Below are 47,737 nucleotides of genomic sequence, written 5' to 3' on the forward strand. Positions count from 1 at the left end.
GAGCTCTCCACCGCGTGGCGCGACCCGGCCGCCTGGACCGGCACGGCCACCGTCGGCGGCGTGACGCTGCCCGCCACCGACATGGGCATCTTCGCGATGAACGAGCTGGTCATCCACGGGTGGGACCTGGCTCGCGCGACCGGGCAGGACTACGCGGCGGATCCGCGGGCGCTGGAGCTGCTGATCGACTTCCTCTCCCAGGGCCCGGCCGAGGGCACACCGGGTCTGTTCGGCCCGGTCGTGCCCGTCGACTCCGAAGACGATGTGCTGTTCCAGGCGGTCGGCCTGACCGGGCGCGACCCGGCCTGGCGCCCACCACGCCGAAAAGCCCCGGTGGCCCAGCGCCGCTGACCCCGGAAGCGCCGGCCCTTGCCGCGAGGCGCCCGCTCCGCCGCCGGAGCGCCGGCCCCTGCCGCAAGGCGCCCGCTCCGCCGCCGGAGTGCCCGCCCTTGCCGTGAGGCGCCCGCCCCGCCGCCGCGGAGCGCCCGCCCTTGCCGCGAGGTGCCGGGATGCGGCGCGGGGAGCTACCAGACGAGCTTGTCGGAGGGGGGTGTGAACTTCAGCTTCGGTTCGCCTTTGAGGGCGTCCCGCAGCGTCTGGGCGACGGTGAACTTCGACATGGTTCCGCGGCCGGTGCCGACCAGGTGTTCCGGGTTGTCCGGGTCGGCCACGAAGGCGCAGGCCGCCAGCTGCGGGGTGTAACCGCTGAACCACGCGGTCTTGTTGCCGTCCGTCGTGCCGCTCTTGCCGGCGACCGGGCGGCCCAGCACCGCGTGCACCATCTCCGACGTGCCCCAGCTTCCGCAGCTGCCGCGCGCCGCGCCGTAACCGGTGACGCAGCGGGCCGCGTCGGTGGCGGCGCGGGCGACGTTCGTGCTCAGCTCGCGGTGGCAGCGGGGCGCCCCGATCAGCTTGCCGGCGTGGACGGCGTGGGAGCCGTCCTGGTTGCGGATCGACAGCACCGGCAGCGGCTCGCAATACATGCCTTCCGCGGCGAGCGTGGCGAAGACGTTCGCCATCTCGACCGGGGTGGCGTCGCTGACGCCGAGCGTGAACGCGCCCCAGCCGGCGGCGTGTTCCGGGGTGGCGAGCCTCTTGTCGACCGGGGTGCGCCAGCGCAGGCCGAGCCGCTCCGCCATCTTGATCGCCTTGTCCGCGCCGACCTGTTCCTCCAGCTGCACGAAGTACGTGTTCACCGACTTGCCGAAGCCGGTCCACATGGTCTGCCGGCCGGTCATCGACTTGCTGGAGTTCTTCGGGCACCAGTGGGTGCCGCAGGTGGCCGGGCCGGGCGCGGTGATGTACCGCGAGTAGTACCGCTCCGGCGCGTAGAACGACGTGCTGAGCGGCATCTTGGCTTCCAGGGCGGCCAGCATCGTGAAGATCTTGAAAGTGGAGCCGGCCTGGTACCCGGCCATGTCGCCGCCACCGAGCAGCGGGTTCACGGTGTTCGGATAGTTGCCCTTGGTGTCGCGGTCCTGCCGCCAGTCGCTGTGCCGGCCGTTGTTCTCCTGGTCCAGGGAGTACCGCCGGTTGACCGCCATGCTCAGCACCCGCCCGGTGCCGGGCTGGATGACGACCTGCCCGTGCGCGAAGGGGCTGGTGCGCCGTTCCTTGTCCAGGACGTGTTCCATCGCGTACGCCTGGATCGTGGGGTCGATGGAGGTGACGATCCGGTAGCCGCCGCGGCGCAGGTTCTCCTCGCGTTCCTGCGGGTTGCGGCCGAACGCCGGCTGCTCACGCCACCAGCTCTTGAAGTAGTCGCAGAAGAAGCCCCAGTCGTTGTGGACGCGCGGCACCGAGACGCAGTCGTTCGGCGGCACGGTGAGCCTCAGCTTGATCTTCGCTTTCTTGGCGGCGACGGCCTGTGCCCGGGTGACAGCGCCGATCTTGAGCATCTGGTCGATGACGTAGTTGCGCCGCTGTTTGGCGGCCCGCTGGTCCTTGGTCGCCGGGTCGTAGGCGGACGGCGCCTTGACCAGTCCGGCGAGCAGCGCGGCCTCGGTGAGGGTGAGGTTGTTCGGCGTCTTGGAGAAGAACACCTGCGAGGCCGCGAAGATCCCGTACGCGCGGTGGCCGAAGTACGCGGCGTTGAGGTAACGCTCGAGGATCTGCTCCTTGCTGAGCCGCTGTTCGACCTCGATGGCGAGCCGCATCTCGCGCAGTTTCCGGGCAGCGGTCTGCTCGGTGGCCTCGAGGGCTTCCTTCGGCGTCTTCGCGCTGTCCCGCAGGGCCATCCGGACGTATTGCATGGTGAGCGTGGACGCGCCCTGGGAGACGCCGCCGGCTTTCTGGTTGGCGACGAACGCGCGGGCGACACCTTTGGCGTCGACGCCGTTGTGCTCGTAGAAGCGGGAGTCCTCGGAGGCGACGATCGCCTTGGTGATGTACGGCGACATCTGTTTCAGCGGGATCTGCTTGCGATGCTCCTCGTAGAACATGGTGAGCAGGGTCTTGCCGTCGCTGGCGTACACGTAGGTGGTCTGCGCGGTCGGCACCTCGGTGAGCTCTTCCGGCATGGCTTCCAGCGCCTCGGTGCCGGCCTTGACCCCCATTCCGCCGAGGGCGGCGAGGGGATAGGAGAGGCCGGCGAGGACCAGGCCGGAGATGAGCCCGGCTCGGATCAGGAGGGCGACTCTTCCGACTACGGTGAGGGGTCGACTCGTCACACCTCGACGGTAAGACAAAAGGGTTCATGTTCCCCTTAAACGCCCGAACTGAGACGCCCGAACGGCCGAAGTGAGCCCCGCTCAGGCGTCCGGCATGCTGAGGAGCATGACGTTCGACCTCGACCATCACGGTGACGCCGAGGTGGGGGCGGGCCTGATCGATCTCGCGGTCAACGTGCGGCACCAGGCCATGCCCTCCTGGCTGGCTGACCCGATCGCGGCATCACTGGGCCGGCTCTCCGCGTACCCGGATGCCCGTGCGGCCACCGCCGCGGTCGCCGCCCGGCACCGCCGCGACCCGGCCGACGTGCTGCTCACCGCCGGCGCCGCCCAGGCGTTCGTGCTGCTCGCGCAGGCGCTGCGCGGAGCCCGCCGCCCGGTCGTGGTGCACCCGCAGTTCACCGAGCCGGAGGCCGCGCTGATCAACGCCGGGCACCCTGTGGACCGGGTGCTGCTGCGCGCGGAGGACGGGTTCCGGCTGGACCCGACGCTGGTGCCGGAGGAGTCCGACCTGGTCTTCGTCGGCAACCCCACCAATCCGACCTCGGTGCTGCACCCCGCCGCCGACGTGGCGAAACTGGCCCGTCCGGGCCGGGTCCTGGTGGTCGACGAGGCGTTCGCGGACACCACCTACCTCCCCGGCCGGGACGGCGAGCCGGAGTCCCTGGCGGAGGCGGCCGAACTGCCCGGGCTCGTGGTGCTGCGCAGCCTCACCAAGACCTGGGGCCTGGCCGGCCTGCGGATCGGGTACCTGCTCGGGCCGGCCGATCTCGTGCGGAGGATCAAGCCGGCTCAGCCGCTCTGGGCGGTCTCCACGCCGGCCCTCGCCGCCGCCACGGCCTGCGCGTCGCCGATCGCTGTCGCGGCCGAGCGGGAGATCGCGGCCGAGATGGCGCGCGAGCGTGCCCACCTGGTGGACCGGCTGCGGAACGTGCCGAGCGTCACGATCGCCGGTGAGCCGGCCAGCGCGTTCGTGACCATCCATCTGCCGGATGCCGATCAGATCCGGCTTGAGCTACGGGAACGCGGTTACGCGGTACGCCGTGGCGACACCTTCCCGGGGCTGGGCGCGGAGTGGTTGCGGATTGCGGTGCGCGACACTGCCACCACTGACGGATTCGTGCAGACTCTGACCGACGTGATCGAGGAACGACCGTGACCCAGGAGCGATCGTGACGCTGGAGACCACCCTGGCGGCCATCCGGCCCGCCGACGAGCAGGCCACCGCCGCTGCCCGCGAGTTGCAGGCCCGGCTCACCAAGCCGGCCGGGTCGCTGGGCGCCCTGGAGGTGCTCGCGGTGCGGCTGGCCGGCCTCGCCGGAGTCTGCCCGCCGCCGATGCCGTCGCCGGCCACTGTCGCGGTCTTCGCCGGCGACCATGGTGTGCACGCGCAGGGCGTGAGCCCGTGGCCGCAGGAGGTCACCGCGCAGATGGTGGCGAACTTCGTGGCCGGCGGCGCGGTGGTCAACGCGTTCGCCCGGCAGGCCGGCGCGGACGTCATGGTGATCGACGCCGGAGTGGCGATCCCGCTGCACGGCGGCCCGAACCTGCTCGACGCGAACGTGCGGCGCGGCACCCGGGACATGACCGTCGAGCCGGCGCTGACCCGTGCGGAGGCCCTCGCCGCCGTCGAGCTCGGCATCGCGGTCGCCGACCAGCTCGTCGCCTCGGGCGCGAAATGCCTGCTCACCGGCGACATGGGAATCGCCAACACGACACCGGCGGCGGCTCTCATCGCGGTCTTCACCGGCGCCGGCCCGGCAGCGGTGACCGGCCGGGGGACCGGCATCGACGACGCGATGCTGGCGCACAAGACCGAGGTGGTCGCCGCGGCGCTGGCCCGGCACACGCCGGATCCGGCGGACCCGCTCGGCGTGCTGGCCTCGGTCGGCGGGCTGGAGCACGCCGCGCTGACCGGTTTCATCCTGGGCGCGGCCGCACACCGGGTGCCGGTGATCGTGGACGGCGTGATCGCCGCCTCGGCGGCCCTCGCCGCGGCGGCGTTCGCCCCCGACTCGGTGACCGCGATGGTCGCCGGGCACCGTTCCGCCGAGCCGGGCGCGACGGTCGCGCTCGCCCATCTCGGTCTGGAACCGCTGCTCGACCTCGGCATGCGCCTGGGTGAGGGCAGCGGAGCAGCGCTGGCCCTGCCGGTCGTGTCGGCCGCGGTCCGCGTGCTGCACGAGGTAGCGACGTTCGACAGTGCGGGAGTGTCCGAGAAATGAGTCTTTATCCGCTGGCCCTGCGGCTGACCGGCCGCCGCGTCCTGGTGGTCGGCGGTGGCACTGTCGCCACCCGCCGGGTCCCGGCCCTGATCGCCGCCGGGGCGCAGGTCGAGATCGTGGCGCCCGAGCTCACCCCGGCCCTGCGCTCGCACGTCGACGCCGGGCGGGCGGTCTGGACGCCGCGGCGCTTCGCGCCCGGCGACGTCGAGGGCGCGTGGCTGGTCCATGTGGCGATCGACGACCCGCACGCTGCCGCCGAGGTGAGCGCGGCGGCGGAGGCTTCCCGCATCTTCTGCGTACGGGCGGACGACCGTGACGCCGCGACCGCGTGGACGCCGGCCGTCACCCGGCACGGCCAGGTGACGGTGGCGGTGACCGACGGTGGCGACCGCCGTCGTGCGATGGCGGTGCGTGACCTGGTCGCGCACGCGCTGGAGGCGACCCCACCGGCCGCGCCCGAGCTCAAGGGCGTGGCCCTGGTCGGCGGCGGCCCCGGCGACCCCGAGCTGATCACGGTGAAGGGCCGGCGGCTGCTCGCCGCGGCGGACGTGGTGGTCGCCGACCGGCTGGTGCCCGGCGTGCTGCTCGGCGAGCTTCGCCCCGAGGTCGAGCTGATCGACGCCGCCAAGATTCCGTACGGGCCGTCGGCCGCCCAGGAGGAGATCAACCGGATCCTGGTGGACCGGGCACAGCAGGGGAAGTTCGTGGTCCGGTTCAAGGGCGGCGACAACTTCGTCTTCGGCCGTGGCGGCGAGGAGGCGCTGGCCTGCGCCAAGGCCGGCGTGCCGGTGGTCGTGGTGCCCGGTGTGACGAGCTCGATCGCGGCGCCCGCGCTGGCCGGCATCCCGGTCACGCACCGCGGGGTGGCGCACGAGTTCACCGTGGTCTCCGGCCACATCCCGCCGGACCACCCGGATTCGCTGGTGGACTGGGCGGCGCTGGCCCGGCTGCGGGGCACCCTCGTGGTGCTGATGGGCCTGAAGAACCTGCCGAAGATCGCCGAGCGGCTGATCGCCGAGGGCCGGTCGCCGGAGACGCCTGTCGCGGTGGTGCAGGAGGGGTCGACCGCGCACCAGCGCTCGCTGCGGAGCACGCTCGCCGCCGTGACCGCTGATGTGGCGGCGGCGGGGATCCGTCCACCGGCCGTCGTGGTGATCGGCGAGGTGGTCGAGGTCGCGGACGAGTTCACTCCCGCGGGCTGAGCTCACCGGCGTACCCCGGTGAAGGCGCCGGGCCGAAGAACGGCCCGGCGCCGAAAGCCGGTTCTACTCCTTCTCGGGCTCCTTGACCTCGTCGACGCCGAGCTCGTCGAGGAAGGTCTTGGCCCAGCGAGCCACGTCGTGCGTGCGCAGGTGGCGCTGCATGACACGCATCCGGCGCTTGAGCTCGGCCGGCTCGGCGCCGACCGCACGCAGCAGCGAGTCCTTCACACCGTCCGGGTCGTGCGGGTTGCACAGGAACGCCTGGCGCAGCTCGGTCGCCGCACCGGCGAACTCGCTGAGCACCAGCGCGCCGCCGGTGTCGCCGCGGCAGGCGATGTACTCCTTGGCGACCAGGTTCATGCCGTCGCGCAGCGGGGTCACCATCATCACGTCGGCTGCCGCATACATCGCGGCCAGCTCCTGCTTGCTCACCGACTGGTGCAGGTAGTGCACGGCCGGCGTGCCCACCTTGCCGAACTCGCCGTTGATCCGGCCGACCTCGCGCTCCACCTTCACCCGCAGGGTCTGGTAGTGCTCGACACGCTCCCGGCTCGGCGTGGCGACCTGGATCATCACCGCGTCCCCGACGTTGAGCTTGCCGTCGGCGAGCAGCTCGCGGAACGCCTTGAGGCGCAGCTCGATGCCCTTGGTGTAGTCCAGCCGGTCGACGCCGAGGATGACCGTCTTCGGATCGCCCAGCTCGGCGCGGATCTGCTTGGCCCGGGCCTGCACCTCCGGGGTGGCGGCGAGGCGTTCCATGTCCTTGGTGTCGATGCTGATCGGGAACGCGCCGGCCTTGACGCTGCGCCCGTCCACCTTGATCGACTGGCCCTCGTAACGCAGGCCGAGCAGGTGCCGGGCGAGCCGCACGAAGTTCTGCGCGGCGAGCCGCTGCTGGAAGCCGACCAGGTCGGCGCCGAGCAGGCCGCGCAGGATCTCGGCGCGGAACGGCATCTGCATGAACAGCTCGATCGGCGGGAACGGGATGTGCAGGAAGAACCCGATCCGCAGGTCCGGCCGCATCTCCCGGAGCAGGGCCGGCACCAGCTGCAGCTGGTAGTCCTGCACCCAGACGGTCGCGCCTTCGGCGGCGACCTCGGCGGCCGCCTCGGCGAACCGCTGGTTGACGATCCGGTACGTCTCACGCCAGCGACGCTTGTACACCGGAGTTTCGACCGCGTCGTGGTACAGCGGCCAGATCGTGGCGTTGGACTGACCCTCGTAGTAGCGTTCCAGCTCTTCGGCGCTGAGCGGGACCGGATGGATGTGGATGCCTTCGAGGTCGAACGGCTCGGGCGCCGGGCCGGAGCCACCCGCCCAGCCGATCCACGTGCCCCGGTGCTCGGTCAGCACCGGGTGCAGCGCCGTGACCAGCCCGCCGGGGCTTGGGCGCCACTGTTTCTCACCGTCCGGCGTGGTGACCTCGTCCACTGGCAAACGGTTGGCGACGACGACGAAGGAACTTCGTTCGGCCACGCTGAGTACACCTCCGAGTGGTTTCTGTTCCCAAGGTGAGCCTACTGTGCGTAAGCTGCCGCGGTTCACCGCCTCCGATGGACCGGTTGGAAACGGGGTGCCATCCTGAGCCGGTGACTCCCCTCGATGATCATTCCCAGCAGCGGCGTCCGTTGTTCTTTCCTGTGGTGATCGCCACGGTGCTGCTGACGATTATCGGGATGATCGGTGGATACCTCCTCGGAGAGGAACGAAACCGGAGGAGCGCCACGCCTTCGCAGTCGTCCACACCGGTGCTGAGCCTCGTCGACGGCCCGGCGTGCCCGGCGCAGACCCAGAAAGCGGGCGCGATCCAGGGCGCCACCGGCGAGCTGGTCCAGGTGCTGCGGGTGCGCACCGCCCGCAAGACCGTGGTGTGGATCTGCCAGGACCGGGCCGGGCAGCTCTACTACCACGCCAACAAGGGCGGCACCGACGCCGAGTGGGTGGAGAACAAGACCGCGCTCTTCCTGGCCGGGGTGTGGCAGGACAGCAACGGCGCCTACGTGGCGACGGCCGTTGACGGCGCGGTCTTCTCGGTGGACCCAAACCGGTTACGGATCACCCATGCGGACGGCCGGGAGGAGACTCAGAAGGTGGTCGGGGAGTAGACCTGCCGGGGTTGTCGTTCGTAGTCACCGGAGTACCTGGAAAGATTGCCCCTTGATCCCTGGCTAGCTCCCCGATAATTCGCGATCTTGGAGGTAGGGCACACCGTGGCCCAATACATCTACGTCCTGGAAAAGGCGCGCAAGGCGCACGGCGACAAGGTCGTGCTCGACAATGTGACGCTGAGCTTCCTGCCAGGCGCCAAGATCGGTGTGGTCGGCCCGAACGGCGCCGGTAAGTCCAGCCTGCTGAAGATCATGGCTGGCCTCGACACCCCCAGCAACGGCGAGGCCCGGCTCATGCCCGGCTACACCGTCGGCATGCTGGCGCAGGAACCGCCGCTGAACGACGAGAAGACCGTCCTCGGCAACATCGAGGAAGCCGTCGCGGACACCAAGGCCAAGCTCGACCGGTTCAACTCGATCGCCGAACAGATGGCCACCGACTACTCCGACGAGCTGATGGAGGAGATGGGCAAGCTCCAGGAGGAGCTCGACCACGCCGACGCGTGGGACATCGACTCGAAGCTCGAACTGGCGATGGACGCTCTGCGCTGCCCGCCGCCGGACGCCGATGTCACGCAGCTCTCCGGTGGTGAACGCCGCCGGGTCGCGCTCTGCAAGCTGCTGCTCGAGGCGCCCGACCTGCTTCTGCTCGACGAGCCCACCAACCACCTCGACGCGGAGAGCGTGAGCTGGCTGGAGCAGCACCTGGCGAAGTACGCCGGCACCGTTCTGGCGATCACCCACGACCGGTACTTCCTGGACAACGTGGCCGGCTGGATCCTCGAGCTGGACCGCGGCCGGGCGATCGGCTACGAGGGCAACTACTCCACGTACCTGGAGAAGAAGGCGGCGCGTCTCTCGGTCGAGGGCCGCAAGGACGCCAAGATGAAGAAGCGCCTCTCCGAGGAGCTCGAGTGGGTCCGGTCGAACGCCAAGGCGCGCCAGACCAAGAGCAAGTCCCGTCTCGACCGCTACGAGGAGATGGCCGCCGAGGCGGAGAAGACCCGGAAGCTGGACTTCGAGGAGATCCAGATCCCGCCGGGCCCGCGCCTGGGCAGCACGGTCATCGAGGCCAACGGCCTGACCAAGGGCTTCGAGGGCCGCACGCTCATCGACCACCTGTCGTTCTCGCTGCCGCGTAACGGCATCGTCGGCATCATCGGCCCGAACGGCGTCGGCAAGACCACGCTGTTCAAGACCATCGTCGGGCTGGAGCAGCCGGACGAGGGCACGGTCCGGATCGGTGAGACGGTCAAGCTGTCGTACGTCGACCAGAGCCGCGCCGGCCTGGACCCCGCGAAGACCGTGTGGGAGGTCGTCTCCGACGGGCTCGACCACATGATGGTCGGCAAGGTCGAGATGCCGTCCCGGGCGTACGTCGCGGCGTTCGGCTTCAAGGGCCCGGACCAGCAGAAGCCGACGAAGGTGCTCTCCGGCGGCGAGCGCAACCGGCTCAACCTCGCGATGACGCTGAAGATCGGCGGCAACGTGATCCTGCTCGACGAGCCGACCAACGACCTGGACGTCGAGACGCTCTCCAGCCTGGAGAACGCGCTGCTGGAGTTCCCCGGCTGCGCCGTGGTCATCTCCCACGACCGGATGTTCCTGGACCGGGTCGCGACGCACATGCTGGCCTGGGAGGGCACGGACGAGGACCCGGACAAGTGGTTCTGGTTCGAGGGCAACTTCGAGGCGTACGAGAAGAACAAGATCGACCGGCTCGGCGCCGAGGCGGCCCGCCCGCACCGGGTGACGTACCGCAAGCTCACCCGTGACTGATCGTTTTGTCTACGACGTGTCCGTGCGCTGGTCCGACATGGACGCGTACGGGCACGTCAACAACGCGCGCTTCCTCACCCTCTACGAGGAGGCGCGCGTCGCGATGTTCTTCGTCGGCGCTCGCGCGCATGGGCTCGGCTCCTTCGAGGAGGGCATCGTGATCGCCCGGCACGAGATCGACTACCTGCGCCCGGTGGACTTCGGCGATCCGGTACGCATCGAGATGTGGATCTCCGCTCTCAGGGCGGCCTCGTTCACGGTGGACTACGAGCTCTACGACGACGGTGTTCTGGCCTCCCGGGCGCGGTCGGTCTGTGTGCCGTACAACCTGGCCGAGGGGCATCCGCGACGGCTCTCCGCCGAGGAGAAGGACTTCCTGACGCCCTATCGGACCCGGTCATGAGTGGGCACGGCCTGCTCGGGGTTCCCGACGCAGGCGCGTTCCTGGCCCGGCTCACCCGCCTGGACCCGGCCGCACCGGTCCGCCTGCGCTCGTCCGGCGGGCGGACCGCCCTCTGGGCCCGGCTGCCCTGGGAGGTGCTGGTCACCCGGGAGGTGGCCGGTCCCGGCCCGGGCGACGCCACGGTCTCCGCGGCCGAGCTGCTCGCGGTGCTGGCGGCCGGCGGCGAGAGCCTGCCGGAGCGGCGTGACGTGCTGTGGCGCTGGCCGCTTCCGCCGCCCGCGTCACGGGCCGTCGAGTCGGTGGCCGGCTCCGAGCTGGAGCGGCTGGCCAGCGCCGCGGCCGGGACGCTGCGGGAGATCGCCGCCGGCGGCATGTCCGGGCGGTCGGTCGGCCAGCGGGCGATCCGGGACGCGTTGCTCGACCACGTCGCTCTGGTCGTCACACCGGACGACGGCGCACCGGTTCAGGTCTCTCAGCGGCTCGTGCAGGCGGTCGCGCGGATGGGTTTCCTCGGTCCTCTCGGCGGCGACCGTCCTGAAGCGAGGGTCCGTCTGGCCGGGAGCTGGGTGGGAATTTCTGCACCATATGGAGTAGCGTGGCGACAGAGCGTGCATAAATTGACCGTTACTCCGATGTCAACTCACCCGAAAGGGTGACGCCACATCGTTCTTATGGTTCCGCCCTCCGGTTGGGGGGATGACCTTCAGGAACTGTACGGGTACCGTCGGCCCTCGGATCCCCTGCAACGTCCGGCAGCGGGTCTGTTGGGGAGCGAGGTGCACACGATGCCGTGGTGGTCATGGCGTCCGGGATCGGCGTCGTCGAACGAGCCGGACACCGGTGGCGAAGTGGCGGTGCAGAGCACCGTTCGCGTCGGTGTCCCAGCCCAGCGCGAGCCATCCCGAACCGCAGTTCCAGCCGAGCTGTCGTCGACCGGATCGTCCGACGTGGTCGAGCCGGTGTCGCTGACCCGCATCGGGAAGGCGCTCGACCTGCTCGACATAAGGTTCCTCGCCGACGGTGGCGGCAGTCTGCTGGCCATGTGGGAGCGGCACGCCGTGCTGTTCACCCTGGAGGGGCCGGACGACGAGATCCTGGTGATGCGGGCTCGTCCGCACGCGACGGTCCCGCCGGACTGGGCGGACCGGGCGTACCGGGTGGTCAACGAGTGGAACCACACGCGGCGCTTCTGCAAGGCCTACGTGGGTGACCCGACGGAGCGCGGGCAGCTGCCGATCTACGCCGAGCTGCAGGTGCCGCTCGCGGCCGGCGCGCACGACACCCTCCTGGTCGAGATGCTGGACTGCGGAGCAGCGGTCGCCACCTCGTTCGTCGACTGGCTCCACGACGAAGGAGCTTTGCTGTAGCCAGCTAGCTCGGGAACATGCCTACTCGGCCGTGGTATTCGCGGCCGAGCTGGTCGGTGTCCGAGCCGACCAGGAGGCCCTGGCCGGTCACCAGGAAGGCGCGGACGCCGACGCCCCGTGAGCGGGTCGGGTTCCAGGGGAGTGCCTTGCCGGTGTTCGGGCTGACCGCGCCGATCCCCGGGCGGGACACCGCACCCGGCCCCGGACCGTTGCCGTCGGTGCCGTACGGGTTGTCGAACCAGCGCTGATGCCCGCCGAGGTAAACGGCCGGCCCGGTGACCGCGACCGCGTACAGGGAGTCGCCGCCGGTGCGCTGCACCCAGGTCGGGTTGTGCCGGCCGGCGCTCCTGGTCTCGAACCGGGCCGCCGAGTCGCACAGCTTCTGCGCCGACGACGCCCGTCCGGTCGCGGCGACCACGGCATAGGAGCCGTCCGGCGCGAACTTGACCTGCCGGAGGTACGTGTCGAAGCCCTTCATGCACGGCGGCTTGTACGCGTCGGTGTACCAGCCGGACAGCACCGCAGCCGGCCCGCCGACGTCGAAGAGGGCGATCTGCGTCCGGTCCGCGCCGGCCGACTTGAGGAACGCCCCGACCGCGATCAGCTTCCGCCCGTCCGGGGAGACGTCGAAGTGCTCCACCCGGGTCCGCTTCAGACCCGGACCGGCCAGCCGGGCGTCGAATCCCTGGTCGACCGCGCCGGTGTTCGCGTTCAGCCGGGCCAGGCCGACCCGGCCCACGCCGTTGATGGCGGAGAACGTGCCGCCCAGGTAGAGCCGGTCGCCGTGGGTCGCGAGCGCGCGCACGTCACCCCAGTTGAGCCGGGTGGAGAAGGAGCCGAGCCGCTCGCCGGTGTTCAGCGCGACCCGGGCCACGCCGCGCTGGTTCGTCCCGTTCACCGACTTGAACGCCCCACCCAGGTACACCGTGTGGTCGGCGCCGGGCGCGAGCGAGTAGACCGCACCGTCGACCTGCGGGGCGAACGTGCGGATCTCCCCGTCGTGCAGTCCGAAGGCGAAGACGTTCTTGCGGTTCAGCGTGGTCTGTCGTCTCGCGTCGGCCACTTTCGTGAACGCGCCGCCGACCACCACGGTGTCGCCGACCAGAGCGAGGGCCCAGACCGTGCCGTCCAGCACGTGCGGGGTCCAGTCGACCGGATTGATGGAGACCACGGCCGGTAGGGCGCGATCGGCCACGGCCGGGAGGGCCCCAGCCGCCACGGGCACGACGACAGACGCCGCGGCGGCGGCAGCGAGCAGGCGACGTCGCATGACGAGGCTCCTGAAAATCGGTCACGACTGGTCAACCGATCAACGAGTCACCCGTCTATGGCGACACGCGTCAGACCGCGGGCTCCGCCGGATCCATGGTGTTCACCATGAAATACGCCGCGCGCTCCAGGTAGTCCCAGAGAGCGGCGCGGTGCGGCTCGGGCAGTCCGAGCGAGTCGACCGCCACCCGCATGTGGTGCAGCCAGGCGTCCCGGGCGGCCGCGTCGACCCGGAACGGCGCATGCCGCATCCGCAGCCGCGGATGGCCCCGGCTGGCCGAGTACGTGTTCGGGCCGCCCCAGTACTGCATGAGGAAGAGCGTCAGCCGGTCCGCGGCCGGCCCCAGATCCTCCTCGGGATACATCGGCCGCAGCAGCGGGTCCTCGGCGACGCCCTCGTAGAACTTGTCCACGAGACGCCTGAACGTGGGCTCGCCACCGATGGCGTCGAAGAAAGATTCGGGTGCGCTCACCGTTCCATCCTGCCAGCAGGTCAGGACAGCTTGCGTGTGACGCTCGTCGTCGGCTTCCGGGCCGGCGGCACCGCAGCGTCCTCGTCGTCGGCGGCCCGCTCATCGGCGGCGGCCCGCTCGTCGGCTGCGGCGGCCCGCTCGGCGGCCTCGGCGAACGCCACCGGCCGGGGCCAGAAGATCGCGACCAGCAGCATCGCGATGGTGCCGCCGACACTCCACAGGCCCACCACCAGCGGCAGCCAGAAGTGGTCGGCGAGCCAGCCGGTGAGCATCACCGCGCTGAACTGGGCCAGCTGCATCCCGCTGTTGACCACGCCGAAACCCCGGCCCCGGAACGCCTGCGGCAGGGCCAGCACGAACGTCGCGTTCAGCGTCGGCACGAGCGCGCCCTGGACCAGGCCGGCGAGCATCACCAGCAGCGCCACGATCGCGGCGGGCGGGCCGACGGCCGTCGGCACCAGCAGCAGGGGGCCGATCACGGCCAGCACCGGGATCAGCCGGACCCGCCGGGCCGCGGGCACGAACCGGTTGAACAGGATGCCGCCGATGACGAATCCGAGCGGGCCGGCCGCCATGATCATGCCTTGGTCGAACCCCTGTGCCGCCGGGTTGGACGTGCCCTCGGCGGCCCACGCTGCGGCCAGGCCCTCGGGGACGATCGCGAAGACCGTGATGGTGTAGACCACGATCGTGATCGAGCGCAGCACCTCGTCGCCGAAGACGACACGGAACCCCTCGGAGGTCTCGCGCAACAGGTGGGTCCGCTCGGAGCGGGCCACCGGCGTGGGACGGTGCCGGATGCCGATCGCCACCAGCGCGGCGGAGAGCGCGAACGTGAGGACGTCGATGCCGAGCGCGATCCGGGGGGTGAGCGCGACAGCGAGGGTGGCTCCGGCCATGTACCCGATGACCTGTGCGGCCTGGTTGCTGGTCTGGTTGGTGGCCACCGCCAGGGCGACCCGTTCCCGGCCGACGAGCAGCGGCAGCAGCGCCGAGCGCGCCGACCGGGCCGGTGGCGCGGCCAGGCCGGACACGAAGAGCAGCGCGAGGATGACAGGTGTCGGCAGTCCGGGTAGCAGCAGGACGGCGATCAGCACCATCCGGCACACGTCCGAGACGATCATGGTGAGCCGGTACGGGTACCGGTCGGCGAGCGCGGACAGCAGCGGCCCGAAGAGCCAGGGCACGTACGTGATCGCGAACGACGCCGCGGAGAGCAGGACCGACTGGCTCTGCTGGTAGACCAGCGCGGTGACGGCTGCCCGGGAGAGGTAGTCGCCGACGATGTTGACCAGGCCGGAGAGGTAGAGCGCCCGGAACTCACGCAACGCGAAGATCTCGCGGAAAGTCACCGAGTCCTCGCGTTGCGTAACCGCGTCGGCCGCAGTAGCGGGCCGTGCGGGTTGATCTGACACCAAGCCCTCCATCGCGGTCGACGATCACCGAGGGCTGCCCGGGCGCGAACGTGCTCGTTGTGAAGCGGGATCTTTAGCGGATTCTGCCCGATCGTCCGAGTCGACGCCAGGGAAGTTGCGTCAAAAATCGGCCAAAAGGTCTAGGGTCAGTCCCGTCTTGATGGCGTATGCGCTGGTCAGGATGCGCCACCCGGCCGTTCGTCCTTCATCGACGATGAAGAATTCTCCGGGCCGACGAGCCAGGACGGCGGGATGGCGCTGCGCGGACCGAGCCGGGAGGCGGCGATCCGCTCCGAGATGCCGGCCGCGTCGAGTGCGTCGGTCAGCGCCCGGCGCAGCACGCCCTGCAGCACCGGCTGGGCGTCGGCCGTGGTCTTCGCGATCGTCCGGATCACCGCGCCGTCCACGGTCAGCTGCTCGACGCCGACCACGTCCGGTGGCTCCAGGAACTCGGTCTGGTGCTCCGGCTCCGCGGCGACCGTCTCGGCAGCGGCACGCATCACCGACACCGCCTCCTCCGCGTTCACGAAGCCGATCGGGATATCGATCACCACCATCGCCCAGCCCTGGCTCTTGTTGCCGACCCGGACGATCTCGCCGTTGCGGATGTACCAGAGCACACCCCGCGCGTCGCGAACCGTGGTGATCCGCAGTCCGACGCTCTCCACCACGCCCGTCGCCTCGCCGACGTCCACCGTGTCGCCCACGCCGTACTGGTCCTCCAGGAGCATGAACAGACCGGCGATCAGGTCCTTGACCAGGCTCTGCGCGCCGAAACCGATGGCCACGCCGACGATGCCGGCGCTGGCCAGCAGCGGCGCCAGGTTGAAGCCGAACTCACCGAGCACCAGCAGCCCGGAGATCGTGAAGACCAGCGCGCTGACGAAGCTGCGCAGCACCGAGCCGATCGCCTCAGCCCGTTGCCGGCGCCGCTCCGGTATGAACTGGCCTTCCTCGGCGCTGACCGTCACCTTCTCCTTGAGCGGTTTCAGCAGCGCCGGCATCGAGGCGCGTGAGGTGCTCTGCGCCAGGCGGTCGATCGCCCGGTGCAGCAGCCACCGGATCACCATCGCGATCACGATGATGCCGATGATGCGCAGTGGCTTGATGATCACTACGTAGCTGCTGTTGGCGAGCCATTGGTTGTTGGTCCACTCGAGGATCCGGCTGCACAGCACATCCGTCCCGCAGGACGCGGTGATGTCGACGACCGGAACCGCGGGGAGACCGCCGCCCGACGGGGAGGGGGAGGGAAGGGAAAGAACCACGGGGAGTCAAAGTACCGGGTCCGGCTGTGCGGAGACCTCAGACGTTTACCGCCTGGCCACAGATTCCGCTGGTAATTGGGTCATCCATCAGGGACTATTGGCGCACGGGCTTCGGCATCGAGGGCCAAATCACACACGCATGGGCTATTCACAGCAGGCTTTGGGAGCGGTTAGCAGCACTGATACCGGAGGGTGATCGCGATGCCTGACATACGACCCACAGTGGGCTCTTCCGCGTTGGTGCTGAACGCTACCTACGAGCCGCTGTGCGTCGTATCGGTGCGTCGGGCGGCCATCCTGCTGCTGACCGCCAAGGCGGAGTGCGTCTCCGACGGCGACGGCATGTTGCACAGCGCTCACCAGACACTCCCGGTCCCCTCGGTCGTCCGTCTCACGAGGTACGTGAAGGTGCCGTACCGGACACACGTCGGACTTTCCCGCCGGGCCATCTTCGCTCGCGACGGTGGCCGTTGCGCGTACTGCCGGGGGTCCGCCGAGACCATCGACCACGTCTTCCCGCGCAGCCGCGGTGGCTTGCACGCCTGGGAGAACGTGGTGGCCGCCTGTGCCAAGTGCAACCACAGCAAGGGCGACAAGACGCCGGCCGAGCTCGGCTGGCGACTGCACTCACCGCCGGCCGCCCCGCGCGGTGTCGCCTGGCGGGTGCTCGGGCACCGGACCCCGGATCCGCGCTGGAGGGACTGGCTCGACCTGCCCTCCGCTCCCGCCGAGACCGCCGAAGCGGCGGCGTGAAGCCCCTGACCGCGTAGCAGCAGCGGCGGTGTGAAGCCCCTGACCGCTCAGTCCTCGCGGGAGTCGACGAGCGAGGCGAAGACGACGATGTTGTCGGCGTAACCGCCGCTCCTGTCGCCCAGCCAGTCCCCGCCGCAGGTCATCAGCCGCAGCGAGGGCCGGGTGTAATCCCCGTAGACCCGCTGGAGCGGCAGCTCGTCCTTGTCGAACTTCTCCACGGAATTCACCTCGAAGATCGCGAGCGTGCCGTCGGCACGGCTCACCGTGATCTCCTGGCCCGGCTTCATCCGGTGCAGGTCATGGAAGACCGAAGGCCCGGTACGGGTGTCCGCGTGCCCCACGATCAGCGCCGGACCGAACTGTCCCGGTGTCGGCCCGCCGTCGAACCAGCCGGCCTCGTTGTGCCGTTTCAGCGGCGGCACGCCGACCGAGCCGTCATCGGCCAGGCCCACCTCGAGGATCGGCGCGGAGACAGCGATCGACGGAATCTCCAGCTGTTCCGGCCGGCTCGGCTCCAGCACCGGGAACGCGCGGGGTGGCGGTTCACTCGATCCGCTGAAAAGCGTGCCCACGTCGAAGCCGGTCGCGAACCCGAGGCCCAGCCCGACCGCGAACAGGCCGAGGAAGCAGAGGATCAGCGCGACCAGGGCGATCGGACCGGACCGCCGGCCGGGCCGGACCCGGGGCGGCGGACCGCCGTGCCGGGGCCGGGGCAACCGGAACGGTGACCGCCCCAGCACCGGCGGGGTGGGTGGAAGCGGCCCGGTCACGACACCCGGCGGAGGCGCGGTGATCACCTGAGCCGGCCGTTTTCGCTGCACCGAGGCGGGCACGCGTGGCCCGCCGGGCACCCGGTCCTGGCTCACCACCGCGGCCTCAGCCGATCCGCCGGCGGCGCAGCGACACGAAGGCGAGCACCAGTCCGGCCGCTATCGCGGCGAACCCTCCACCGACCAGGATCGACGCGGCCGGGCCGGGCGCGGTGCCACCGCCGCCGGTGGCCGGGCCGCGGGTCGGCTCGACGTCCGCCACGACGTGCAGCGTCGCGGTGGCGTTGCCGCCGCCGTCGGGGCAGCGCAACGTCACCGGGAAGTCGCCCGGTTTGGTGTCGGAGGGCACCCGGACGGTCGCGGTGAGGAAGCCGAAGTCGGGCTGGACCGTCACCTCACCGATCGGTTCGGCGGTGACCGTGGCGGGCTTGAGGTTGTCGTCGCAGGAGGCGCGCAGGGAGACCTCGTCGCCGGCCGGGACAGTACTCGGGTTGAGCTCCACGAAGACGGCCGCCGCCTGCGCGGGCGTGCCGCCGAGGACAAGTGCGAGAACGAGCGTGGAAACAAGAGCGAGAGCTAGACGGGTGGCGAGTGCCGCCGCAGCGGCGGGGACGGACAGGCGCATGGAATCCCCCCTCCTTGACCGTCCCCGACGGAAAAGACGTGGACGGCGCGTGAGGGTGATTTTCGCACCTCCTCGCACATTCCGCGTAGATCCCGACGGCGTGAGAACCCTGTTCGAGACCCGACGGTCCGGCACGACTCGCGCTCCGCTACCGTGATTGATGTTCGGAATCCAAGGGAACAGCCGCGCCTGGGGGCGTTCAGTTGTCAGTAATCAGCACCGTTCTGGTCTTCGTGATCATTCCGGCCGCAGTCATCGGGGCGGTGGCGACGCTCGTTCTCACGAGCTCTGATCGAGCCAAGCCGTCCCGCCGGTACCGGCCGGGCCAGTCCTTCGACTTCCCGGCGATGTGGTTCAGCGCCTCCCCGGAGAAGACTGCCGCCCCGGTGAAGACCGCCGCTCCGGAGAAGGCGGCTCTTCCCGCCGCCGCGCAGCACGGACTGGTCATCGAGGACAGCTCCGGCGCTCCGGTCCGGCCCGGCCCGACAGGAGGCGCAAGTGACAAGTGGTGAGCTCACCCAGGTCGAGCAGCCGTCCGAGGGTCCTTTCTCGACCCGGCAGCTGCTGCGTCTCGACGAGGCGCTCCGCATCGCCGACCAGGCGACCGGCCTGAACTTCAGCATCTACCTCGGTGAGCTCGGCGATCCGACCCGCGAGGCGGCCGAGGAGCTGCACCGCCGCACCCGGACGCCGCAGCGTTCGGTGCTGATCGCGGTCTCGCCGAACCAGCGCCGGCTGGAGATCGTCACCGGCTCGGACGCGCGCAGGCGCATCTCGGACCGGGACGCGAAGCTGGCCGGCCTCTCGATGGCCGCGGCGTTCGCCGGCGGTGACCTGGCGGGTGGCCTGCTGATCGGGATCGACCAGCTGGCCTCGCACGCCGGCCGCTCCTAAAGCTTCAACCGCATGGGGTACGGGGTGTCGAGCCGCACCGGCTCGGCGCCCTCGACCGTTTCCGTGGCCCGGTAACCGTCACCGTCCAGAGTGAACGTGTGCAGTTTCGGCCCGGCCTCGACCCGCCAGTACCCCCGGATGCCGGCCGCCGCGTAGACCGCGGGCTTGAGCAGCCGGTCGTACCGCGAGGTCTCGGCGGACTCCACCTCCACCACCAGCGCCACGTCGGCCGGGTCGGCCCAGATCCGGCCGGTTGACCTCGGCCGCAGCACGGTGATGTCCGGCACCAGGTTGCTCGTGCCGGTGTCGATGCCACACCTGTCGCAGACCCACCAGCCCTCCGGCGCGTCGGCCCGCAGCGCCTCGACCAGGGCGGCGACCGTCGCGTCGTGCTCGGCGCCCATCGGCGGGGTGACGTGCAGGCCGCCGTCGACGATCTCGTACCGATGCCCGTCCTGCGGGAACAGGTGGAGGTCCGGCTCGGTCCATCGGCCGTCCGGTGCGCTCCAGCGCGCCGGAGCACCCTGGTTCAACATCGTCACTAGGCCCACCTCCATCGCCGGGAGTGCAAGCTTACTCACTCAGAGTTGTTTCCGACGCGTTGTCGCCAGGTAACTCATGCCATGTGAAACGCCCCCGCTCCGGCCTGCGGAGCGGGGGCGTCAGTAAAACGATCAAGCGGCGGAGCGGTCCTTCGCCCGGGCCTTGAGGGCCCGCTCGATGCCGTCCCGGCCCTCGGCGACCAGGCGGCGCAGCGACGCCGGCTGACCGTCCCGCTCCAGCCAGGCGGTGGTGAGCGCCACCGTCTCCTCGCTGATCTGGTACGCCGGGTACGCCAGCGTGGCGAACTCCTGCGCCGGCTCACTGTCCGAGCGCGCCCACACGTCCCCGACCACCTCGAAGAACTTCTCCGCGAACGGGGCGGTGAGCGCCACCTGACGAGTGCTCTGGAAACCCTGCAGCAGCGACCGGTTCTTCCAGTTCGGCAGCGCCGGCTGGCCGGTCAGCTCGGCCCAGACGCGGGCCTTGTTCTCGGCGGTCGGCACCAGCGCGTGCGCGATCGCGGCCTCCCGCTCGCCACTCGCGGTACGGTCCCGGGCCAGCTCCTCCTCGATCTCCTCCGGCGTGGCGGCGCCGAGCGCGGCGAGGCCCTGGAGCAGGCTCCAGCGCAGCTCGGTGTCGACCACCAGGCCCTCGGGACGGGACTCGCCGGAGAGCCAGCCACGCAGCACCGCGGCCTCCTCGGGCGTGCGGGCCGCCGTGATGAACGCCCGCGCCCAGGTGAGCTGCCAGCCGCTGCCCGGCTCGGCCGCAGCGAGCTGCTCCTGCGCCAGGCCGGCCAGCATCTTCCAGCCGGTCGGGTTCCAGTCCGGGTCGGCGAAGCTGGTCAGCGCCATGCCGGCCTGCCGCAGCGTGGCCGTCGTGAGGTTGATGTCGGACTCGGCCGGCAGACCCGCCACGACCAGCGCGACGTAGTCCCGTGCGGCCATCTCGGCGTCGCGCAGCATGTCCCACGCGGCCGCCCAGCACAGCGCCCGCGGCAGCGCCGAGTCGAACCCGGCGATGTGCCCGACGAGCGTGGCGAGCGAGCGCTCGTCCAGCCGCAGCTTCGCGTAGGTCAGGTCCTCGTCGTTGACGAGCAGCAGGTCGGGGGCCTTCACCCCGGTGAGCGCGGTGATCTCGGTACGCTCGCCGGCCACGTCCGCCTCGACCAGCTCGCGGCGGACCAGCCGGTCGCCGTCCAGGTCGTACAGGCCGATGCCGATCCGGTGGGTGCGCAGCGTCGGGTAGTCGGCCGGGGCCTCCTGCTGCACGACCACGCTGGTGTAGTTGCCCGCGGCGTCGATCTCGACGACCGGGCGCAGCGTGTTGACCTGCGCGGTCTCCAGCCACTGCGCGGCGAACTTGCGCAGTTCCCGGCCGGACGCCGACTCCAGCTCGGAGAGCAGGTCGTCGAAGGTGGCGTTGCCCCAGGCGTGCTTCGCGAAGTAGGCGCGCAGACCGGTGAGGAACGGGTCCAGGCCGACGTACGCCACCAGCTGCTTGATCACGCTGGCGCCCTTGGCGTACGTGATGCCGTCGAAGTTGACCTCGACGGCCTCCAGGTCCGGCATCTCGCAGTAGACCGGGTGCGTGGAGGAGAGCTGGTCCTGCCGGTAACCCCAGGCCTTGCGGATCGACAGGAACGTCGACCAGGCGTCGGTGAACCGGGTGGCGTGCGTGTTGCACCAGTGGCTCGCCCACTCGGCGAACGACTCGTTCAGCCACAGGTCGTTCCACCAGCGCATGGTGACGAGGTCGCCGAACCACATGTGGGCGAGCTCGTGCAGGATCGTGTTGGCGCGCTGCTCGTACTCGTAGTCGGTGACCTGCGAGCGGAAGATGTAGTGCGCCTCGGCGTGCGTGACGCAGCCGAAGTTCTCCATCGCGCCGGCGTTGAAGTCCGGCACCCAGAGCTGGTCGTACTTCGGCAGCGGGTAGCGCACCCCGAACTGCTCGTGGAAGAAGTCGAAGCCCTGCGTGGTGACCAGGTTGAGATCCTCTGCGTCCATGTACTGAGCCATGGAAGCGCGGCAGAAGTACCCCAGATCGATGCCGTCGTGGGAGTACCTGACTTCATGGTACGGCCCCGCGCAGATCGCCGTGATGTAGGTGCTCATCCGCGGCGAGGTGGCGAAGTGGATCTTTTTGGCGCCCGGTCCGGCCGTCTCCTCGGACTCGACTGGCATGTTCGAGATGACCTTCCAGTGCGCCGGCACCGTGGCACGCCACGTGAAGACGCTCTTCAGGTCGGGCTGGTCGAAGCAGGCGTAGGTGCGCTGCGCGTCCGCCGTCTCGAACTGGCTGTAGAGGTAGATCTCCTTGTCGACCGGGTCCTGGCTGCGCTGCAGACCCTGGCCGCTCGCCGAGTAACCGAAGTCGCCGTCGACGACCAGGGTGTTCTCGGCGGCAAGACCGGTGAGCGCCAGGCCCTTCTCGGCCGTCCAGGCGCTGACGTCGACAGGCTCGCCGTTCAGCGTCGCGGAGTGGATCCTCGAGGCCGCGGCCTCGATGAAGGTGTCCGCCCCGGGCTCGGCGCACTTGAACGTGATCACTGTGGTGGACCGGAACGTGTCGGAGCCGGGGTTACCGTGCCCGTCGGTCAGGTCAAGGGTGATGTCATACCCGGTCACCTCGAGCAAACGACTACGCTCCGCAGCCTCGACCTGGGTCAGGTTGTGAACACCGGCCACGTGCACTCTCCTTCGAGCTTCGAGCTGACTTTCGTTCGTTCCTCGAAGCCTATGCGCCTATGGCGACCGAACTCACCCCGACCGCCCACCCGCGAAGGAGGATCATCGAACTCATGACTCAACGCGCCACCGTCGACATGTGGTTCGACCCGCTGTGCCCGTGGGCCTGGATGACCTCCCGCTGGCTGCTGGAGGTGGAAAAGGTCCGTCCACTCGACATCCGTTTCAACGTGATGAGCCTGTCCGTGCTCAACGAGGGCCGCGACGAGCTCCCGCAGATCTACCGCGACATGATGGACAAGGGCTGGGGCCCGGTCCGGGTCTGCATCGCCGCCGCCCAGGCGGCCGGCCCGCAGGTGTTGCGCGATCTCTACACCGCGCTCGGCACCCGGATCCATCTGCGGAAGTACGAGATCGACGACGAGAAGCTGTTCACCGAGGCGCTGGCCGAGGTGGGCCTCGACCCGGCGCTCGCCGCCGCCGCGCACAGCACCGAGTACGACGAGGCGCTGCGCGAGAGCCACAATGCCGGGATGAAGCCGGTCGGCACCGACGTCGGGACCCCGGTCATCCACGCGCCCGGCCCGAACCCCGGCGAGACCGTCGCGTTCTTCGGCCCGGTGGTCACGCCGGCGCCCAAGGGCGAGGCAGCCGGCAAGCTGTGGGACGGCGTGGTGCTGGTCGCCGGCACGCCCGGCTTCTACGAGCTGAAGCGCAGCCGGGACCTGGGCCCGATCTTCGACTAGCCCGCGACTGCACCCTCGCGTGGTTGCCATTGGGTGGCGTTCGGGCGAAAACTCGACTCCCGGACGCCATCCGGTCGTTGGATGAGGTGTACATCACCTCGTCCTGGCCGGAGGCCGCAGATGCCCGACAGTGAATCCTTCGCCACGTCGACGATCGGCGTCCAGCGCGGCGTTTGGGCTGATCTGCCCCCGGATGTAGCCGGTTTGGTGGCTCCTCCGGTGATCGTCACGGCCAACCCGCTTGCCCCGGCGTCGAGCAGGTCACCCCAGCAGATGCCGGTTGGTGGCCGGCGCGGGCACTCCGGGTAAGTTGCCCCCCATGACGGTCGTGCACCCGATCAGCCGGGCCTGGATCACCAATGGCGGTACCGGGGCCCAGAATTATGACGAGTTCGCCGACGACGCCGAAATCACCGACATCATCAAGGCCAACGCGTCGAGCGCGCTGGCCGTCGAGATGCCGCATCTCGCGCCGGAATCCCTCGGCAAGTCCTTCAGCGACTCCCTGCCGGACGCCGTCGTCCGCCTGGACCGCGCGAAGGCCGAGGGCAAATACCGCCCGGCCGAGAACGTGGTGGTGCTCTACCGCATCACCGGTCCCGGTGAGGCGCCCGCCTACGGGCTGTGGAGCACTGTCGAGACCACCCAGATCTCGACGAGCGCCGACGAGCCCGGCCTGGTGATCCGCAACGAGGACGTGTTCATCGCCAAGGTCCGCGAGCGGGTCGCTCTCGCCGACGCGATCGGGACGCTGCTCTCTCCCGTGCTCCTGCTCCAGACCGGCAAGGGCGAGGAGCTGCACGCGGCCCTCGCCGACGCCGTCGAGACGTCCGGCGAGCCCGACGCGACCGACCTGGACGCGACCGGCCGTACCCACGCCATCTGGGTGCTCGGCCCCGGTGAGCAGCAGGACCGGCTTCTCGCGCTGGCCGGCGGCGGCGAGCTCGTGGTGGCCGACGGCAACCACCGCAGCCTGGCCGCGCAGACCGGTGGGATCCCGCGCTTCCTGGCCGTCGTGACCACGCCCGCGTCGGTCGCGATCCAGCCCTACAACCGCCTGATCAGCGAGCTTCCCGCGTCGCTCGACGACCTGCTGGGGCGGCTCCGCGCGGCCGGCGCGACAGTCACCGAACTGCCGCGCACAGCGCAATTGCCCGCCAAGGGCACGATCGAGGTGTACGCGCAGGGCCGCTCGTTCGCGATCGGCCTGCCCGCCGATCCGGCCGGCACCTCGGTGGAGAACCTCGACCACGCCCTGGTCGAGCGGGTTCTGCTGCGCGACGCCCTCGGCCTCGACCCGGGCGACAAGCGGATCTCCTACATCGGCGGCGACTACTCGGTCGAGTGGCTGCGCGGCGAGGTCGACAGCGGCCGCGCCGAGCTGGCCATCCTGATCGCCCCGGTCACTGTCGACGACTTCGTCGAGGTCAACCTGGAACGGCTCAAGCTCCCGCGGAAGAGCACCTGGTTCACCCCGAAGGCTCGCGGCGGGCTCGTCCTGGCCCAGCTCGGCTGAGTCCGGCGATGCTCCACCCCCAGGTGAACGCCGCCGCGGCCCTGCGGCGGCGTCCGTCGGCCGAGGAACTGGCCGCGGACCCCTACACCCGGCTGCTCGCCGCGCGAGCCGCGATGGAGGAGTCGAACGAGGCGGAGACCGGCCCGGCGCTGCCGTTGCCGGTCGTCGCCGACCTCGACGCCGACGGCGTGCCCTGCCGTCTCTACGCGACCAGGACCGGTACCCCGGTTCTGGTCTACCTGCACGGTGGCGGCTGGTGTTACGGCAGCATCGAGACCGTGGACCGGTTCTGCCGCCGGGTCGCCGACCGCTCCGGCTGCGCGGTGGTCTCGGTCGGCTACCGGCTCGCGCCGGAGCACGTCTTCCCGGCCGCCGTGGAGGACGCCGAGACCGTCCTGTCCTACCTGCGCAAGGAGGGCGGCGGCCTGGGCCTGGACACCGCCCGGCTGGCGATCGGCGGGGACAGCGCGGGCGGCCAGATCGCCACGGTCACCGCACGCCGGCAGCGCGACGCCGCCACCCCGCTCGACTTCCAGGCGCTGATCTATCCGGCTCTCGACCCGCTCACCTCCGCCGAGTCCTACGACGAGGTGGGGGAGTACGGACTGGACCGGGCCTCGATGAAGCTGGCCTGGGAGACGTACGTGCCGGACCCGGCGCTGCGGCTCACCCCGGACGTGTCGCCGCTCGCGGTGGCCGACCTGTCCGGGATGCCGTCCACCCTGATCATCACGGCGGAGTACGACGCGCTGCGCGACGAGGGCGCGGACTACGCCGACGCGCTGATCGCCGCCGGCGTCCCGGTGGTGCACACCCGGTACATGGGCGTGAACCACGGCTTCGCCCGCAAACTCGCCACCATCGACGCCGCCCGGGCCGCAGCGGATCAGGTGGCATCCTCCCTGCGCGCCGCCCTGACCTTCTGAAAGACTTCTCTCATGCGTCTTTACCTGGGCTCCGACCACGCCGGCTTCGAGCTGAAGTCTCACCTCGTGAACCACCTGATCAAGCAGGGGCACGACGTGGTGGACGTCGGACCGCACGTTTACGACCCCGAGGACGACTACCCGGTGTTCTGCTTCCACACCGGCGCCAAGGTGGTGGCCGACCCGGGCTCGCTGGGCATCGTGATCGGCGGCTCCGGCAACGGCGAGCAGATCGCCGCGAACAAGGTCCCCGGCGTGCGTTCGGCGCTCGTCTGGAAGGCCGAGATCGCTCAGCTGGCCCGGCAGCACAACGACAGCAACGTGATCGCCATCGGCGCCCGGCAGCACACCCTCGACGAGGCCACCGCGTTCGTCGAGGCGTTCATCGCCACGCCGTTCTCCGGCGACGCCCGGCACGCCCGCCGGATCGCCCAGCTGGCGTCCTACGAGAAGGACCGCCAGCTGCCGGAGCTCCCCGCCAGCTGACACGCGCGCCGCCTCGATCTTGGCGAGACGGTGCTGGTCAGTTATCCAAGATCGGGGACAGGGCGGTTCAGCGGCGGGGGAGTTCCTCGCGGGGCAGCCAGTTGCGGCGGACGATCACCAGGTCGCGCTCGGCCTCCGCGACCTGCTCGTCGCTGGGCCGGGACGCGTCCCGGGCGCGCAGCGCCGCGCCGACGCTGACCTGGGACGAACCGGAACCGACAAGACCGCGCAGGCCACGCTCGGCCTCGCGGTCGTCGGACGGGCCACCGCCACCCGCCCCGGCCGCCGGCCGGCGCGGGAAGCCGCCCCGCGTCTTCGGCGCGGTCACGTCCGTCCCCGCTCCGGGAACGCCCGGAGGCACCGGAACCGCGGGACCGGCCGGTCGCGCAGGGACCGGTGGAGTTGCCGGTGGCGCCGGGACCGGTGAACCGACTGGTGGCGCAGGAACCGGTGGAGCCGCTGGTGGAGCCGGGACCGGTGGCGGCCCAGGGAGCGGTGTGGCCTTCGGAACGGGGGCAGCCTCGTCGGCCGCCTCGGCGGGCGGAGCATCGGGCGTCTGCGCGGCTGAGCCCGACGGGGGGCGGATCCGGCGGCGCCGGCGTTCGGGCTGTCCCATGACGCCGACGGTACCGCCGTGCCGCCCACCTCAGAAGACCTCGGTCGGACTCGGCCGCCGGTGCCATCCGAACGCGATCGACGGGTCGTTCCCGGTCAGCTGCCGCACCCGGCCGGCGGCCGTGAGCGAGGCGAGTGAGGTGGAGCCGAGATAGGCAGCGCCGAGATCGGTCACGGTGCAGGACAGGTCGGCCGGCTCGGCGGTGCGCGAGCAGATCGCGCCGGCCGGTCCGCCGACCAGCCGCCAGCGGCCGGAGTTCTGCTCCAGGATCGGGTCGGAGACCTCGAGCACCACGTCCACCTCGGTGGCGTACCGCCGGGCAGCGAGCGCGGCCGGCAGGTCGACCAGCCGGATCCAGAGGCCGTCGCCGACCGACGCGCCGAGCCGCCGGGGCTCGTCGACCAGATATTGCAGCGGCTCGTCGAGGGCGCCGAGCCGGTAGCTCACGGTCCGGGACAGGTCCACGCCGAGCAGGAAACGCCAGAGCGCCTGGTACGTCTCCGGGTCGTCCGCGACCACCTCGCGCACCTGCACGTCGCCGTTCGGGCCGTGCCCGTTCCAGTCGTCCTTGACGCGCCACAACGCGTACCCGGTGGGGCCGTCCGGTCCGTCGTGCACCACGGCGCGCAACGGGGTGGCGCCGTCCCGCTTCTCCTTCAGGTCGCTCAGCACGTACCGCCACCAGCGGTCGTCCCGGCTGGACCAGCCCACCTTCACCGGCCGGAGCTGCTCGTAGACCTTTCCGATGACGGCGAGCAGCTCCTTCGGATCGGCCATCCGCAGGCGACCGGCGGGGGTGGCCGGCGGGGCGGGGAGACGTACCTCACGATTCATGATCGATAGGGACAGGCGGGAGCACGCGGGCCCGTACCCAAAGCGGGGGTAGATCTTGGTCTCGCTGGCCCAGAGCACCGCGAGCGGCTCGCGACCCGCCGCGGCGATCTCGCGCAGCTGATGACGCATGAGCCGGGTGAGGATCCCGCGACGGCGATGGGTGGGCAGCACACCGACACCGGAGACGTGCGCGGCCGGAACCACCGCGCCCGGCACGGTGAGATCGCGGGTGAACGCGTCGGCGTGCCCGACCACCGTGCCACCGTCGTCGGCGACCAGCGACCGCTCGGTCTCGTAGATCTCCGCCTCGAGATCCGGGAAGACGTCCTCGTGGAACACCGTCCCCAGCAGGTCGCAGATCGCCGGGAAGTCGTCCGCTGTGGCGGGGCGCACCGAAAGTTCTTCGTCCATGGCATGTGTGTAACGGACTGCTGTGTGCCGAGGCGACCGATTTGTTGGCTCGTTACTCTCGAACTGACGCCGGTCGCCGACCGCACGCCGAGAGGGGAACAATGCCGGAGCAACCGCAGTGGTCCGAGCGGACGCTCGACATGCCGCCGCAGGACCCGTGGGCCGACGTGCCGACCACGCCTGTGACCCACTCGCACGACCACACCCAGGTTCAGCATCCGCCGGTCCAGCACGCGCCGGTCCAGCCCTCGCAGGTCCAGCACACGCAGGATCAGCACACGCGGGTTCAACATCCGGACGCGCCCCAGTCGCCGGCCACCGCGCCGCACCCCGCCTCCGTGCCGCCGTTCGGCCCGCACGGCGCGCATCCGGCCGCCCCCGAGCCGTCACCGTTCAGCCGCGGCCGGGCGCGCGTCACGCAGCGCCCCGACCAGCAGTACGCGGCGGAGCACGAGCCGACCGGCACCGGGTGGCCCGAGGAGACCGGTCACGGGCCCCAGGAGCGGCAGCCGCTCAGCTGGCACATCCGCCGGCTGCGCCGGGGCAGCGAGTGGAGCAACGCGCCGCTGATCTTCGCGTTCGTCTCCTGGGGCATCTGGGTGCTCTCCTCGGACGGATCCTGGACCACCCCGATCATCGTCTTCATCACGTCGCTCTGTGTCGCCGCGGGCGTGTTCGCGCTGGCCCGGCTCGTCGGCAGGCTCGTGCTCGAGCGGCAGCTGGGCCGGCAGCGGCACACCGCCCGCGGCGCGCACATGGCCGCCGGCGTCTTCCTGATCGGCGTCGGCCTCGCTCATCTCCAGCAGACCGGCTGGGTGATGACCGCGTTCCACTGGGTCACCGATCTGTTCGGCGCCTGACGGTCAGCTCACGGGTTTGCCGCCGGTGATGCCGAGCACCTCGCCGGTGGTGTAACTCGACTCCGGGCTCGCGAAATAGACGTAAGCGGGAGCCAGCTCGGCCGGCTGTCCGGCCCGGCCGAGCGGGGTGTCCCCGCCGAACGACTTGACCTTCTCCTCGGGCATGGTGGCCGGGATCAGCGGCGTCCAGATCGGGCCGGGCGCGACAGCGTTGACCCGGACACCCTTGTCCGCCAGGTCCTCGGCGAGCGCCTTGGTGAACGCCACGATGCCGCCCTTGGTGGTGGCGTAGTCGAGCAGGGCGCTCGACGAGAGGTAAGCCTGCACCGACGCGGTGTTGATGATGGTGGACCCGGGCCGCAGGTGCGGCACGGCAGCCCGGCAGAGCCAGAACATCGCGTACAGGTTGGTCTTCATGACCCGGTCGAACTGCTCGTCGGTGATGTCGGTGATCCCACCGGGCTGGGCCATCTGGTACGCGGCGTTGTTCACCAGGATGTCGACGCCACCGAGCTCGCTGACCGCCCGGTCCACGATCGCCCGGCAGTGCGCCTCGTCGCGGATGTCGCCCGGCACGGTCACCGCCTTGCGCCCGGCCTTCTCGATCCAGCCGGCCGTGTCCCGGGCGTCCGACTCCTCCTCCGGCAGGTAGGAGATCAGCACGTCCGCGCCCTCCCGGGCGTAGGCGATCGCGACCGCCCGCCCGATCCCGGAGTCGCCACCCGTGATGATCGCCTTCCGCCCGGTGAGCCGGCCGGTGCCCCGGTACGTCTCCTCGCCGTGATCGGGCCGATCCGGCATCTCGGTGGTGAGCCCCGGTGGTGTCAGGTCACCGCCGTCGAGCTCGGGCTTCGGGTACTGGTTGCGCGGATCCACGGTCGCCTCCTTCGCAGGTGTTCGGTTGACACCCGCTTTCCCGGATCAGGTGCGAATAACCGGATGCGGGGTAACCGGCCGCCCATGGGGGATTCACGGGTGGGTGTCGTGGTGATCACGTGGGAACGGCGCGACGAGGCGCTGGCCTGTGTGGAGCGGCTTCTGGAGTTGCCGGAACAGCCACATGTCGTGCTCGTCGACAACGGCTCGACGGACGGGACAGCGGACGCGGTCCGGGACCGCTTTCCCGCGGTCGAGGTGGTGGCGCTGAGCGAGAACCTGGGAGCGGTGGGCCGCAACATCGGGGTACGGCGGCTACGCACCCCGTACGTGGCCTTCTGTGACGACGACACCTGGTGGGGTCCCGGGTCGCTGTCCACGGCCGCCGACGCGCTCGACGCGTGCCCCGGCCTCGCGCTGGTGAACGCGCGGATCGTGGTCGAGCCGTCCGGCGTCGAGGACCCGATCGTGGCCGAGCTGCGGGACTCCCCGGTTCCCGGCCCGGACTGGCTGCCGGGGCCGGCCCTCGGCAGCTTCCTGGCCGGCGCCTCGGTGCTGCGGCGGGACGCGTTCGAGCAGGTCGGCGGGTTCAGCGAGCGGCTCTGGCTGGGCGGGGAGGAGGAGTTGCTCGCCACCGACCTGCTCAGTGCCGGCTGGGAGATCTGTTATTTGGAGGAGCTGACCGTGCACCACCGGGCGTCGCAGCTGCGTGACGCCACGCATCGGCGCCGGGTGGGCGTACGCAACACGCTCTGGTTCACCTGGCTGCGCCGCCCGCTCGGGCCGGCCCTGCGCCGCACGCTCTTCCTGGCCGGCAGCGTGCCGCGGGATCGCACGTCACTGCTCGGCGCCCTCGACGCGCTCCGGGGCATCGGCTGGCTGGTGGCGAACCGCAGGCCCCGGCCGCCGGTGGTGGAGGCGCGACTGCGCGTCCTGGACGAGACCCAGCGCCGCTCCACGGCTCGCCGTTACGTGGGCTGAGCCGCTGGTCGTCCGGCGCGGCTGGTCGCCCGGCGCGGCTGGTCGTCCGGCGGCCCGGCCGAGATGACGGCACACACAGTGTCCCCGTGTACTTCCGTCCCTGCTCTGGCAAGGACGGAAGTACACGGACCGCTTCGGTGCGCCTTCATCTCTGCCGTTCCGGGCTCAGGCGGCCAGCGTGGCACCCGTCTCCAGCAGCGACTTCAGGTCGCTGAGCACCCAGGCCCAGCCGCCGCCGCCCTCGGCGCCCGGCTCGGTGGTGCCCTGAACGAGCGCGGCGTGCGCGGGCGCGCCGGTCAGCTCGTGCGTGACGGTGAGCCGGCAGACGCCGGGACCGGAGTCCTCGATGTCGTAGGTGAGCGTGGTGAAAGGCTCGGCGGCGGTCGTCGGGTCCATCAGCATCCGCCAGGTCTGCACCAGGCGGCGCGGCGGATCCACCTCGAGGATCTCGCCGTCCGCGATGGTGTCCTCCATGGTGAAGTTGTTGGCTGCCGCGTAGTCCTTCATCTCCTGCGAGGCGATGGAGTGGAAACGCCCGCCTTTGTGCAGCTCGTAGAACTGGGGCGCGGCGTAGCCGTAACGCGTGTTCCACTCCGGGTCGGTGATGGCGGCCCAGATCTTCTCCGGCGTCGACTTGATCCAGATGCGGTAGACCTGCGTCGTGCTCATGGCTCTTCCTCCAGCTGTCGTTTGAGGTCGATCAGTGCCGTGACCTGGTGCTCGGTGTACTTGTCGATCCACCGGTCGTGGATCTGCCGGATCGGCACGGGATTGAGGTAGTGCAATTTCTCCCGGCCGGAGCGACGCACGACGACGAGACCCGCCTCCTCCAGCACCCGCAGGTGTTTGGCGACGCCGAACCGCGTCATCGAAAGCTCCGACTCCAGCTCGGTGAGCGTGCGGCCGTCACGCGCGAAGAGCAGATCGAGCAGGAAGCGGCGGCTCGGGTCGGCCAAGGCTTTGAAGACCCGGTCGTCGAACACCCGGTCGTCGTCCGTCATGACGCAAAGTTATGTGACCATTTGGTCACCTGTCAAGGCCGGCGGCGTGCCAGCATCTCCTGCTCCAGCTCCCAGGGCTCCTCTTCGGCGCGGCGGGTATAGCCCAGCCAGCGGAAACTCGTCGGGGTCATCTCGGTGAAGAGCCAGCGGACCGGGGTGCCGTCCCGGCGCTCACCCTCCTGGACGATGTCGCCGCCGTCGCCGGGTCTGCCGGTCAGCGTCACGGTTCGTCCATACGGCGAGAACCAGACCACGTGCCAGGCGTCGCTCTCCGCCGCTTTCAGACGCATGGTGCTGCCCGTCGTGGCGACCGGGAAGCCGTCCGGGCCGGGATCGGTGAACCACATGACGTCCTGCACGGCGCGGCCGGCCAGCACCCAGCCGAACGTCCACACCGCGGTTCCCGCGACCCAGTCGCCGTCGTCGTTCCGGTAGCGGTTCGCGACGTCCCAGGTGCCGGTCAGACGCCCGTACAGATCCATGTCCTCGTCCGGGCTCGGCCCGGTCGCGCTCAACGCTGTCGCAAAAGTCATGCGAGGAGCCTGCGCGGTCTTCCGGAGCACGTCTTGAACGTTGTTGTCATTACGCTGGCGGGATGCTGACGGTGGTGCGCTGCGCCGGCGCCGGTCGCTGGAGCGCCGAGGAAGCCGTCACCCGGCCGGCGCTGGTGCTGGTGCGCCGCGGCCGATTCGTGCGCCGGGTGAACGGGCGGGCCCGCCTCGCCGACGTCACCACCGGATATGTGCAGCATCCCGGGGAGGTCCAGCAGGTGGCGCACCCGGCCGGCGGCGACGTCTGCACCGCGATCGGCCTTCCCGAGGAGATCGCCGATCAATTTCCGACCCATTTGGTACGGGTGACGAGCGCCGCGGATCTGCTCCACCGCCGCCTTCTCCGGGCGGTGGAGCGCAACGAGCTGGTCGCGGAGCTCGTGGGTTCGCTGCTTCCGGTCCCCGCGCTGCCGCATCCGGTGGTGGAGGATGTTCGCGAGCTGGTGCACGCCGACCCGGCGCTCGACCTGACAGCGCTCGCCGCCGCGGTGGGGTGGTCGCCGTGGCACCTGTCCCGCGCGTTCCGGCTGGCGACCGGGGACACGTTGCGGGCGTACCGGCGGCGGTTACGGGTCCGGGCCGCCCTCGACGAGCTGGACGGCGGCGGTGGCCTCGCGTCGGTGGCGGCGCGGACCGGGTTCGCCGATCAGGCGCACATGACCCGGGCGATCTCCGCGGAGACCGGGATGCCGCCGGGGGCGCTGCGCCGGACCCTGCTCAGACGGACTCCCTGACGACCGCTTCACGCACCGCAGGCGCGACCTCGTTCGCCCAGCGCGCCAGATTTAGTACGTGTGACGCGAAGTCCCCGAGAGTCCGCGCGACCGTCTGCCCACTCCAGGCCGTTACGCGGGCTACGGCGACCGGTGCCGGGCCGGGCTCGCGAGCCGCGCGGCACCACTGCCGCAGCGCGGCTCCCGGCCGCGGCCGCTCCTCAGGTCCACCCGCCGCCGTAAGGGCGGAGATAGATGGTCGCTCTTTCTCGAACGCGGTCGGCTGGCGGGTTCAGGTGGATTGCCGGGGGTATCCGGTTGTGGATAAGACCGCGCGGCCAGGCCGCCGTGGGCCGGGGGCACGGCCGACCGCGGTCCGAGGACGGAGGCCACCCGATCCACGGGCGTCGGCTCCGTGCCCGCCGCGCGGGGCGCACGCGAAGGAGGCTCCATGGAATTGACAGCGACGACAACCATCCGCAAACCCGCCCGGGAGGTATACGCGTTCTGGCGCGACCTGGAGAACCTCCCGACGTTCATGGCACATCTCGAACAGGTCCGCACCACCGGCGAGCGGACCAGTCGGTGGACCGCCGACGCCCCGTTCGGCAAGGACGTCGGCTGGGACGCGGAAATCATCGAGGAGTCGCCCGGCGAGAAGATCGCGTGGCGCTCGACCGGGAAGGCCGACGTGCCCAATGCCGGCACCGTCCGTTTCGTGCCCGCCCCCGACGGGGTGAGCACCGAGGTGCACGTCGCCCTGACCTACGACATCCCGGGCGGCACGATCGGCAAGGCGGTCGCGAAGTACTTCGGCGAGGAACCCCACCAGCAGCTCGACGACGACCTGCGCCGGCTCAAGCAGGTGCTGGAGACCGGGGAGGTGGTCCGCTCCGACGGCGCCCCGTGGGGCAAGCGAGCCCGCAAGGAGTTCCCGCAGCGCCCGGCACAACCGCTGTCGGACGCCGAGCTCGCGAAGGGAGCGCACGCATGAGGGCGAACACCTGGGCAGGCCGCAACAAGGTCGAGGTCCGCGACGTGCCGGACCCGAAGATCCTCAACAACCGCGACGCCATCATCCGCATCACCTCGACCGCGATCTGCGGCTCGGACCTGCACCTGGTCGACGGCTATGTGCCGACGATGCAGGACGGCGACGTCATGGGCCACGAGTTCATGGGCGAGGTGATCGAGGTCGGCTCGGGCGTCGACCCGAACCGGCTGCGCGTCGGGGACCGGGTCGTCGTGCCGTTCCCGATCGCCTGCGGCGCGTGCGCGGCCTGCGCCGCCGAGCTCTACTCCTGCTGCGAGAACACCAACCCCAACGCCGGGATCGCGGAGAAGATGTTCGGCCACCCGGTGGCCGGCATCTTCGGCTACTCGCATCTGACCGGCGGTTACGCGGGCGGCCAGGCCCAGTACGCGCGGGTGCCGTTCGCCGACGTCGGCCCGCTGAAGATCGAGTCCGATCTGAGCGACGAGCAGGTGCTGTTCCTCTCCGACATCCTGCCCACCGGCTACATGGGCGCTGAGATGTGCGACATCCAGCCCAGCGACGTGGTGGCGGTGTGGGGCGCCGGGCCGGTCGGCCAGTTCGCCATGGACAGCGCCCGGGTGCTCGGCGCCGCGAAGGTCATCGCCATCGACAAGCAGCCCTACCGGCTGGAGATGGCCGAACGGGCCGGCCACATCCCGGTCAACTTCGACGAGGTCGACGTCCGGTCACGGCTGCTGGAACTGACCGGCGGGCGGGGACCGGACAAGTGCATCGACGCGGTCGGCCTGGAGGCCGACCATGGCAGCGCGCACATCTCCGCGTACGACCGGGTCAAGCAGGCCGTACGGTCGGAGACCGATCGCCCGCACGCGTTGCGCCAGGCGATCCTGTCCTGCCGCAGCGGCGGCGTGGTCTCGGTGATCGGCGTCTACGGCGGCCTGCTGGACAAGTTCCCCGCCGGCGCCTGGATGAACCGATCGCTGACCCTGCGCACCGGCCAGTGTCACGTGCAGCGCTACATGAAGCCGCTGCTGCAGCGCATCGAACGAGGCGAGATCGACCCGACCCGGATCATCACACACACCCTGCCGCTGAACGAGGCGGAACGCGGCTTCGAGATGTTCAAGAACAAGCAGGACAACTGCGAGAAGGTCGTCCTCAAGCCCTGACCACCGTCGGTCGCTCAACCGCCGACCCGGACCCCGTAACGCGGGGTCCGGGGCCTCGGCCGCCGGGTAAAAGTCGTAGGAGCCTGATCGCCGGGCGCCTTGCAGCGAGCGCCGGTTATAGCCGAACCTGGGACGGGTTTCTTCCGCGTGTCGCTGCCAGCTTGTTGAGCAGGTCCGCAGCGGTGAAGGGCTTCTCCAGGAAGGCGATGTCCTCGTCGAGGATGTGGGTGGTGCCGAGCAGGCCGTTGCTGTAACCGGACATGTAGAGCACGGGAAGCTCCGGCTGGCGTTCGTGCAGCAGCTCGGCCAGACGTCGTCCGGAGATTCCCGGCATGATCACGTCGGTGAGCAGAGCGTCGCAGCCGTGCTGTTCGTACAGGCCGAGCGCTTCCGTGGCGTCCGCGGCGGTGAGCACGTGATATCCGGCGTTGGCGAGAATACGGGTGACCACGCGGCCGAGAGCCGGTTCGTCCTCGACCACGAGCACGGTGCTGCCGTCTCCTCGCGGTGGCGCCGTACTGGGCATCGGCGGGGAGGCCGCCGTGTCGGCCGCCGCGGCGACCAGTGGCAGGTAGATCCGGAAGGTCGTGCCGATGCCCGGCTCCGAGTACACGTTGATGCTGCCTGCGGCTTCGGCCACGATGCCGTAGACCGTGGCCAGGCCCAGTCCGGTGCCTCGGCCTTGGGGCTTGGTGGTGAAGAACGGCTCGAAGATTCTCGCTACGGTTTCCGGTGACATGCCCTCACCGGTGTCGCTGACCAGGAGGCGGGCGTAGGTGCCGGCGGGCAGAGGCGGTTGCATGTTGACCTCGGCACCGTCCAGGGTGGCGCTGTTGGCCTCCAGGACCAGCGTGCCGCCGTCGGGCATCGCGTCGCGGGCGTTGATCGCCAGGTTCAGCAGCACTTGCTGGAGTTGGCCGACATCGGCGTGCACGGTCAGTGGCTCTGGTGAGGGCACCGCGATCAGGTTGATGTGCTCGCCGATGGTGCGTTCCAGCATCGTCTGTACTTCGGTGACGGCCGCGTTGAGGTCCACGTCCTGGGGCTGGACGGTCTCCGCGCGAGTGAAGGTCAGCAGTTGCCGGGTGAGGTTGGTCGCCCGCTCCACCGCCGTACGTACCTGCCTCAGGTCGGCTTGCACGTTGGGCTGGTCGGCGGTCTCCTCCGCCACGAACTCGGTGTAGTTGGCGATGATCGCCAGGATGTTGTTGAAGTCGTGCGCGACACCGCCGGCCAGCTTGCCGAGGCTCTCCAGGCGCTGCGCCTGGTTGCTGCGCTCCTCGATGGCACGCCGTCGTTCGGCGGCTTCCTTCGCCGCGGTGATGTCACGGGCGACGGCCGAGGCGCCGATGACGGTGCCAGCCTGGTCCTGGATCGGGGTGACGGTCAGCGCGACGTCAACGAGTGTCCCGTCCTTGCGTAGCCGCCGCGTCTCGTAGGCCATGCCGCGCTCGCCCTGCCTGATCCGGGCGAGCACGCCCGCCTGCTCGCCCGAGCCCGTCTCGTCGGCCATCATGGTGGCCGGCTGGCCGAGAACCTCTTCGGCGGTGTATCCGAACAGGCGTTCAGCGCCGCCGTTCCAAGCCGTGATGATGCCCTCCGGGGTGACTCCCACGACTGCGTCGTCGGTGTGTTCGACCACGGTCGCCAGGGTGGCCCGATGTGCCTCGGCGGCATCGCGGGCGGCGCGTTCCCGAGCGCCGGCTTCGTCCAGCCGACGCTGGCCCCACGGGTCCACGTAAATGGCGCCTTTGCCGAGCAGGACGCCATAGCTTCGGCGTAGGGTCCAGTAGTAGACGCCTGCAGCGGCGGTGAGCAGGTCCCACAGCGCAGAGGTCCACGACCAGCCGGCGGCGATGTGCATCTGATGGGCGGCAGGGACCTGAATGAGGGACCGGTAGGCCATCACCGCGTGCAGGCCGTGACCGACCGCGCAACTGAAGAAGATCAACGCGGTAGCCGTGGCGAGCCTGTTGGTGCGCAGCTGTCCGGCGCGGGCGACCGGTACCACGATCGCCACCATGATCGCCGCATAGGCCACCATAATCACCAGGTTGCCCAGTAAGAAGATCTGCTGGTCCGGCATGCCCCTCAGTTCGGACAACCGTCCTGCAACCTGAGGGAGTCACAGGTCGCCGCCTCCGGCACGTGCGCCGGTCCGGCCACCGCCGCGAACACCGCGATGGACTGCCCGACCAAGGTGCGCAGGTGTCAGGGCGTGACGCTCCGCATCAGCCCTTCGAGGTCCCGCTCGCCCTCTACCGTCTGCGCCCCCTTGGCCAGCGCCTCGGCCATCATCCGCTGCACTTCCGGACGGCCGATCAACGCCGCCCACGACTTCTGTTCCAGGGCGAACCCCGGAGTGAGGTCTTCGGGCGGCAGCGTCTGCTTCACCCCGGCGATCACACCCTCCGGCAGGGCGGCGATATTGCGCGCCACCCGATCGACGAAGGCGTCCAGATCCACCGCCGGCACCGCCCGGTTGATCCATCCGTACTCGGCGGCGGTCTTGGCGTCGAACAGTTCCCCGGTCAGGACGATCTCCAGGGCCCGGTTGCGGCCCATCCGTTGGCGCAGGTACTGCGTCCCGCCGCCGGCCGGGACGATGCCCATCAGTGACTCGATCTGCCCGAGCCCGGCGGTCTCCAGCGCCGCGAACGCCAGGTCGGCGGCGGCCACGACCTCGGCGCCACCGCCCCGCGCCTTCCCTGCCAGCTTCACGATCGTCACCTGTGGCTGATTTCGGATGAGTTCGCCGACTACCTGAAAAACGCTGACGCCCTCGGGAGCCTGAGCAGCCAGCCACTGCAGGACGTCCATCTGCTCGCCGATGCCCATGTCCACGTGAGCGCTGAAAAACTCCCGGTTCGCGCTGGAGAAAACGATGACCTTGGCCTGCGGATCCTCCCGCAATCCGGTCAGAACCGTATGCAGCTCGATCATCATCTGCGCGCCCAGCGCGTTCACTGGAGGGCTGTCCAGAACGATCCGGACGACGCCGTTGTCGCTGCTCACCTGCAGGGTCGAGGGCATGGTGGTGCTCCGTTCAGGCAATCCCGGGGTATTTGGCAGGCATCTAGGTATGCGATGCATACCTATGCTGGCCGGTAGCACTCGACGGCCACAAGAACGCACTTTGGGAGTACCAGGGATCATGAGAGATACCTACGGCCTCGGCGCCGCCACTTCCGACCCGGAGATGGTCTTCCGGTCCGACTGTCCAAGCCGGCCGATCCTGGACCAGATCGCCGACAAGTGGTCGATGATGGTCCTGGCCGTTCTGGAACGCCCCACCCGCTTCAACGAAATCAAGCGTCGTCTCGACGGGGTGACCCAGCGCGTCCTCACGCAGACTCTTCGCCGCCTGCAGCGCAACGGGATGATCGAGCGGACGGTGCTACCGACGTCCCCAGTCGGCGTCGAGTACTCGCTGACCCCACTGGGCGAGTCGCTCCGCGAGCCGTTCGGGCACCTGTACTCCTGGACGGTCCAGCACAGCCGCCAGATCCAGGACAGTCAACGCGCTTTCGACCAGTCGCTCTCATGAGCTCAGGCCTCTGGTTCAAGGCCATGCTCCGCGTACGTCGGCACCGCTCGACTACGCGCACTGACCCCACTGTCCTGAGGCCCGGCTAGTCGCCGATATGAGTAGACGGCCGGTTTGCCGGTTGTCCTTACCGTGAGGGCATCTACCGCCGCCAAGGAGGGCTGTGGGATGCAATCGAGCCAGTCTACTGCGAAGTCGCGCAAGGTCTGGGACAAAATGGCCGGACGTTATGACCGTGACATGCGCTTTTTCGAAGCCAAGATCTTCGCCGGCGGGCGGGAGTGGGTCTGTTCCCGGGCTGCCGGACGGGTTCTGGAGGTTGCGGTCGGTACCGGCCGCAACCTTCGTCACTATTCACCTGAGGTCGATCTCGTCGGGATCGAGCTTTCCCCGGCCATGCTGGTCATCGCACGTCAGCGCGCCAGCGATCTCGGCCGGTCGGTCGATCTTCGGGAGGGGGACGCTCACGCGCTGCCGTTTCCCGACGATTCGTTCGACACGGTTGTCTGTGTGTTCTCGCTGTGTGCCATCTCTGATGGGCAGGCGGCGTTGGCGGAGATGCGGCGGGTGCTGCGGTGCGGTGGCCGTCTTCTTCTGCTCGATCATGTGGAGAGCAGCCGGTTCGTGATCCGTGTGTTGCAGCGGGTCGCCGAGCGGATCACCGTTCCGTTGCAGGGCGAGCGGTACACCCTGCACACGCCGCCGATGGTGCGGGCCGCCGGTTTCGACATCGTCGAGAGTGAGCGGCTCAAGGCTGGTGTGGTGCAACGCATCCACGCCGTGAAGCCACAGCGATTTTGATTCACGAGCCTGGGCTGACCGGCTGGCGACCAAGGCCGGCGGATCGATGTCATCGAGTGGCCCAGCCACGCGTGGCCCTACCTTTACGGCCGAATATCTCCCGGTTGGGGCTGCCTGCGACAGGGCCGAAGGCCCCGCACCGTCCGGCGACGCGGACTGGCCGAGACAGGGAGTCCTCGTTCAGGCCGCGATGGCGCGTCCGGTCTTACCGACGGTGGGCAGGGAGCGGCCCGTGCGGGTGACAGTACATCGTCGGATGTACTGTTGAAGGTGTGGAGACGTTGACTCATGGCGCAGCGCTGGCACGGTTCGGGCACGCCCTGTCGGATGCGACCCGGGCCCGGCTGCTGCTGGCCTTGCGCAACGGCCCGGGGTATCCGTCGCAGCTGGCGGAACTGCTGGGCACGACCCGGCAGAACCTGTCGAACCATCTGACCTGTCTGCGCGGTTGCGGCTTGGTCGTGGCGGTTCCGGAAGGCCGCCGGGTGCGCTACGAGCTAGCCGACCCCCGGCTCACGCACGCCCTCGGCGATCTGCTCGGTGTCGCGCTGGACGTGGACCCGGAAGCCTGTCCCGACTCGGCGGAGAAGGGTTGCTGCTGATGGCCGGCCCACTGATCCCGATCACCGCGTCCGGGCCGTCGGCGCAGCGCCGGGCCGTGCTGAACCGCCGCATCCAGCTGCTGGTCGCCGCGACTATCACTTACAACGTGATCGAGGCGATTGTCGCGATCACCGCCGGGACGATCGCCTCGTCCACCGCACTGATCGGCTTCGGCCTCGACTCGGTCATCGAAGTGTCCTCAGCCGCCGCGGTGGCCTGGCAGTTCGCCGGGACCGACCCCGAGCGGCGGGAAAAGGCGGCGCTGCGGATCATCGCGATCTCGTTCTTCGCCCTCGCCGCCTACGTCACCGTCGAATCAGTACGCGCGCTGATCGGCGGCGCCGAAGCCGAACACTCCAGTGTGGGGCTGGTCCTCGCCGCACTCTCTCTGGCGATCATGCCCGGCCTGTCCTACGCGCAACGACGAGCCGGCCGCGAACTCGGCTCTCGTTCGGCGGTCGCCGACTCGAAGCAGACCCTGCTCTGCACCTACCTGTCCGGCGTTCTGCTGGTCGGTCTCGCGGTCAACAGCCTGTTCGGCTGGTCCTGGGCCGACCCGATCGCCGCCCTGGTCATCGCCGCCGTCGCGGTCAAGGAAGGCCGCGAGGCATGGCGCGGCGACGCATGCTGCGCGCTGCCGGCGACGATCTCGGCGCCGAAGCAGACGGATGCGTGCGGCTGCGCACCGGGTTGCGATTGCTGCGCCAGCCCGTCTACCTGACGGCTCCTAAGCAGCCGGCGACGAGTGCGGCGGTTGCACGCAGTTGGCTGCCGTCCGACCGTCAGCGGTCGCTGTCGAGACGGACAGAGTGGTTGAGTTGGCCGGTCTGCGACCTCGGCGGATCCGGCTTGCCAAGGTCACAGACCGAGAGCGCCGCCCTCGGTGAGTTCGGCCGCGAAAAGCGGCCGCACCGGGATCTTGGCCGGTGTCGCGCTGGCCGCATAATCCACAGGCAGCGAGATCGCTGGCTGCAGACTCGATGTCCTCAGATTCCCACCCTGACGAGCGTCGGTTGGTCGGCATCTGGGCGTGGCGCAGCCGGCGGAATCCGTGCTTTTGGCTGAGTTTGAGGGCTGCCCAAGTCGAGGTGTCGAGTGGGGCGGGAGAGGGCCTCCGTGCCGGTTTCGCGACCAAGATCTACGTAACCGCCGACCGGGACCCCGTAACGCGGGGTCCGGGGGCTCGGCCGCCGGGTGAAAGGTCAGCTGACCAGGCCCGCGATCCTCAGCGGGCATGGTCCACCGTCAGCGAGCGGGCGACGAGAATCGAACTCGCGTAATCAGTTTGGAAGACTGAGGCTCTACCATTGAGCTACGCCCGCATGAGCCCTGGCTTTCGCCGGGGCTCGGGCTACAGCTTACTGAATCAACTCCCCTCTGCGCGAACCGGATTCCCCAGCAGGTGACTCCTGCGCACACGCAGGTGAGTCGACCGCATACACTGGCCGTCGCCACGGGGTGTGGCGCAGCTTGGTAGCGCACTCGCTTTGGGAGCGAGGGGCCGTGGGTTCAAATCCCGCCACCCCGACTGAAATCAACTGTCCGCAGCAACAAGGAGTACGCCTGTGAAGAGCACCGTCGAGACTCTGAGCCCGACCCGGGTGAAGCTCGCCATCGAGGTGCCGTTCGACGAGCTCAAGCCGAGCCTGCAGAAGGCGTACCGGGAGATCGGCGCGCAGGTGCAGGTGCCCGGCTTCCGTCGCGGCAAGGTTCCGTCCGCGGTTATCGACCAGCGTGTCGGCCGTGGCGCGGTCCTCAACGAGGCCGTGCAGGAAGCCATCCCGCAGCAGATCCTTGCCGCGGTGCAGGAGCACGACGTCAAGACGCTCGGCCGCCCCGAGGTGGAGATCACCGAGTTCGCCGACAACGCGCCGCTGAAGTTCACGGCCGAGGTCGACGTTCGCCCGGAGATCACCGTTCCGGACCTCTCCACGATCACCGTGTCGGTTCCGGCCGTCGAGATCGGTGAAAACGAGATCGACGAGCAGATCAACGGCCTGCGTGAGCGCTTCGCCACCCTGAAGACCGTCGAGCGCCCGGCTGCCGAGGGCGACTACGTGCAGCTCGACCTCAACGCCACCGTCGACGGCGAGGAGGTGCCGGGCGGCTCGGCCACCAACATCTCCCACGAGGTCGGCAGCAAGCAGCTGCTCCCGGGCCTGGACGAGGTGCTCGTCGGCCTCTCCGCCGGCGAGGAGGCCAACTTCACCACCCAGCTCGTGGGCGGCGACTTCGCCGGCCGCGACGCCGAGGTGAAGGTCGTCGTGCGGACCGTCAAGGACAAGCAGCTTCCCGAGATCGACGACGACTTCGCCCAGCTGGCGAGCGAGTTCGACACCCTCGAGGAGCTCAAGGGCGACCTGCGTGAGCGGCTCACCAAGGTGAAGAAGGTCGAGCAGATCTACGCGGCCCGTGACGAGGCTCTCAAGCAGCTCGTCGAGGCCGCCGAGATCCCGGCTCCGGAGGGCGTCGTCAAGGAAGAGGTCGAGGGCCGCAAGCAGGCGATGACCGACCAGCTGGAGCGGATCGGCGCGACCCTGCAGGACTACCTCGCCTCCGAGGAGAAGACCGAGGAGCAGATCGACCAGGAGCTGACCGAGGCCGCTCAGGAGGGCGTCCGGATCCAGCTGCTGCTCGACACCATCGCCGACGCCGAGGACGTCCAGGTCTCCGACGACGAGTTCGGCCACGAGATCGTGCACCGGGCGCAGCGCGCTCAGATGCAGCCCCAGCAGTACTACGACCAGCTGGTGCGGTCCGGCGCCGCGGCCGCCGTCTTCGGCGACGTGCGCCGGGGCAAGGCGCTGGCCTCGGTCATGGAGCAGGTCACGATGACCGACAGCGAGGGCAACACCCTGTCCCTCGACGACCTGCGTGCCGCCGGCGAGGACGAGCACGCCGGCCACAACCACTGATCTTTGCTTCAAACGGCCACCGTGCAGCGCTTGCGCCGCGCGGTGGCCGTTGTCATTTGATGGGTACGGGCCGGGCGGGTGCGCTGTCAGCGAACACCTGCCCGAGCGGGAAGCTGATGAGCATCCGACCAGTTAGGTTGGTCGTACGACGGGAAACCTGCCGGCCGGACGCTCGGCCGACACAGTCAGCTGTGAAGGGCTGCCATGACCGATCTCCACATCCCCGCCACCCCCATGGCGCGGCGGGGCGAAGCACTCAGTGGCAACCTCGACGATTCGGTCTACAACCGCCTGCTGCGTGAGCGCATCATCTTCCTCGGCAGCGAGGTGACCGATGCGGTCGCGAACCGCATCTGCGCGCAGCTACTGCTGCTCTCCGCCGAGGACCCCGAGGCCGACATTCACCTCTGGATCAACTCGCCCGGTGGCTCTGTCTACTCGGGCATGGCGATCTACGACACCATGCAGTTCATCGACAACGACGTGTCCACCGTCGGGATGGGCATGGCGGCCTCGATGGGGCAGTTCCTGCTCTGCTCGGGGACCGCGGGCAAGCGCTACGCCCTGCCGCACGCGCGCATCATGATGCACCAGCCGTCCGGCGGCATGGGCGGCACGGCCGCCGACATCGCCATTCAGGCGGAGCAGATGCTCTACACCAAGAAGATGTTCCAGGAGCGGATCGCGTACCACACGGGACAGTCTCCGGAGCAGATCGCCGCCGACTTCGACCGTGACCGCTGGTTCACGGCGGCGGAGGCGAAGGACTATGGCTTCATCGACAAGGTGATCACCGGGGCCACGCAGGTCCCGGACGGTGCCGGAACGCTGAACTGAGGAGCTGACTATGACCGACCTTTCCATGCCTCCCGGGTTCGCTCCGGTGCACAACCGCTACGTGCTGCCCTCGTTCTCCGAGCGCACCTCGTGGGGGATCAAGGAGTCGAACCCGTACAACAAGATGTTCGAGGACCGGATCATCTTCCTCGGCGTGCAGGTTGACGACGCGTCGGCGAACGACGTGATGGCGCAGCTGCTGACGCTGGAGAGCACCGACCCGGACCGCGACATCCTGATGTACATCAACTCGCCCGGTGGCTCGTTCACCGCGATGACGGCGATCTACGACACCATGCAGTACGTGCGTCCCGACATCAGCACGGTCTGCCTCGGCCAGGCGGCCAGCGCCGCGGCTGTGCTGCTCGCCGGCGGCACCCCGGGCAAGCGGATGGCGCTCCCGCACTCGCGGATCATCATCCACCAGCCGGCCACCGAGGGCGGCTACGGTCAGGGATCCGACATCGAGATCCAGGCCCGCGAGATCATGCGGATGCGTACCCAGCTCGAGGACATGATCGCGCACCACTCGAGCCAGCCGGTGGAGAAGGTCCGCAAGGACATCGACCGCGACAAGATCATGACGGCGGACGAGGCCAAGGAGTACGGCCTGGTCGACGTGGTCCTGGCGACCCGCAAGAAGAGCCTGCAGACGGTCGGCGCCAGCAACTGAGCGCGCCGTGTCAGGGGGCGGCCGGACAGAGGCTAGACTGGCCGACCCCTGACACGCCCGTTTTGGGGGGTCGGAGAACAGCCCCACAGCGGGTAACGTCGAGTCTGCAGCCTCAGTTACGCGGGTCAGCGGACGATGAGATGGCAACGAGGCAATCCGCCTCGGACACGGACCGGTCAGTGATCGGCCATGAAATGCAGGGAGAACGTAGGTGGCACGGATCGGTGACGGTGGCGACCTACTGAAGTGCTCCTTCTGTGGGAAGTCGCAGAAGCAGGTCAAGAAACTCATCGCGGGCCCTGGGGTCTACATCTGCGATGAGTGCATCGACCTCTGCAACGAGATCATCGAAGAAGAGCTGGCCGAAACCGGCGAGGTGAAGTGGGAAGAGCTTCCCAAGCCGATGGAGATCTGCCAGTTCCTGGACAACTACGTGGTTGGCCAGGAGCAGGCGAAGAAGGCTCTCTCCGTTGCGGTCTACAACCACTACAAGCGGATTCAGGCCGAGTCGAGCGGCGCGCCCGGTGGTGGCAGCGACGTCGAGGTGGCCAAGTCCAACATCATGCTCATCGGTCCCACCGGTTGCGGCAAGACACATTTGGCGCAGACGCTGGCCCGCATGCTCAACGTGCCGTTCGCGATCGCTGACGCCACGGCACTGACCGAGGCCGGCTACGTCGGTGAGGATGTCGAGAACATCCTGCTCAAGCTGATCCAGGCCGCCGACTACGACGTCAAGCGCGCCGAGCAGGGCATCATCTACATCGACGAGGTCGACAAGATCGCTCGGAAGAGCGAAAACCCGTCGATCACCCGCGACGTCTCCGGCGAGGGCGTGCAACAGGCCCTGCTGAAAATCCTCGAGGGTACTGTCGCGAACGTCCCGCCGCAGGGCGGACGCAAGCACCCGCACCAGGAGTTCATCCAGATCGACACGACGAACGTGCTGTTCATCGTCGGCGGCGCCTTCGCCGGGCTGGACCGGATCATCGAGCAGCGCGTCGGACAGAGCGGCGTCGGCTTCGGTGCCCGGCTGCGGTCGATCTCGGAGCGGAACACCGACGACATCTTCAGCAAGGTGATGCCGGAGGACATGCTGAAGTTCGGCCTGATCCCCGAGTTCATCGGCCGGCTCCCGGTGATCACCACAGTGCGTAACCTCGACCGTGACGCGCTCATCAAGATCCTCACCGAGCCCCGCAACGCCTACGTGAAGCAGTACCAGCGGCTCTTCGAGCTCGACGGCGTCGAGCTGGAATTCGACGAGGGTGCTCTCGAGGCGATCGCCGACCAGGCCATGCTTCGTGGCACCGGTGCTCGCGGACTCCGCGCGATCATGGAAGAGGTTCTCCTCTCCGTGATGTACGAAGTGCCGAGCAACCCCGACGCCGCCCGCGTGGTGATCACTCGCGAGGTGGTCCTGGAGAACGTGAACCCGACGATCGTCCCGCGGGAGTTCGTCGGCCGGCGCCGGCGTCCGGACCGCGAGGAGAAGTCGGCCTGATCGGCCCTGCATCGTTGCCGCCGCCCGGTTCTCCGGGCGGCGGCTTTTTGTTGCGGTGCTGCTTTGCGGCGCTGCTCGGTGGTGCCGCTTTCGGGGCGTTGCGGTCTACGCTTCGATTCATGCGCGTCGCCGTCTGCCAGTTGAACTCACGCGATGACCGAGGCCGGAACCTCACGGTAGCCCGGAGCCTGCTCGAACGAGCCGCAGCGGGCGGCGCCGAGCTCGCGGTCCTCCCGGAATACGTCGATTTCCTGGGGCGCTCAGCTGACGCTCCGAAGCCCGAGCCGGTCGACGGGGAGTTCGGGGCGTTCTTCGCCGCCGCGGCCCGCGAGCTCGGGATCTGGGTGCACGCGGGCTCGTTCCATGAGATCGGGCCCGACCAGGACCGGACGTACAACACCTCGCTGGTCTTCGCGCCCGGCGGCACCCTCAGTGCCACCTATCGCAAGATCCATTTGTACGACGTGGAGATCGCCGGCCGGGTTTCCTACCAGGAGTCGCGAACCGTGGCGCCGGGCGCCGAGACCGTGGTGGCCGCGGTGAACGACATCCCGGTCGGCCTGAGCATCTGTTACGACCTGCGCTTCCCGGAGCTGTACCGCTCGCTCGCGGTGGCCGGCGCGAAGGTCCTCGTGGTCCCCGCCGCCTTCATGATGCACACCGGACGGGACCACTGGGAGGTGCTGCTGCGTGCCCGGGCGATCGAGAACCAGTGCTACGTGCTGGCCGCCGGGCAGATCGGCGACCACGAGCCGGGGCGGACCTGTTTCGGTCGCAGCATGATCATCGACCCGTGGGGGACCGTGCTCGCGCAGGCGCCCGACACGGTGGGGGTGGCGATCGCGGATCTGGACCTGGAGCGGCTGGAGACCATCCGCTCGGAGCTGCCGAGTCTCGCCAACCGACGGCTGTAAGGCCGCTACCCGGTGTACTGCGCCCGGCCGCTGTGAGGCCGGGCCAGTGGCTATGAGGGCGGGTTCTGTGCCCGATGAGGCTCAGGTCACAAACTCTGCACGAGGTAGCTGACGACGGCCAGACCGACCACCGCGCTGCCGACCAAGAGAAGAGCCCCGCCCATCCGGGAGGGGCCTCGCAGAAACAGCCGATGGACCGAGACAACCACCGTGACCAGCACAAGTAGGCCGATTACGAGTTGCCAGAGCGGCACGAGGAGGCCGAGAAAGGCGTCGACCGCCAGCGTCCCGGAAGGGTCCATGACGTCACTCTGTCACGGTTTCCTCTCGCCGTGTGCCACCGCGCCGCTCCCGGTGGTCATGAGCGTCGATTTGCGGTCACCCACCCGGGTCCCGTAACTTCTTCTCTGCAAGCGGGAAACCGGTACGGAGCGGCACGAAAGTGACAATCCGGAAGGCGACTCGGGAGCAGTCGAGAGCGAGCTAAGCTAGACCTCGACGATCCGGGCGGTGCGATCGGATCCAAGAAATTGGATTTGCGAACGCGACGCTGACCGGCTAGAGTGGTACAGCCGCCAGGGAAACGGACGGATGAAAATCCGGACGGCCTGGGCGAGCCACTCCACTTGGGCGAGGCCTTTAACGGCGAAACTCGACCAGGTACTTCGAACGGTTGCCTCAGATGCGGGCCTCATGATTGAGGTTCGACTTTGATGTGCGGTTGTTCTTTGAGAACTCAACAGGGTGCTTGAAAAGCCAGTGCCAATTATGGCAATACCCCGGCCTGTCCTTTGGGATGGGTTGGAG

At 69.5% G+C, this 47,737-nt stretch carries 49 protein-coding genes and 2 tRNA genes (1 of these 51 running past the window's edge); 31 read left to right on the forward strand and 20 right to left on the reverse strand.

Annotation, left to right across the window (positions count from 1 at the left end):
* A protein-coding gene (locus AB0F72_RS18540) for a TIGR03086 family metal-binding protein (RefSeq protein WP_360432290.1) crosses the window boundary here: on the forward strand, positions 1–351 show its 3' portion. It extends 258 nt beyond the left edge of the window; only the last 351 of its 609 coding nucleotides appear in the window; the start codon falls outside the window, past its left edge; it ends in the stop codon at positions 349–351.
* A 173-nt stretch (positions 352–524) separates the two neighbouring features.
* Here AB0F72_RS18540 and AB0F72_RS18545 read toward each other — a convergent pair whose 3' ends face one another.
* Complete coding sequence (locus AB0F72_RS18545; RefSeq protein WP_360432293.1) at positions 525–2,669, reverse strand: transglycosylase domain-containing protein; 2,145 nt, start codon at positions 2,667–2,669, stop codon at positions 525–527.
* A 106-nt stretch (positions 2,670–2,775) separates the two neighbouring features.
* On the opposite strand from AB0F72_RS18545, the gene cobC reads away from it, so the two are divergent.
* From cobC to cobA, 3 genes are read left to right on the forward strand one after another with little or no spacing between them, the layout of a single operon-like run.
* Entirely contained in the window at positions 2,776–3,828 is a 1,053-nt protein-coding gene (cobC, locus tag AB0F72_RS18550; protein ID WP_360432296.1) for an Rv2231c family pyridoxal phosphate-dependent protein CobC, read from the forward strand.
* 13 nt (positions 3,829–3,841) lie between these two features.
* Positions 3,842–4,894: a nicotinate-nucleotide--dimethylbenzimidazole phosphoribosyltransferase gene (gene cobT / locus AB0F72_RS18555; RefSeq protein ID WP_360432298.1), complete on the forward strand. Its 1,053-nt coding sequence runs from the start codon at positions 3,842–3,844 to the stop codon at positions 4,892–4,894.
* Entirely contained in the window at positions 4,891–6,096 is a 1,206-nt protein-coding gene (gene cobA / locus AB0F72_RS18560; protein ID WP_360432301.1) for a uroporphyrinogen-III C-methyltransferase, read from the forward strand. The genes cobT and cobA overlap by 4 nt, the downstream gene beginning before the upstream one ends.
* Positions 6,097–6,159: 63 nt before the next feature.
* Here cobA and AB0F72_RS18565 read toward each other — a convergent pair whose 3' ends face one another.
* Complete coding sequence (locus AB0F72_RS18565; RefSeq protein ID WP_360432303.1) at positions 6,160–7,572, reverse strand: trehalose-6-phosphate synthase; 1,413 nt, start codon at positions 7,570–7,572, stop codon at positions 6,160–6,162.
* A gap of 113 nt (positions 7,573–7,685) precedes the next feature.
* Here AB0F72_RS18565 and AB0F72_RS18570 point away from each other — a divergent pair, with 113 nt between their 5' ends.
* From AB0F72_RS18570 to AB0F72_RS18590, 5 genes are all read left to right on the forward strand, one after another.
* A complete protein-coding gene (locus AB0F72_RS18570; RefSeq protein WP_360432306.1) occupies positions 7,686–8,201 on the forward strand; it encodes a hypothetical protein in 516 nt (171 codons plus the stop codon).
* A 105-nt stretch (positions 8,202–8,306) separates the two neighbouring features.
* Entirely contained in the window at positions 8,307–9,983 is a 1,677-nt protein-coding gene (gene ettA / locus AB0F72_RS18575; protein WP_360432309.1) for an energy-dependent translational throttle protein EttA, read from the forward strand.
* Positions 9,976–10,386, forward strand: coding sequence for a thioesterase family protein (locus tag AB0F72_RS18580; RefSeq protein WP_360432312.1), 411 nt, complete (start codon positions 9,976–9,978; stop codon positions 10,384–10,386). Before ettA ends, AB0F72_RS18580 begins: the two co-directional genes overlap by 8 nt.
* Positions 10,383–11,042, forward strand: coding sequence for a hypothetical protein (locus AB0F72_RS18585; RefSeq protein ID WP_360432315.1), 660 nt, complete (start codon positions 10,383–10,385; stop codon positions 11,040–11,042). The genes AB0F72_RS18580 and AB0F72_RS18585 overlap by 4 nt, the downstream gene beginning before the upstream one ends.
* Before the next feature lie 129 nt (positions 11,043–11,171).
* A complete protein-coding gene (locus AB0F72_RS18590) occupies positions 11,172–11,753 on the forward strand; it encodes a YbjN domain-containing protein (protein ID WP_360432318.1) in 582 nt (193 codons plus the stop codon).
* Between the two features lie 4 nt (positions 11,754–11,757).
* Here AB0F72_RS18590 and AB0F72_RS18595 read toward each other — a convergent pair whose 3' ends face one another.
* From AB0F72_RS18595 to AB0F72_RS18610, 4 genes are all read right to left on the reverse strand, one after another.
* On the reverse strand, positions 11,758–13,023 hold the full coding sequence (locus AB0F72_RS18595) for a delta-60 repeat domain-containing protein (RefSeq protein WP_360432321.1): 1,266 nt from the start codon (positions 13,021–13,023) through the stop codon (positions 11,758–11,760).
* A 70-nt stretch (positions 13,024–13,093) separates the two neighbouring features.
* On the reverse strand, positions 13,094–13,495 hold the full coding sequence (locus AB0F72_RS18600; RefSeq protein ID WP_360432324.1) for a globin: 402 nt from the start codon (positions 13,493–13,495) through the stop codon (positions 13,094–13,096).
* Positions 13,496–13,515: 20 nt separating this feature from the next.
* The gene (locus tag AB0F72_RS18605) at positions 13,516–14,847 is read right to left on the reverse strand and encodes an MFS transporter (protein WP_360432327.1); all 1,332 of its coding nucleotides are present in this window, start codon (positions 14,845–14,847) and stop codon (positions 13,516–13,518) included.
* A gap of 239 nt (positions 14,848–15,086) precedes the next feature.
* Positions 15,087–16,088 carry a mechanosensitive ion channel family protein gene (locus AB0F72_RS18610; protein WP_360432436.1) on the reverse strand — a complete coding sequence of 334 codons (1,002 nt, stop codon included), beginning with the start codon at positions 16,086–16,088 and terminating at the stop codon, positions 15,087–15,089.
* A gap of 291 nt (positions 16,089–16,379) precedes the next feature.
* Here AB0F72_RS18610 and AB0F72_RS18615 point away from each other — a divergent pair, with 291 nt between their 5' ends.
* Positions 16,380–16,931 (forward strand): HNH endonuclease, encoded by a 552-nt coding sequence (locus AB0F72_RS18615; RefSeq protein ID WP_360432330.1) that lies wholly within the window; start codon positions 16,380–16,382, stop codon positions 16,929–16,931.
* A gap of 47 nt (positions 16,932–16,978) precedes the next feature.
* Here AB0F72_RS18615 and AB0F72_RS18620 read toward each other — a convergent pair whose 3' ends face one another.
* Both AB0F72_RS18620 and AB0F72_RS18625 read right to left on the reverse strand, forming a co-directional pair.
* Positions 16,979–17,701 carry a class F sortase gene (locus AB0F72_RS18620; protein ID WP_360432333.1) on the reverse strand — a complete coding sequence of 241 codons (723 nt, stop codon included), beginning with the start codon at positions 17,699–17,701 and terminating at the stop codon, positions 16,979–16,981.
* Between the two features lie 106 nt (positions 17,702–17,807).
* A complete protein-coding gene (locus AB0F72_RS18625; RefSeq protein ID WP_360432336.1) occupies positions 17,808–18,326 on the reverse strand; it encodes a hypothetical protein in 519 nt (172 codons plus the stop codon).
* Between the two features lie 203 nt (positions 18,327–18,529).
* On the opposite strand from AB0F72_RS18625, the gene AB0F72_RS18630 reads away from it, so the two are divergent.
* Both AB0F72_RS18630 and AB0F72_RS18635 read left to right on the forward strand, forming a co-directional pair.
* Complete coding sequence (locus AB0F72_RS18630; protein ID WP_360432339.1) at positions 18,530–18,838, forward strand: hypothetical protein; 309 nt, start codon at positions 18,530–18,532, stop codon at positions 18,836–18,838.
* Positions 18,825–19,220, forward strand: a complete 396-nt coding sequence (locus tag AB0F72_RS18635; protein WP_360432342.1) for a DUF5130 family protein — start codon at positions 18,825–18,827, stop codon at positions 19,218–19,220. Before AB0F72_RS18630 ends, AB0F72_RS18635 begins: the two co-directional genes overlap by 14 nt.
* Here AB0F72_RS18635 and AB0F72_RS18640 read toward each other — a convergent pair.
* Together AB0F72_RS18640 and pepN are read right to left on the reverse strand one after the other, a co-directional pair.
* Entirely contained in the window at positions 19,217–19,756 is a 540-nt protein-coding gene (locus tag AB0F72_RS18640) for a Uma2 family endonuclease (protein WP_360432439.1), read from the reverse strand. The genes AB0F72_RS18635 and AB0F72_RS18640 overlap by 4 nt on opposite strands.
* Positions 19,757–19,894: 138 nt before the next feature.
* Positions 19,895–22,453 carry an aminopeptidase N gene (gene pepN / locus AB0F72_RS18645; RefSeq protein WP_360432345.1) on the reverse strand — a complete coding sequence of 853 codons (2,559 nt, stop codon included), beginning with the start codon at positions 22,451–22,453 and terminating at the stop codon, positions 19,895–19,897.
* A 113-nt stretch (positions 22,454–22,566) separates the two neighbouring features.
* Between pepN and AB0F72_RS18650 the strand changes: the two genes are divergently transcribed.
* The 4 genes from AB0F72_RS18650 to AB0F72_RS18665 all read left to right on the forward strand — a co-directional run bounded on the left by AB0F72_RS18650 (position 22,567) and on the right by AB0F72_RS18665 (position 26,127).
* A complete protein-coding gene (locus AB0F72_RS18650) occupies positions 22,567–23,199 on the forward strand; it encodes a DsbA family protein (RefSeq protein WP_360432348.1) in 633 nt (210 codons plus the stop codon).
* A 319-nt stretch (positions 23,200–23,518) separates the two neighbouring features.
* Positions 23,519–24,715, forward strand: a complete 1,197-nt coding sequence (locus AB0F72_RS18655; protein WP_360432351.1) for a DUF1015 family protein — start codon at positions 23,519–23,521, stop codon at positions 24,713–24,715.
* A gap of 8 nt (positions 24,716–24,723) precedes the next feature.
* Positions 24,724–25,641, forward strand: coding sequence for an alpha/beta hydrolase (locus tag AB0F72_RS18660; RefSeq protein WP_360432354.1), 918 nt, complete (start codon positions 24,724–24,726; stop codon positions 25,639–25,641).
* A gap of 12 nt (positions 25,642–25,653) precedes the next feature.
* The gene (locus tag AB0F72_RS18665; protein ID WP_360432357.1) at positions 25,654–26,127 is read left to right on the forward strand and encodes a ribose-5-phosphate isomerase; all 474 of its coding nucleotides are present in this window, start codon (positions 25,654–25,656) and stop codon (positions 26,125–26,127) included.
* Positions 26,128–26,194: 67 nt separating this feature from the next.
* Here AB0F72_RS18665 and AB0F72_RS18670 read toward each other — a convergent pair whose 3' ends face one another.
* Together AB0F72_RS18670 and AB0F72_RS18675 are read right to left on the reverse strand one after the other, a co-directional pair.
* The gene (locus AB0F72_RS18670; protein ID WP_360432360.1) at positions 26,195–26,455 is read right to left on the reverse strand and encodes a hypothetical protein; all 261 of its coding nucleotides are present in this window, start codon (positions 26,453–26,455) and stop codon (positions 26,195–26,197) included.
* A 318-nt stretch (positions 26,456–26,773) separates the two neighbouring features.
* Positions 26,774–27,988 (reverse strand): GNAT family N-acetyltransferase, encoded by a 1,215-nt coding sequence (locus tag AB0F72_RS18675; RefSeq protein ID WP_360432363.1) that lies wholly within the window; start codon positions 27,986–27,988, stop codon positions 26,774–26,776.
* A gap of 101 nt (positions 27,989–28,089) precedes the next feature.
* Here AB0F72_RS18675 and AB0F72_RS18680 point away from each other — a divergent pair, with 101 nt between their 5' ends.
* Positions 28,090–28,848 (forward strand): DNA-directed RNA polymerase II, encoded by a 759-nt coding sequence (locus tag AB0F72_RS18680; protein WP_360432366.1) that lies wholly within the window; start codon positions 28,090–28,092, stop codon positions 28,846–28,848.
* A gap of 3 nt (positions 28,849–28,851) precedes the next feature.
* Here AB0F72_RS18680 and AB0F72_RS18685 read toward each other — a convergent pair whose 3' ends face one another.
* The gene (locus AB0F72_RS18685; RefSeq protein WP_360432369.1) at positions 28,852–29,724 is read right to left on the reverse strand and encodes an SDR family oxidoreductase; all 873 of its coding nucleotides are present in this window, start codon (positions 29,722–29,724) and stop codon (positions 28,852–28,854) included.
* Between the two features lie 108 nt (positions 29,725–29,832).
* Between AB0F72_RS18685 and AB0F72_RS18690 the strand changes: the two genes are divergently transcribed.
* On the forward strand, positions 29,833–30,705 hold the full coding sequence (locus AB0F72_RS18690; RefSeq protein WP_360432372.1) for a glycosyltransferase: 873 nt from the start codon (positions 29,833–29,835) through the stop codon (positions 30,703–30,705).
* A gap of 165 nt (positions 30,706–30,870) precedes the next feature.
* Here the strand turns inward: AB0F72_RS18690 and AB0F72_RS18695 are convergent, their stop codons facing one another.
* From AB0F72_RS18695 to AB0F72_RS18705, 3 genes are read right to left on the reverse strand one after another with little or no spacing between them, the layout of a single operon-like run.
* Positions 30,871–31,374 (reverse strand): SRPBCC domain-containing protein, encoded by a 504-nt coding sequence (locus AB0F72_RS18695; RefSeq protein ID WP_360432375.1) that lies wholly within the window; start codon positions 31,372–31,374, stop codon positions 30,871–30,873.
* Complete coding sequence (locus AB0F72_RS18700; protein ID WP_360432378.1) at positions 31,371–31,706, reverse strand: metalloregulator ArsR/SmtB family transcription factor; 336 nt, start codon at positions 31,704–31,706, stop codon at positions 31,371–31,373. Before AB0F72_RS18700 ends, AB0F72_RS18695 begins: the two co-directional genes overlap by 4 nt.
* 32 nt (positions 31,707–31,738) lie before the next feature.
* Positions 31,739–32,239 (reverse strand): hypothetical protein, encoded by a 501-nt coding sequence (locus AB0F72_RS18705; RefSeq protein WP_360432381.1) that lies wholly within the window; start codon positions 32,237–32,239, stop codon positions 31,739–31,741.
* 62 nt (positions 32,240–32,301) lie between these two features.
* On the opposite strand from AB0F72_RS18705, the gene AB0F72_RS18710 reads away from it, so the two are divergent.
* The 3 genes from AB0F72_RS18710 to AB0F72_RS18720 all read left to right on the forward strand — a co-directional run bounded on the left by AB0F72_RS18710 (position 32,302) and on the right by AB0F72_RS18720 (position 35,136).
* The gene (locus AB0F72_RS18710) at positions 32,302–32,991 is read left to right on the forward strand and encodes an AraC family transcriptional regulator (protein WP_360432384.1); all 690 of its coding nucleotides are present in this window, start codon (positions 32,302–32,304) and stop codon (positions 32,989–32,991) included.
* 430 nt (positions 32,992–33,421) lie between these two features.
* A complete protein-coding gene (locus AB0F72_RS18715) occupies positions 33,422–33,964 on the forward strand; it encodes an SRPBCC family protein (protein ID WP_360432387.1) in 543 nt (180 codons plus the stop codon).
* The gene (locus AB0F72_RS18720; RefSeq protein WP_360432389.1) at positions 33,961–35,136 is read left to right on the forward strand and encodes a zinc-dependent alcohol dehydrogenase; all 1,176 of its coding nucleotides are present in this window, start codon (positions 33,961–33,963) and stop codon (positions 35,134–35,136) included. The genes AB0F72_RS18715 and AB0F72_RS18720 overlap by 4 nt, the downstream gene beginning before the upstream one ends.
* A 115-nt stretch (positions 35,137–35,251) precedes the next feature.
* On the opposite strand, the gene AB0F72_RS18725 is transcribed toward AB0F72_RS18720, so the two are convergent.
* Both AB0F72_RS18725 and AB0F72_RS18730 read right to left on the reverse strand, forming a co-directional pair.
* Positions 35,252–37,240 (reverse strand): PAS domain S-box protein, encoded by a 1,989-nt coding sequence (locus AB0F72_RS18725; RefSeq protein ID WP_360432392.1) that lies wholly within the window; start codon positions 37,238–37,240, stop codon positions 35,252–35,254.
* A 107-nt stretch (positions 37,241–37,347) separates the two neighbouring features.
* A complete protein-coding gene (locus AB0F72_RS18730; protein ID WP_360432395.1) occupies positions 37,348–38,169 on the reverse strand; it encodes an enoyl-CoA hydratase/isomerase family protein in 822 nt (273 codons plus the stop codon).
* A 121-nt stretch (positions 38,170–38,290) separates the two neighbouring features.
* Here AB0F72_RS18730 and AB0F72_RS18735 point away from each other — a divergent pair, with 121 nt between their 5' ends.
* From AB0F72_RS18735 to AB0F72_RS18750, 4 genes are all read left to right on the forward strand, one after another.
* Entirely contained in the window at positions 38,291–38,683 is a 393-nt protein-coding gene (locus AB0F72_RS18735) for a helix-turn-helix domain-containing protein (RefSeq protein ID WP_360432398.1), read from the forward strand.
* A gap of 168 nt (positions 38,684–38,851) precedes the next feature.
* Positions 38,852–39,484, forward strand: coding sequence for a methyltransferase domain-containing protein (locus AB0F72_RS18740; RefSeq protein WP_360432401.1), 633 nt, complete (start codon positions 38,852–38,854; stop codon positions 39,482–39,484).
* 272 nt (positions 39,485–39,756) lie between these two features.
* Entirely contained in the window at positions 39,757–40,086 is a 330-nt protein-coding gene (locus AB0F72_RS18745) for a metalloregulator ArsR/SmtB family transcription factor (protein ID WP_360432404.1), read from the forward strand.
* A complete protein-coding gene (locus AB0F72_RS18750) occupies positions 40,086–40,808 on the forward strand; it encodes a cation transporter (protein WP_360432406.1) in 723 nt (240 codons plus the stop codon). Before AB0F72_RS18745 ends, AB0F72_RS18750 begins: the two co-directional genes overlap by 1 nt.
* A gap of 530 nt (positions 40,809–41,338) precedes the next feature.
* Here the strand turns inward: AB0F72_RS18750 and AB0F72_RS18755 are convergent.
* A tRNA-Gly gene (locus AB0F72_RS18755) sits at positions 41,339–41,409 on the reverse strand.
* A 132-nt stretch (positions 41,410–41,541) separates the two neighbouring features.
* On the opposite strand from AB0F72_RS18755, the gene AB0F72_RS18760 reads away from it, so the two are divergent.
* From AB0F72_RS18760 to AB0F72_RS18785, 6 genes are all read left to right on the forward strand, one after another.
* Positions 41,542–41,615 (forward strand) — tRNA-Pro (locus AB0F72_RS18760).
* A 37-nt stretch (positions 41,616–41,652) separates the two neighbouring features.
* A complete protein-coding gene (tig, locus tag AB0F72_RS18765) occupies positions 41,653–43,002 on the forward strand; it encodes a trigger factor (protein WP_360432409.1) in 1,350 nt (449 codons plus the stop codon).
* Between the two features lie 204 nt (positions 43,003–43,206).
* Positions 43,207–43,839, forward strand: a complete 633-nt coding sequence (locus AB0F72_RS18770) for an ATP-dependent Clp protease proteolytic subunit (RefSeq protein ID WP_360432412.1) — start codon at positions 43,207–43,209, stop codon at positions 43,837–43,839.
* 10 nt (positions 43,840–43,849) lie between these two features.
* Complete coding sequence (locus AB0F72_RS18775; RefSeq protein ID WP_360432415.1) at positions 43,850–44,512, forward strand: ATP-dependent Clp protease proteolytic subunit; 663 nt, start codon at positions 43,850–43,852, stop codon at positions 44,510–44,512.
* A 211-nt stretch (positions 44,513–44,723) separates the two neighbouring features.
* A complete protein-coding gene (clpX, locus tag AB0F72_RS18780; protein WP_360432418.1) occupies positions 44,724–46,016 on the forward strand; it encodes an ATP-dependent Clp protease ATP-binding subunit ClpX in 1,293 nt (430 codons plus the stop codon).
* A 119-nt stretch (positions 46,017–46,135) separates the two neighbouring features.
* Positions 46,136–46,930, forward strand: a complete 795-nt coding sequence (locus AB0F72_RS18785; RefSeq protein ID WP_360432421.1) for a carbon-nitrogen hydrolase family protein — start codon at positions 46,136–46,138, stop codon at positions 46,928–46,930.
* A gap of 86 nt (positions 46,931–47,016) precedes the next feature.
* Here the strand turns inward: AB0F72_RS18785 and AB0F72_RS18790 are convergent, their stop codons facing one another.
* The gene (locus tag AB0F72_RS18790; RefSeq protein WP_360432424.1) at positions 47,017–47,232 is read right to left on the reverse strand and encodes a hypothetical protein; all 216 of its coding nucleotides are present in this window, start codon (positions 47,230–47,232) and stop codon (positions 47,017–47,019) included.
* Between the last annotated feature and the right edge of the window lie 505 nt (positions 47,233–47,737).

It is taken from the genome of Actinoplanes sp. NPDC023936 (assembly GCF_040639325.1).
Classification (GTDB): Bacteria; Actinomycetota; Actinomycetes; order Mycobacteriales; family Micromonosporaceae; genus Actinoplanes.

Bases quoted from the DNA above. Each gene is read 5' to 3' on its own strand.
- AB0F72_RS18785 (WP_360432421.1), top strand. From the start codon at position 46,136: ATGCGCGTCGCCGTCTGCCAGTTGAACTCACGCGATGACCGAGGCCGG.
- AB0F72_RS18790 (WP_360432424.1), bottom strand. From the start codon at position 47,232: ATGGACCCTTCCGGGACGCTGGCGGTCGACGCCTTTCTCGGCCTCCTC.
- AB0F72_RS18650 (WP_360432348.1), top strand. From the start codon at position 22,567: ATGACTCAACGCGCCACCGTCGACATGTGGTTCGACCCGCTGTGCCCG.
- AB0F72_RS18585 (WP_360432315.1), top strand. From the start codon at position 10,383: ATGAGTGGGCACGGCCTGCTCGGGGTTCCCGACGCAGGCGCGTTCCTG.
- AB0F72_RS18730 (WP_360432395.1), bottom strand. From the start codon at position 38,169: ATGCCCTCGACCCTGCAGGTGAGCAGCGACAACGGCGTCGTCCGGATC.
- AB0F72_RS18695 (WP_360432375.1), bottom strand. From the start codon at position 31,374: ATGAGCACGACGCAGGTCTACCGCATCTGGATCAAGTCGACGCCGGAG.
- cobC (WP_360432296.1), top strand. From the start codon at position 2,776: ATGACGTTCGACCTCGACCATCACGGTGACGCCGAGGTGGGGGCGGGC.
- AB0F72_RS18595 (WP_360432321.1), bottom strand. From the start codon at position 13,023: ATGCGACGTCGCCTGCTCGCTGCCGCCGCCGCGGCGTCTGTCGTCGTG.
- AB0F72_RS18660 (WP_360432354.1), top strand. From the start codon at position 24,724: ATGCTCCACCCCCAGGTGAACGCCGCCGCGGCCCTGCGGCGGCGTCCG.
- AB0F72_RS18680 (WP_360432366.1), top strand. From the start codon at position 28,090: ATGCCGGAGCAACCGCAGTGGTCCGAGCGGACGCTCGACATGCCGCCG.
- AB0F72_RS18700 (WP_360432378.1), bottom strand. From the start codon at position 31,706: ATGACGGACGACGACCGGGTGTTCGACGACCGGGTCTTCAAAGCCTTG.
- AB0F72_RS18625 (WP_360432336.1), bottom strand. From the start codon at position 18,326: ATGCGCCTGTCCGTCCCCGCCGCTGCGGCGGCACTCGCCACCCGTCTA.
- AB0F72_RS18775 (WP_360432415.1), top strand. From the start codon at position 43,850: ATGACCGACCTTTCCATGCCTCCCGGGTTCGCTCCGGTGCACAACCGC.
- AB0F72_RS18710 (WP_360432384.1), top strand. From the start codon at position 32,302: ATGCTGACGGTGGTGCGCTGCGCCGGCGCCGGTCGCTGGAGCGCCGAG.
- AB0F72_RS18750 (WP_360432406.1), top strand. From the start codon at position 40,086: ATGGCCGGCCCACTGATCCCGATCACCGCGTCCGGGCCGTCGGCGCAG.
- AB0F72_RS18720 (WP_360432389.1), top strand. From the start codon at position 33,961: ATGAGGGCGAACACCTGGGCAGGCCGCAACAAGGTCGAGGTCCGCGAC.
- AB0F72_RS18770 (WP_360432412.1), top strand. From the start codon at position 43,207: ATGACCGATCTCCACATCCCCGCCACCCCCATGGCGCGGCGGGGCGAA.
- AB0F72_RS18665 (WP_360432357.1), top strand. From the start codon at position 25,654: ATGCGTCTTTACCTGGGCTCCGACCACGCCGGCTTCGAGCTGAAGTCT.
- AB0F72_RS18740 (WP_360432401.1), top strand. From the start codon at position 38,852: ATGCAATCGAGCCAGTCTACTGCGAAGTCGCGCAAGGTCTGGGACAAA.
- AB0F72_RS18705 (WP_360432381.1), bottom strand. From the start codon at position 32,239: ATGACTTTTGCGACAGCGTTGAGCGCGACCGGGCCGAGCCCGGACGAG.
- AB0F72_RS18615 (WP_360432330.1), top strand. From the start codon at position 16,380: ATGCCTGACATACGACCCACAGTGGGCTCTTCCGCGTTGGTGCTGAAC.
- AB0F72_RS18735 (WP_360432398.1), top strand. From the start codon at position 38,291: ATGAGAGATACCTACGGCCTCGGCGCCGCCACTTCCGACCCGGAGATG.
- cobA (WP_360432301.1), top strand. From the start codon at position 4,891: ATGAGTCTTTATCCGCTGGCCCTGCGGCTGACCGGCCGCCGCGTCCTG.
- AB0F72_RS18655 (WP_360432351.1), top strand. From the start codon at position 23,519: ATGACGGTCGTGCACCCGATCAGCCGGGCCTGGATCACCAATGGCGGT.
- AB0F72_RS18640 (WP_360432439.1), bottom strand. From the start codon at position 19,756: ATGTTGAACCAGGGTGCTCCGGCGCGCTGGAGCGCACCGGACGGCCGA.
- AB0F72_RS18590 (WP_360432318.1), top strand. From the start codon at position 11,172: ATGCCGTGGTGGTCATGGCGTCCGGGATCGGCGTCGTCGAACGAGCCG.
- AB0F72_RS18715 (WP_360432387.1), top strand. From the start codon at position 33,422: ATGGAATTGACAGCGACGACAACCATCCGCAAACCCGCCCGGGAGGTA.
- AB0F72_RS18675 (WP_360432363.1), bottom strand. From the start codon at position 27,988: ATGGACGAAGAACTTTCGGTGCGCCCCGCCACAGCGGACGACTTCCCG.